The sequence below is a fragment of the Reyranella sp. genome (assembly GCF_044224635.1).
Classification (GTDB): Bacteria; Pseudomonadota; Alphaproteobacteria; order Reyranellales; family Reyranellaceae; genus Reyranella.
The window spans coordinates 56,680-112,998 of the sequence record NZ_JBGAKA010000015.1 but is presented as its reverse complement, the minus strand read 5'-3'; the positions used below and the strand labels follow the sequence as shown (position 1 = coordinate 112,998).

At 66.8% G+C, this 56,319-nt stretch carries 54 protein-coding genes (3 of these 54 running past the window's edge); 33 read left to right on the top strand and 21 right to left on the bottom strand.

The features are described from left to right. Positions 1-26, top strand: partial view of a DUF2155 domain-containing protein gene (locus ACILR9_RS15705; RefSeq protein ID WP_395710881.1) — the end only. It extends 418 nt beyond the left edge of the window; 26 of the gene's 444 nt are visible here — the last part of the coding sequence; the start codon falls outside the window, past its left edge; the stop codon is at positions 24-26. Here ACILR9_RS15705 and aat read toward each other — a convergent pair. The 5 genes from aat to ACILR9_RS15680 all read right to left on the bottom strand — a co-directional run. Further along, positions 1-610: the 5' portion of a leucyl/phenylalanyl-tRNA--protein transferase gene (gene aat / locus ACILR9_RS15700; protein ID WP_395710880.1), read on the bottom strand. Its footprint begins 38 nt before the window's first position; the window shows 610 of its 648 coding nt (coding positions 1-610); it begins with the start codon at positions 608-610; its stop codon lies off the left edge, out of view. The two genes, ACILR9_RS15705 and aat, sit on opposite strands and share 64 nt — an antisense overlap. Positions 611-620: 10 nt before the next feature. Beyond that, positions 621-1,964, bottom strand: a complete 1,344-nt coding sequence (gene accC / locus ACILR9_RS15695) for an acetyl-CoA carboxylase biotin carboxylase subunit (protein ID WP_395710879.1) — start codon at positions 1,962-1,964, stop codon at positions 621-623. Positions 1,965-1,980: 16 nt separating this feature from the next. Continuing rightward, positions 1,981-2,436 carry an acetyl-CoA carboxylase biotin carboxyl carrier protein gene (gene accB, locus ACILR9_RS15690; RefSeq protein ID WP_395710878.1) on the bottom strand — a complete coding sequence of 152 codons (456 nt, stop codon included), beginning with the start codon at positions 2,434-2,436 and terminating at the stop codon, positions 1,981-1,983. 24 nt (positions 2,437-2,460) lie between these two features. After that, positions 2,461-2,931: a type II 3-dehydroquinate dehydratase gene (aroQ, locus tag ACILR9_RS15685; protein ID WP_395710877.1), complete on the bottom strand. Its 471-nt coding sequence runs from the start codon at positions 2,929-2,931 to the stop codon at positions 2,461-2,463. A 67-nt stretch (positions 2,932-2,998) separates the two neighbouring features. After that, the gene (locus ACILR9_RS15680) at positions 2,999-3,460 is read right to left on the bottom strand and encodes a MarR family winged helix-turn-helix transcriptional regulator (protein WP_395710876.1); all 462 of its coding nucleotides are present in this window, start codon (positions 3,458-3,460) and stop codon (positions 2,999-3,001) included. 51 nt (positions 3,461-3,511) lie between these two features. Between ACILR9_RS15680 and hppD the strand changes: the two genes are divergently transcribed. The 7 genes from hppD (at position 3,512) to ACILR9_RS15645 (ending at position 11,965) form a co-directional block, all read left to right on the top strand. Continuing rightward, complete coding sequence (gene hppD, locus ACILR9_RS15675; protein ID WP_395710875.1) at positions 3,512-4,600, top strand: 4-hydroxyphenylpyruvate dioxygenase; 1,089 nt, start codon at positions 3,512-3,514, stop codon at positions 4,598-4,600. A 17-nt stretch (positions 4,601-4,617) separates the two neighbouring features. After that, positions 4,618-5,766 (top strand): homogentisate 1,2-dioxygenase, encoded by a 1,149-nt coding sequence (locus ACILR9_RS15670; RefSeq protein ID WP_395710874.1) that lies wholly within the window; start codon positions 4,618-4,620, stop codon positions 5,764-5,766. 216 nt (positions 5,767-5,982) lie between these two features. Next, entirely contained in the window at positions 5,983-6,975 is a 993-nt protein-coding gene (locus ACILR9_RS15665) for a fumarylacetoacetate hydrolase family protein (protein ID WP_395710873.1), read from the top strand. Between the two features lie 129 nt (positions 6,976-7,104). Beyond that, entirely contained in the window at positions 7,105-7,932 is an 828-nt protein-coding gene (gene maiA / locus ACILR9_RS15660; protein WP_395710872.1) for a maleylacetoacetate isomerase, read from the top strand. After that, entirely contained in the window at positions 7,929-9,404 is a 1,476-nt protein-coding gene (locus ACILR9_RS15655; RefSeq protein ID WP_395710871.1) for a hypothetical protein, read from the top strand. The genes maiA and ACILR9_RS15655 overlap by 4 nt, the downstream gene beginning before the upstream one ends. A 175-nt stretch (positions 9,405-9,579) precedes the next feature. Continuing rightward, entirely contained in the window at positions 9,580-10,455 is an 876-nt protein-coding gene (locus ACILR9_RS15650; RefSeq protein ID WP_395710870.1) for an LLM class F420-dependent oxidoreductase, read from the top strand. A gap of 124 nt (positions 10,456-10,579) precedes the next feature. Further along, a complete protein-coding gene (locus tag ACILR9_RS15645; RefSeq protein WP_395710869.1) occupies positions 10,580-11,965 on the top strand; it encodes an aminotransferase in 1,386 nt (461 codons plus the stop codon). A 7-nt stretch (positions 11,966-11,972) separates the two neighbouring features. Here ACILR9_RS15645 and ACILR9_RS15640 read toward each other — a convergent pair whose 3' ends face one another. From ACILR9_RS15640 to hpaD, 3 genes are read right to left on the bottom strand one after another with little or no spacing between them, the layout of a single operon-like run. Further along, complete coding sequence (locus ACILR9_RS15640; RefSeq protein WP_395710868.1) at positions 11,973-12,785, bottom strand: cyclase family protein; 813 nt, start codon at positions 12,783-12,785, stop codon at positions 11,973-11,975. Between the two features lie 29 nt (positions 12,786-12,814). Then, complete coding sequence (locus tag ACILR9_RS15635; RefSeq protein ID WP_395710867.1) at positions 12,815-13,210, bottom strand: RidA family protein; 396 nt, start codon at positions 13,208-13,210, stop codon at positions 12,815-12,817. Positions 13,211-13,238: 28 nt separating this feature from the next. Next, positions 13,239-14,246, bottom strand: coding sequence for a 3,4-dihydroxyphenylacetate 2,3-dioxygenase (hpaD, locus tag ACILR9_RS15630; RefSeq protein ID WP_395710866.1), 1,008 nt, complete (start codon positions 14,244-14,246; stop codon positions 13,239-13,241). A gap of 367 nt (positions 14,247-14,613) precedes the next feature. On the opposite strand from hpaD, the gene ACILR9_RS15625 reads away from it, so the two are divergent. Together ACILR9_RS15625 and ACILR9_RS15620 are read left to right on the top strand one after the other, a co-directional pair. Next, positions 14,614-15,489, top strand: coding sequence for a hypothetical protein (locus ACILR9_RS15625; protein WP_395710865.1), 876 nt, complete (start codon positions 14,614-14,616; stop codon positions 15,487-15,489). Positions 15,490-15,499: 10 nt separating this feature from the next. Continuing rightward, complete coding sequence (locus tag ACILR9_RS15620) at positions 15,500-15,808, top strand: hypothetical protein (protein WP_395710864.1); 309 nt, start codon at positions 15,500-15,502, stop codon at positions 15,806-15,808. Positions 15,809-16,041: 233 nt separating this feature from the next. Here ACILR9_RS15620 and ACILR9_RS15615 read toward each other — a convergent pair whose 3' ends face one another. The 3 genes from ACILR9_RS15615 to ACILR9_RS15605 are packed head-to-tail and all read right to left on the bottom strand — an operon-like array spanning position 16,042 to position 19,410. Continuing rightward, positions 16,042-16,815: an RluA family pseudouridine synthase gene (locus ACILR9_RS15615; protein ID WP_395710863.1), complete on the bottom strand. Its 774-nt coding sequence runs from the start codon at positions 16,813-16,815 to the stop codon at positions 16,042-16,044. A 46-nt stretch (positions 16,816-16,861) separates the two neighbouring features. Next, entirely contained in the window at positions 16,862-18,286 is a 1,425-nt protein-coding gene (locus ACILR9_RS15610) for an amidase (RefSeq protein WP_395710862.1), read from the bottom strand. After that, complete coding sequence (locus ACILR9_RS15605) at positions 18,283-19,410, bottom strand: fumarylacetoacetate hydrolase family protein (RefSeq protein WP_395710861.1); 1,128 nt, start codon at positions 19,408-19,410, stop codon at positions 18,283-18,285. Before ACILR9_RS15605 ends, ACILR9_RS15610 begins: the two co-directional genes overlap by 4 nt. Positions 19,411-19,479: 69 nt before the next feature. Between ACILR9_RS15605 and ACILR9_RS15600 the strand changes: the two genes are divergently transcribed. Together ACILR9_RS15600 and ACILR9_RS15595 are read left to right on the top strand one after the other, a co-directional pair. Next, positions 19,480-20,421, top strand: coding sequence for a dihydrodipicolinate synthase family protein (locus ACILR9_RS15600; RefSeq protein WP_395710860.1), 942 nt, complete (start codon positions 19,480-19,482; stop codon positions 20,419-20,421). A 197-nt stretch (positions 20,422-20,618) separates the two neighbouring features. Continuing rightward, entirely contained in the window at positions 20,619-21,260 is a 642-nt protein-coding gene (locus tag ACILR9_RS15595; protein ID WP_395710859.1) for a methyltransferase family protein, read from the top strand. 7 nt (positions 21,261-21,267) lie between these two features. Here ACILR9_RS15595 and murA read toward each other — a convergent pair whose 3' ends face one another. Continuing rightward, the gene (murA, locus tag ACILR9_RS15590; RefSeq protein WP_395710858.1) at positions 21,268-22,590 is read right to left on the bottom strand and encodes a UDP-N-acetylglucosamine 1-carboxyvinyltransferase; all 1,323 of its coding nucleotides are present in this window, start codon (positions 22,588-22,590) and stop codon (positions 21,268-21,270) included. A gap of 446 nt (positions 22,591-23,036) precedes the next feature. Here murA and ACILR9_RS15585 point away from each other — a divergent pair, with 446 nt between their 5' ends. After that, entirely contained in the window at positions 23,037-23,498 is a 462-nt protein-coding gene (locus ACILR9_RS15585) for a GNAT family N-acetyltransferase (RefSeq protein WP_395710857.1), read from the top strand. Then, complete coding sequence (locus tag ACILR9_RS15580; protein WP_395710856.1) at positions 23,495-23,977, top strand: GNAT family N-acetyltransferase; 483 nt, start codon at positions 23,495-23,497, stop codon at positions 23,975-23,977. Before ACILR9_RS15585 ends, ACILR9_RS15580 begins: the two co-directional genes overlap by 4 nt. Positions 23,978-24,242: 265 nt before the next feature. Here ACILR9_RS15580 and ACILR9_RS15575 read toward each other — a convergent pair whose 3' ends face one another. Further along, positions 24,243-24,896 (bottom strand): glutathione S-transferase family protein, encoded by a 654-nt coding sequence (locus ACILR9_RS15575; RefSeq protein ID WP_395710855.1) that lies wholly within the window; start codon positions 24,894-24,896, stop codon positions 24,243-24,245. 125 nt (positions 24,897-25,021) lie between these two features. Here ACILR9_RS15575 and ACILR9_RS15570 point away from each other — a divergent pair, with 125 nt between their 5' ends. Continuing rightward, positions 25,022-25,375 (top strand): cupin domain-containing protein, encoded by a 354-nt coding sequence (locus tag ACILR9_RS15570; RefSeq protein WP_395710854.1) that lies wholly within the window; start codon positions 25,022-25,024, stop codon positions 25,373-25,375. A 145-nt stretch (positions 25,376-25,520) separates the two neighbouring features. On the opposite strand, the gene ACILR9_RS15565 is transcribed toward ACILR9_RS15570, so the two are convergent. Then, positions 25,521-27,080, bottom strand: a complete 1,560-nt coding sequence (locus ACILR9_RS15565) for a long-chain-fatty-acid--CoA ligase (protein ID WP_395710853.1) — start codon at positions 27,078-27,080, stop codon at positions 25,521-25,523. 63 nt (positions 27,081-27,143) lie between these two features. Here ACILR9_RS15565 and ACILR9_RS15560 point away from each other — a divergent pair, with 63 nt between their 5' ends. The 5 genes from ACILR9_RS15560 (at position 27,144) to ACILR9_RS15540 (ending at position 32,297) form a co-directional block, all read left to right on the top strand. Next, positions 27,144-28,382 carry a cytochrome P450 gene (locus ACILR9_RS15560; protein ID WP_395710852.1) on the top strand — a complete coding sequence of 413 codons (1,239 nt, stop codon included), beginning with the start codon at positions 27,144-27,146 and terminating at the stop codon, positions 28,380-28,382. Between the two features lie 2 nt (positions 28,383-28,384). Further along, entirely contained in the window at positions 28,385-29,092 is a 708-nt protein-coding gene (locus ACILR9_RS15555; protein WP_395710851.1) for a PP2C family protein-serine/threonine phosphatase, read from the top strand. Continuing rightward, a complete protein-coding gene (locus tag ACILR9_RS15550) occupies positions 29,089-30,090 on the top strand; it encodes an asparaginase (protein ID WP_395710850.1) in 1,002 nt (333 codons plus the stop codon). The genes ACILR9_RS15555 and ACILR9_RS15550 overlap by 4 nt, the downstream gene beginning before the upstream one ends. A 7-nt stretch (positions 30,091-30,097) precedes the next feature. Further along, on the top strand, positions 30,098-31,375 hold the full coding sequence (locus tag ACILR9_RS15545; RefSeq protein ID WP_395710849.1) for a class I SAM-dependent RNA methyltransferase: 1,278 nt from the start codon (positions 30,098-30,100) through the stop codon (positions 31,373-31,375). A gap of 154 nt (positions 31,376-31,529) precedes the next feature. Beyond that, entirely contained in the window at positions 31,530-32,297 is a 768-nt protein-coding gene (locus tag ACILR9_RS15540; protein ID WP_395710848.1) for an SDR family NAD(P)-dependent oxidoreductase, read from the top strand. A 139-nt stretch (positions 32,298-32,436) separates the two neighbouring features. Here ACILR9_RS15540 and xth read toward each other — a convergent pair whose 3' ends face one another. Genes xth through ACILR9_RS15525 form a run of 3 tightly spaced genes read right to left on the bottom strand, consistent with a single transcriptional unit; the run spans position 32,437 to position 34,569 of the window. Continuing rightward, positions 32,437-33,225, bottom strand: coding sequence for an exodeoxyribonuclease III (gene xth / locus ACILR9_RS15535; RefSeq protein ID WP_395710847.1), 789 nt, complete (start codon positions 33,223-33,225; stop codon positions 32,437-32,439). A 55-nt stretch (positions 33,226-33,280) separates the two neighbouring features. Continuing rightward, on the bottom strand, positions 33,281-33,613 hold the full coding sequence (gene erpA / locus ACILR9_RS15530) for an iron-sulfur cluster insertion protein ErpA (RefSeq protein ID WP_395710846.1): 333 nt from the start codon (positions 33,611-33,613) through the stop codon (positions 33,281-33,283). A gap of 32 nt (positions 33,614-33,645) precedes the next feature. After that, positions 33,646-34,569, bottom strand: a complete 924-nt coding sequence (locus tag ACILR9_RS15525; protein ID WP_395710845.1) for a DMT family transporter — start codon at positions 34,567-34,569, stop codon at positions 33,646-33,648. A 66-nt stretch (positions 34,570-34,635) separates the two neighbouring features. Between ACILR9_RS15525 and ACILR9_RS15520 the strand changes: the two genes are divergently transcribed. The 3 genes from ACILR9_RS15520 to ACILR9_RS15510 are packed head-to-tail and all read left to right on the top strand — an operon-like array spanning position 34,636 to position 38,961. Next, positions 34,636-36,882 (top strand): CHASE2 domain-containing protein, encoded by a 2,247-nt coding sequence (locus ACILR9_RS15520; protein WP_395710844.1) that lies wholly within the window; start codon positions 34,636-34,638, stop codon positions 36,880-36,882. Beyond that, on the top strand, positions 36,863-37,783 hold the full coding sequence (locus tag ACILR9_RS15515; RefSeq protein WP_395710843.1) for a glutamate cyclase domain-containing protein: 921 nt from the start codon (positions 36,863-36,865) through the stop codon (positions 37,781-37,783). The genes ACILR9_RS15520 and ACILR9_RS15515 overlap by 20 nt, the downstream gene beginning before the upstream one ends. Positions 37,784-37,794: 11 nt before the next feature. Continuing rightward, positions 37,795-38,961: an acyl-CoA dehydrogenase family protein gene (locus ACILR9_RS15510; RefSeq protein ID WP_395710842.1), complete on the top strand. Its 1,167-nt coding sequence runs from the start codon at positions 37,795-37,797 to the stop codon at positions 38,959-38,961. Positions 38,962-39,147: 186 nt separating this feature from the next. Here ACILR9_RS15510 and ACILR9_RS15505 read toward each other — a convergent pair whose 3' ends face one another. After that, complete coding sequence (locus tag ACILR9_RS15505) at positions 39,148-40,263, bottom strand: SRPBCC family protein (RefSeq protein ID WP_395710841.1); 1,116 nt, start codon at positions 40,261-40,263, stop codon at positions 39,148-39,150. Positions 40,264-40,281: 18 nt separating this feature from the next. After that, on the bottom strand, positions 40,282-40,908 hold the full coding sequence (locus ACILR9_RS15500) for an exopolysaccharide biosynthesis protein (RefSeq protein WP_395710840.1): 627 nt from the start codon (positions 40,906-40,908) through the stop codon (positions 40,282-40,284). 369 nt (positions 40,909-41,277) lie between these two features. Here ACILR9_RS15500 and ACILR9_RS15495 point away from each other — a divergent pair, with 369 nt between their 5' ends. The 10 genes from ACILR9_RS15495 (at position 41,278) to pcp (ending at position 52,567) form a co-directional block, all read left to right on the top strand. After that, positions 41,278-42,255, top strand: a complete 978-nt coding sequence (locus tag ACILR9_RS15495; RefSeq protein ID WP_395710839.1) for an NADPH:quinone oxidoreductase family protein — start codon at positions 41,278-41,280, stop codon at positions 42,253-42,255. A gap of 10 nt (positions 42,256-42,265) precedes the next feature. Next, the gene (locus tag ACILR9_RS15490; RefSeq protein ID WP_395710838.1) at positions 42,266-43,234 is read left to right on the top strand and encodes a Bug family tripartite tricarboxylate transporter substrate binding protein; all 969 of its coding nucleotides are present in this window, start codon (positions 42,266-42,268) and stop codon (positions 43,232-43,234) included. Positions 43,235-43,245: 11 nt separating this feature from the next. Continuing rightward, positions 43,246-44,001 carry an SDR family NAD(P)-dependent oxidoreductase gene (locus ACILR9_RS15485; protein WP_395710837.1) on the top strand — a complete coding sequence of 252 codons (756 nt, stop codon included), beginning with the start codon at positions 43,246-43,248 and terminating at the stop codon, positions 43,999-44,001. 10 nt (positions 44,002-44,011) lie between these two features. Then, entirely contained in the window at positions 44,012-45,109 is a 1,098-nt protein-coding gene (locus ACILR9_RS15480; RefSeq protein ID WP_395710836.1) for a M14 family metallopeptidase, read from the top strand. A 228-nt stretch (positions 45,110-45,337) separates the two neighbouring features. Next, positions 45,338-47,269: a hypothetical protein gene (locus ACILR9_RS15475; RefSeq protein WP_395710835.1), complete on the top strand. Its 1,932-nt coding sequence runs from the start codon at positions 45,338-45,340 to the stop codon at positions 47,267-47,269. A 147-nt stretch (positions 47,270-47,416) separates the two neighbouring features. Further along, a complete protein-coding gene (locus tag ACILR9_RS15470; RefSeq protein WP_395710834.1) occupies positions 47,417-48,103 on the top strand; it encodes a carbon monoxide dehydrogenase subunit G in 687 nt (228 codons plus the stop codon). A gap of 138 nt (positions 48,104-48,241) precedes the next feature. Beyond that, positions 48,242-48,727 (top strand): (2Fe-2S)-binding protein, encoded by a 486-nt coding sequence (locus ACILR9_RS15465; protein ID WP_395710833.1) that lies wholly within the window; start codon positions 48,242-48,244, stop codon positions 48,725-48,727. A gap of 2 nt (positions 48,728-48,729) precedes the next feature. Next, on the top strand, positions 48,730-51,102 hold the full coding sequence (locus ACILR9_RS15460; protein WP_395710832.1) for a xanthine dehydrogenase family protein molybdopterin-binding subunit: 2,373 nt from the start codon (positions 48,730-48,732) through the stop codon (positions 51,100-51,102). A 15-nt stretch (positions 51,103-51,117) separates the two neighbouring features. Continuing rightward, positions 51,118-51,915: an FAD binding domain-containing protein gene (locus ACILR9_RS15455; protein WP_395710831.1), complete on the top strand. Its 798-nt coding sequence runs from the start codon at positions 51,118-51,120 to the stop codon at positions 51,913-51,915. A 10-nt stretch (positions 51,916-51,925) separates the two neighbouring features. After that, a complete protein-coding gene (gene pcp / locus ACILR9_RS15450) occupies positions 51,926-52,567 on the top strand; it encodes a pyroglutamyl-peptidase I (RefSeq protein ID WP_395710911.1) in 642 nt (213 codons plus the stop codon). 202 nt (positions 52,568-52,769) lie between these two features. Here the strand turns inward: pcp and ACILR9_RS15445 are convergent, their stop codons facing one another. Together ACILR9_RS15445 and ACILR9_RS15440 are read right to left on the bottom strand one after the other, a co-directional pair. Then, a complete protein-coding gene (locus tag ACILR9_RS15445; RefSeq protein ID WP_395710830.1) occupies positions 52,770-55,874 on the bottom strand; it encodes an efflux RND transporter permease subunit in 3,105 nt (1,034 codons plus the stop codon). 224 nt (positions 55,875-56,098) lie between these two features. After that, positions 56,099-56,319: the 3' end of an efflux RND transporter periplasmic adaptor subunit gene (locus tag ACILR9_RS15440; protein ID WP_395710829.1), read on the bottom strand. It continues 934 nt past the right edge of the window; 221 of the gene's 1,155 nt are visible here — the last part of the coding sequence; the start codon falls outside the window, past its right edge; its stop codon occupies positions 56,099-56,101.

The following is a 56,319-nucleotide window of genomic DNA, read 5'->3' as shown; positions in this document are numbered from 1 at the left end:
GATCGGCGCCGCCCAAGTCGCGCTGAAAATCCGCGGATTGCTCGATCGCGGCCGCGAGCAGCGGCCGGAACTCCTCGCGCGCGATCTCGATGGCGCCGAAGCTGCGCAAATGGTCGGTCATGAACTGGCAGTCGAGCAGGCGGAAGCGGCCGACGATCAGCCGCGCCACCAGATGAACCAGCGCCACCTTCGAGGAATCGCGCTGGCGCGAGAACATGCTCTCGCCGAAGAACGCCGCGCCGACCGAGACGCCGTACAGGCCGCCGACCAGTTGCCCGTCGCTCCAGCATTCGACGCTGTGGGCATGGCCGCGGCGATGCAGCTCGGTATACAGCTCGACGATCGGGCCGTTGATCCAGCTTTCGGGATGGCCCGGCCGCGGCTCGGCACAGGCCAGAACCGTCTCGGTGAACGCCGTATCGGCGGTGACCTGGAAGCGGCCGGCGCGGATCGTGCGCGCCAGGCGATGCGGCAGATGGAAGCCGTCGAGCGGCAGCACCGCACGTCGACGGGGATCGAGCCAATAGAGCTTCGGGTCGTCGCGCCGCTCGCCCATCGGAAAGACGCCGATCCGATAGGCCTGCAGCAGGAGGTCGGGCGTGATCTCCATCGCGGGAACGCTACTTCTTCAGGCCGACCAGCTTCTCCAGCCAGTGAATGTCATAGTCGCCGTCGATGAAGGCCTGCTCGCCGACGATGCGAAGATGCAGCGGGATCGTCGTGTCGATTCCGCCGATCACGAACTCCTCGAGCGAGCGGCGCAGGCGCATCAAACATTCGTTGCGCGTGGTGCCGTTGACGATCAGCTTGGCCACCATCGAATCGTAGTAGGGCGGCATGACGTAGCCGGTGTAGAGGCCGGAATCGACGCGGACGCCGAGGCCGCCCGGCGGATGATAGTCGACGACTCGGCCGGGGCAGGGCACGAAGGTCTCGGGATGCTCGGCGTTGATCCGGCACTCGATGGCGTGGCCCTGGATGACGATGTCGTGCTGGGACATGCCGAGCGGTGCGCCGTTGGCGATGCGGATCTGCTCGCGCACCAGATCGATGCCGGTCACCGCCTCGGTGATGGGATGCTCGACCTGAAGGCGGGTGTTCATCTCGATGAAGTAGAACTCGCCGTCCTGGAACAGGAATTCCAGGGTACCGGCGCCGCGGTACTTGAGTTTGCGCACCGCGGCGGCGGCGAGCTCGCCGATGCGCTGGCGCTGCTCGGGATTGAGCGCTGGCGACGGCGCTTCCTCCAGAACTTTCTGATGGCGCCGCTGCAGCGAGCAGTCGCGCTCGCCGAGATGCACGCCCGCCCCCTTGCCGTCGCCCAGCACCTGGATCTCGATATGCCGAGGCCGCCCCAGGTACTTCTCGACGTAGACGGCATTGTTCCCGAACGCGGCCTTGGCCTCGGCGCGGGCGAGCGAAAAGGCTTCTGCAGCCGCTGCCGCATCTGCCACCACCTTCATGCCTCGTCCGCCGCCGCCGGCGACTGCCTTGACCAGCACGGGCCAGCCGATCTGCTCGCCGAGCGCCACGATTTCATCGCGCGACTCGACCGGCCCGGGCGAGCCGGGCACCAGGGGCAGGCCGAGCTCGGCCGCAGTCTGCTTGGCGATGATCTTGTCGCCCATCATCCGGATGTGCTCGGGCGTCGGTCCGATGAAGGTGAAGCCGTGTGCCTCGACCGCCTCGGCGAAGCGGGCATTTTCGGACAGGAACCCGTAGCCGGGATGGATGGCGTCGGCGCCGGCGATGGTCGCGGCCGACAGGATCGCGGGAATGTTGAGATAGCTGTCGCGCGCCGGCGGCGGGCCGATGCAGACCGATTCGTCGGCCAGCCGGACATGCATGGCGTCGCTGTCGGCGGTCGAGTGCACCGCCACGGTCTGGATACCCATCTCGCGACAGGCGCGATGAATGCGCAGCGCGATTTCCCCGCGGCTGGCGATCAGGACCTTGTCGAACATCGCGGCGGCATTGTCCCTATTCGACGACCAGCAGCGGTTCGTCGTACTCCACCGGTTGGGCGTTCTCGACCAGGACGCGGGTGACCTTGCCGGCCTTGCGCGCCTTGATGGGATTGAACGTCTTCATCGCCTCGATGATCAGCAGGGTCTGTCCGGCCGTGACCTCGTCGCCGACCGAGACGAAATTCGGCTTGCCGGGCTCGGGCGCGAGATAGGCGGTGCCGACCATCGGTGATTTCACGACCCCGGGATGCTTGGCGAAGTCGCCGGCTGGTCCGGCGGTTGCGGCCGGCGTCGCGCCTGCCGGGGCGGCTGCCGCCGCCATCACGGGCGCGGCCGCGACCGTCACGGTGGGCCGCGCCACCCGGATGCGGCGGTCGCCGTCGGCCAGCTCGATTTCACCGAGGTCGGTCTCGTGAAGGATCTGGGCCAGCTTGCGGACGAATTCGGTATCCATCTCGAATTTTGCCATGGGGCCGATGCTCCGCAATGAAGGTCAGCGCGCCAGCAGGCGCGCCAGCGCCTGCAGGGCCAGGAGGTAGCCGTGGCTGCCGAGCCCCGCGATCACGCCGACTGCAACCGGGCTGATATAGGAGTGATGGCGGAAGCTTTCACGCTTGTAGATGTTGGACAGGTGGACCTCGATCACCGGCAGCTCGGCGGCGTTCAGGGCATCGAGCAGGGCGACGGAGGTGTGGGTATAGGCACCCGCATTGATGACGATGCCGGCATTGTTCTCGCGTGCCGCCTGAATCCGGTCGACCAGGGCGCCCTCGTGGTTGCTCTGGGCGAACTCGACATTTATCCCCAGGCGCTCCGCTTCCTTGCGGCACGCCTCTTCAACGTCCGCCAGGGTTTCGCGGCCGTAGATCTCGGGCTGCCGCTTGCCGAGCATGTTGAGATTCGGCCCATTGAGCACCAGGATCGGCTTGGCGGCCGCATGCTGACGGGCGGCCTGTGCGGCCAAATTTGCCTCCCCTAGATGCAAAAGCGCCGGGGGTTATAGCATGGCGAATCCGAGCGACAAGGCAGGCTCAGCCGGTGGGCCGCAGGGCCTTGGCGTGAGCGAACAGGCGCTCGGTAAGAGCATCGAAGCGGCGCCGCTCGTCGGCGTCGAGGGCGTTGTACAGCCGCTCCTGGTATCCCAGCGCCAGCGGCACGATGCGGGCGTGCATGGCGCGGCCGCGCGCGCTCAGCCTCAGCGAGGCGCGGCGGCGGTCCGTGCGGTCGGTAGCGCGTTCGATCAGGCCGCGCTCCATCAGGCCGGCCACCGCCCGGCTGACCGCGACCTTGTCCATGAGGATGCGCTGCCCCACTTCAGAGGCAGCGAGAGGGGCGAAGCGGCCCAGCGCCGCCATCACCCGCCATTGCGTCACGGAGAGCCCGAACGGCTCGGCATAGAGGTCGTGCAGCGACTCGGACACGAGTTGCGCCAGCACCGACAGCCGGTAGGGCAGAAAATTCTCCAGCTCGAGGGCTTGCAAAGCGTCCGCCATAATAGTTACATTTGAAACTAATTTGGCATCGAGGTCAACCGGAGGTCGAGCATGGCAACCGTCAAGGACTCCACCGCGGGCGTCGACGAGATCAATCCGATGGGCACCGACGGCTTCGAGTTCGTCGAGTACACGGCGCCCGATCCGGCCGCGCTCGGCGCGCTGTTCGAGAGCATGGGCTTCGTGCGGGTGGCCAGGCACCGCTCCAAGGACGTCTCGCTGTACCGCCAGGGCGACGTCAACTTCATCGTCAACGGCGAGACGGAAAGCTTTGCCCAAGGCTTCGCCCGCGTTCACGGACCCAGTGTCTGCGCCATTGCCTTCCGCGTGAGGAACGCGGCTTTCGCCTACAAGCGCGCCTTGTCGCTTGGCGCTTGGGGCGTCGAGAACAAGGTCGGGCCGATGGAGCTCAACATCCCGGCGATCAAGGGCATCGGCGACTCGCTGATCTACCTGGTCGACCGCTACGGCGAGCGCGGCACGATCTACGACGTCGATTTCGAGTTCCTGCCCGGCATCGATCACGCCCCCGGCGGTGTCGGCCTCACCTATATCGACCACCTGACGCACAACGTGCATCGCGGCCGTATGGCCGAATGGGCCGATTTCTATGAGCGCCTCTTCAATTTCCGGGAGATCCGCTACTTCGACATCGAGGGCAAGCTGACCGGGCTCAAGAGCAAGGCGATGACCAGCCCGTGCGGCAAGATCCGAATCCCGATCAACGAAAGCACCGACGACAGGTCGCAGATCCAGGAATATCTTTCCGCCTATCACGGCGAAGGCATCCAGCACATCGCGCTGGGCACCGGCAACATCTACGACACGGTCGAGGCGCTGCGCGGTCGTGGCGTGCCGTTCCAGACCGTGCCCGACACTTACTACGAGCAGGTCGACACGCGCCTGCCGGGCCATGGCGAGGATATCGCCCGCCTCGCCGCCGACCGCATCCTGATCGACGGCGCCCCCACCAAAGGGGGTGGGCTGCTGCTGCAGATCTTCACCCAGACCGTGATCGGGCCGATCTTCTTCGAGATCATCCAGCGCCGCGGCAACGAAGGATTCGGCGAAGGCAATTTCCGCGCCTTGTTCGAGTCGATCGAGCTCGACCAGATCCGGCGCGGCGTCCTCAAGGCATAGTTCGAATGGAGGAAACCATGACCAGGAACTGGATTCCGCTGCGCCAGGTCGAAGGCACAGCCTCGCGTCAGGCCCATGTCCGGCTTCCCGAGGGCACCTACGAACGCGAGATCGGCAAGGAAGGCTTCTTCGGGCCGTCGGCGCAATTCCATCACCGGCACAAGCCGACCGACTGGATCGAGTTCGACGGCGCCATCCGGCCGCGCGCCTTCGATCTCGACAAGCTTGCCGCCGGGACGACAAGCCCGTGGCAGGCGCAGCTGGTGATGTCCAATCCGCACCTGCAGATGCGTATCTGGCGGCTCGACGCGCCGATGGGCGAGCTGGCGCGCAACAGCGACGGCGATCAGCTGCTGTTCATCCATGACGGCGAGGGGGCGCTGTTCTGCGACTACGGCCATCTCGACTACCGCGACGGCGACTACATCGTCGTGCCGCGCGGCACGATGTGGCGTCTCGCGCCCACCAGGCCCACCCTGTCGCTGATGATCGAGGCGACCAACGAGCATTTCACGCTGCCGGAGAAGGGCTTGGTCGGCCGTCACGCGATCTTCGACACGGCCATGCTCGACACGCCCCGGCTCGACGACGCGTTCCGCGCCCAGCAGGACGAACGCACGTGGCGGGTGTCGGTGAAGCGGCGCAACCAGCTGTCGACGGTGACCTTCCCGTTCAATCCCCTCGATGCGGTGGGCTGGCACGGCGATCTCAGCGTGGCGCGCATCAACTGGCGCGATCTGCGGCCGCTGATGAGCCATCGCGCCCATCTCCCGCCATCGGCCCATACCACCTTCATGGCCGGCCGCTTCGTCGTCTGCACCTTCGTCCCGCGGCCGTTCGAGAGCGACCCGGAGGCGCTCAAGCTGCCGTTCTTCCACAACAATGACGATTACGAAGAGATCATCTTCTATCACAAGGGCAGCTTCTTCAGCCGCGACAACATCCATCCCGGCATGATGACGATCCATCCTTCCGGATTCACGCACGGTCCCCATCCCAAGGCCTTCAACGCCGCCACCAAGGGCGGGCGGACCGAGACCGACGAGGTCGCCGTCATGATCGACACGCGCGATGCCGTCGATGTCGCTTCCATGCCGGCCGGCGTCGAGTTCGAAGGCTACGTGAAGTCGTGGCGCCCGCCGGAGCTCAAGCAGGCGGCGGAGTAGGGTTCCTGAGGACCACGCGCTTCTTTCATTCTCCTCCCCAGCTTCGCTGGGGAGGTGTCCGCGTAATCGCGGACGAAGGGGTCATGGGTCACGGGCTGAGACTCATGACCCCTCCGTCGCCGTAAGACGGCGACACCTCCCCGGCGAAGCTGGGGAAGAGAGTGATGATCGCCCGACGGCATCAACAAGTTCTGAACGTGACGACTGGGAGACACCATGAAGCTCGGCTCATTGAAGGAAGGCGGCCGTGACGGAACGCTGATCGTCGTCGACCGTGCGCTCAGGCGAGCGGTACGGGCGACCGGGATCGCGCCGACGCTTCAGAAGGCCCTCGACGACTGGGTCGCGGTGTCGCCCAGGCTCGCGGAGCTGGCCCAGCGCCTGGCCGAGGACAAGGCTCCCGGTACCTTCACCTTCGACACGAAGCTGCTGGCGGCACCGTTGCCGCGTGCCTTCCAGTGGGCCGACGGATCGGCGTATGTCGTCCATGTCGAGCTGGTGCGCAAGGCGCGCGGCGTCGAGATGCCGCCATCGTTCTGGACCGATCCGCTGATGTACCAGGGCGGCTCGGATTCCTTCATCGGCCCCAATGACGACATCGAGGCCGGCGACGAGGCCTGGGGAATCGATTTCGAGGGAGAGATCGGCGTGATCGTCGACGATGTGCCGATGGGTGTGTCGGCGGAGGCGGCGCGCCGGCACATCAGGCTGGTGACGATCCTCAACGATGTGTCCCTGCGCAATCTCATCGTGACAGAGCTCGCCAAGGGTTTCGGCTTCTTCCACGGCAAGCCGGCAACGGCCTTCGCGCCGGTCGCCGTGACGCCGGACGAGCTGGGCGACGCCTGGGACGGCGGCAGGCTCGGTTTGCCATTGATCTCGACCCTGAACGGCAAGGAATTCGGCCAACCCAACGCGGCGACCGATCTCACCTTCGATTTCGGGCAGCTGATCGCCCATGCCGCCCGCACACGGCATCTCGAGGCGGGCACGGTCGTCGGCTCGGGCACCGTCGCCAACCGCGATGCCGCGGTCGGCTGCTCGTGCATCGCCGAGCGGCGGGTACGCGAGACCATCGCGGGCGGCAAGCCCCTGACGCCGTTCATGGCCTTCGGCGACCGCATCCGCATCGAGATGCTGGACCGTGCCGGCCGATCGATCTTCGGCGCCATCGACCAGAAAGTCGTGCGCTACACGATGCCCGGCTAGGCGCCAAGAACCTTCATTCGCCTCCCCAGCTTCGCTGGGGAGGTGCCCCGTCATACGGGGCGAAGGGGTCATGAGCCTCAGTCCCGCTGCTCATGACCCCTCCGTCGCCGTAAGACGGCGACACCTCCTATGAAAATCGGGGCGGGCACCGCCCCGATTTTCTCAGCATCGTGGTGCGCGCTGGCGTGCTGGGGGTCTCCCCAGCGAAGCTGGGGAGGAGAGTCGATCACGGAGGAGGCGAATGAAGCGAAGGGTGATCCAGAAAACATTGTCAATGGACCGGCAAACCCTAAGGTAGCCGCGGAGGCGGCCATGAAGCTGATCGGCTATTTTCGTTCGTCGGCGGCGTTTCGCGTTCGGATTGCCCTAAACCTCAAGGGCATTGCCGTCGAGCATGCGTCACGCCATCTGCGCAAGGGTGAGCAGGCAGCGCCCGACTATGTTGCCCTCAATCCCCAGAAGCTGGTGCCGGCGATGGTGCTCGATTCCGGCGACGTGCTGACACAGTCGCTGGCGATCCTCGAATATATCGAGGAAATCCATCCACAGCCGCCGCTGCTGCCTGGCGATCCCGTCGACCGTGCCCGCATCAGGGCGCTGGCCCTGATCTGCACGGCCGATATCCATCCGATCCAGAACCTGCGGGTGATGACCTATCTGCGCGACAATTTCGGGCAGAGCGAGGAGAGCGCCTTCGCGTGGTCGCGGCACTGGATCGATACGGGCTTCGAGGCCTACGAGGCAACGGTGGCGGGCGATCGCAAGACCGGCACCTTCAGTCACGGCGATCATCCGACGATGGCCGATCTCTGCCTTATTCCCCAGGTATTCAATGCCGCACGATTCAAGGTCGACATGAAGAAGTACCCGACGATCCAACGCATTTTCGAGGCCAGCATGAAGCTGCCGGCCTTCGACGCCGCCCAGCCGTCCAGGCAGCCGGACGCCGAACCATGAAGAAGGGAATCATCGCCGGGCTCGTGCTGCTTGGGCTGATCGGCATCTGCCTCGCCGCCGTCCCGATCATCCAGATCCACATCGCCGACCTGCTCAAAGCCGAGATCGAGCGCAGCGGCACCACCAAGGTCGGCAGCGTCGAGGTCGCCCTGTTCGACCGGCAGATCGTCCTGCTCGACGTCAAGACCACGCGCCCCGCCGGCGAGATGACCATCGCGCGCATCGATGCGTCGGGGCTCGACTGGCCGATCCGCGAGTTCCTGCAGGGCCGTACGCCGCTTCAGGGCATGCGCTGGGGCGATCCGCTGCAGGCCAAGCGCCTAGAAGTGAAAGACGTCCAGGTCGCCGACCAGGTGACCAAGGTGAGCCTGGCGTCGATGGTCGTCGAGGATTTCGATCTCGACCGGTTCGATCCCGGCGAGCCCGGTCCCCAGGCTGAACGGCAGCGCGTGGTGCGCGCCCTGGCGGCGCTCAAGGTCGCCCGGCTGGATGTGCGCGGCCTTGCGATCGCTCAGCCTCGGAGCGGCGACACGTTCGGCTTCGCATCGTTCGTCGTCGAGCGCTACGATCATGGACGCCTCGGACGGCTGACGCTCAACGACATGGAGGCGACAGCGAAAGGGAAGACGGTCGCCGAGGTCAAGATCGGAGACTTCGACGTGAGTGGCCTCGATGTGGGCCGTGTTCTCGGCGCCCTCGGTTCCAGCGACTGGGAGCCGGGCATGCCGATGGGCCGCGCAAACCTCGCCAGCGGCCGCATCTCGGGGTTCGGCGGCGATGCCTTCTCCCGCTACGGGATCTCGTTGGGCAGCATCAGCGTCGAGACGACGCACGAGTCCAACGACGTGAGCCGCACGCGGACTCGGATCGAGGGATTCGTGCTGGCCCCGCCGTTGCGCGGCCTCGAAGCGCTGCAATTGCGCATCGCGCTTCAGTCGATGGGGCTGAAGGAAATCAAGCTCGATCTCGATTGCTCGGGCCTCGAGGATCGCGCCAAGGGCGTGCTCGCCGTCGAGCAGTGCGCTCTGGTCGGCCCGGGTCTCGGCGAGATCGATTTCTCGGCGCGGCTCGTCAATGCCGACGCGGCCTTCTGGCAGGCGATCGACGAAGGCGATCTGGACGGCCTGCAGATGACGTCGGCGGCGCTGGGATCGGCCAAGCTCGTGGTTGCCGACAAGAGCCTTCTGGAGCGCAGTCTCAAGGCGCTGTCGACGGTGACCGGCCAACCGGTGGCCAGGACTCGCGCCAATCTGGCAAACGAGGTGCGCCGCTATTCGCCGCCCGGCGTGCTGATCTCGGAGCGCATGACCAAGCTGCTCGATACGGTTGCGCAGTTCATCGAGCGCGGCGGCACGCTGACGATCGACGCCAAGCCCGAGCCGCCGGTCGATCTCGACCGCTTCACCTACCTGATCCGGCCCGACGCCGACCTCGTGAGCGGCCTCGGCCTGACCGCGACGCTGTCGAAATAGATGGGCTATCCTCCCCGGCTTCGCCGACAGCGAAGCCGGGGAGGATAATACGAGGGGCCATGCTTTACTTCCCCGACTCCTTAGGCCGAACCGGCCGTTGGTGCGATCGAAGGACGAGGAAGCAACCGTTCATGGGCGCATGCAGGATGACCTTGCATCCTTCAGGGAGTGCACGATGAAAGCTGGTGTGGTTTATCCGCAAATCGAGCTCGGCGGCGATACCGGAGCGGTCAAGGCGTTTGCCCAGGCCGCAGAGGAGCTGGGTTACGACCATATCGTGATCTACGATCATGTCCTCGGTGCGGTTCATGCCGGCCGGGAGCCGAAGCTGACCGGCCCTTATACGGAAACCGATCCCTTCCACGAGCCGCTGGTCACCTATGCCTATCTTGCGGGGATCACCAAGCGCCTCGAATTGGTAACCGGCGTGATCATCCTGCCGCAGCGGCAGACCGCGCTGCTGGCCAAGCAGGCCGCCGATGTCGACCTGTTCTCGGACGGCCGTCTTCGCCTGGGCGTCGGGGTCGGCTGGAATTGGGTGGAGTTCGACGCTCTCGAGATGCCCGGACATTTCCGCCGACGCGGCAAGCGGCAGGAAAACCAGATTGCCCTGATGCGCAAGCTGTGGGCCGAGCCCGTGGTCGAGCATGAGGACGCCGACCATCGGATCGATCGGGCCGGAATCCTGCCGCGACCGAAGCGCCAGATTCCGATCTGGCTGGGCGGCTTCAGCGACGCCGCGTACGAACGCGCGGCCAGGATCGGCGACGGCTTTCTCTTCTCGGGCCGCACCCAGACCGAAGCGGTGCAGATCAAGGCGAAGATCGAGGCCAGGTTGCGCGAGCTGGGGAGAGACGTTGCTGCCTTCGGCTTCGAATCGATCCAGCAGTATGGCCGTGGCGACAACCGATGGCCCGGCGACATTGCGGCGTGGCGCGACGCTGGAGGAAGCCACATCTCGGTCGCGACGATGGGCGCCAACCTCAAGACGGTGGACGCCCATATCGCAGCCATCAAGCGCTGGCGGGAGGTCTATGATTCGCTCGGCTAGAACGATCAGCGTGCACAGAGCGCGGCACATCTGTATCGTGGATGCGGCGCCGGCAATCGCCCGTTTGCCGTTGATTCCGTCCGTGTCGAGATAGTCGCCCGCCAGTCGACCACAAGAGGCCGTGATGTCACTCACCAACGCACCCGATCCCGCCATCCGCCAGGCCGTCGTGCAGCAGGATTTGCAGAACGTCCTGCATCCCATCGTCCAGCACAAGGCGCTGGAGGCCAGGCAGATCGTGGTGACCGGAGCCGAAGGGTCGACGATCTACGATGCCGACGGAACGGCCTATCTCGACGCGATGGCCGGACTGTGGTGCGTCAACATCGGCTACGGCCGCGCCGAGTTGGCCGGTGTTGCGGCGGAACAGCTGCGGCAGCTGGCGTACTTCCCGCACACCTCGATGAACGTTCCGGCCGCAGCCCTGGCAGAGAAGATCAACGAGCTGATGGGCGGCGGCTATCACACCTACTTCGTCAACTCGGGCTCCGAGGCAAACGAGGCTGGCTTCAAGATCGCTCGTCAGTACATGAAGCACGAGCATCCGCAGCACTATCGCTTCAAGACCATCAGTCGCTACTTCTCCTACCACGGCACGACGCTCGCGACTCTCGACGCCGGCGGCATGGGCGAGCGCAAGGCCAAGTTCGAGCCGTACTCCGGCGACTTCGTGCATGTCGCCCATCCTTATTGCTATCGCTGCCCGCTCGGCCTCGACTACCCGAGCTGCGGCATGGCCTGCGTGAAGAACATGGAGACCACGATCCTCGGCGAAGGCCCCGAGACGATCGCCGAGGTGATCGTCGAGCCGATCATGAGCGGGGTCGGGGTCGCGGTGCCGCCTGACGAATATTTGCCTGAGGTGGAGAAGCTGTGCCGCAAGTACGGCATCCTTCTGCATGTCGACGAGGTGATCAACGGCTTTGGCCGCACCGGCAAGATGTTTGCCCACCAGCATTACGACGTCGCGCCCGACATCGTGGCGATCGCCAAGGGCATTTCGAGCGCCTACCTGCCGATCGCCGCGACGGTGGTGAAGAACAGCGTGTTCGACAGCTTCTACGGCGAGGTTTCGGAGAACCGTCAGGTCGGGCAGGTGAACACCTACGGCGGCCATCCGGTCTCCGCCGCCGTCGCCGTCCGCAACATCGAGATCCTGGAAGGCGAGAAACTGGCCGAGCGCGCCGCCGACGTCGGCGCCTATCTGCTGGATGGGCTGCGCGGCCTGATGAAGAAGCACAAGGTCGTCGGCGATGTCCGCGGCAAGGGCCTGCTTCTCGGCGTCGAGTTGGTGAAGGACCGCACGAGCAAGGAACCGGTCGGCCCGCAATCCATCACGGCCGTCGTCGACTTTTGTCGCGACAACGGCCTGCTCGTGGGCCGAGCCGGCGGTGGGCGACGCTACGGCAACACCATCACCATGTCGCCGCCGCTGGTGATCACTCGCGCCGAGTGTGACCGGATTGTCGAGACGCTGGATCGCGCCTTGTCGACGGTGGATTTTGCCTGAAGCTCGCTCAGGCGATGGCAATCGGGCGGATCGGCGAGCCGGTCGATCCGACGAGGCGCAGCGGCAGCGCCACGAAGACCACGCGCGGCCGTCGCAGCCTTGCGATCTGGTCCAGGTTGAGGTTCTCCATGATGTGGATGCCTTCGTCCACCAACAGGAGGGCGTGAACCGAGGCACCGGGTGTCGGCAGGCATTCGAAGCCGGGCGTATCGGAACCGACCAGGGTGGTGCCGCGCGAGACCAGCCAGCGGGCCGCGGTCTCGCCAGGCCCGGGCATGCCACCGCGCCGCCCGTTGAAGGTCTCCGCGTCGGACCAATGTTTCGACCAGCCGGTCCGGATCAAGATGGCATCTCCTGGCCTGATATCGCCGCCGCTTAACGTCAGGGCCTTCTCTATGTCGGAGACCGCGATCTCCTCGCCGGGGGCCAGGCAATCGACATTGCGGGCCGCCGCGACGTCGAGGACGACCGCATGTTGCAGGATCGGCGGGATTTCCGCCGCATTGAGCTCGCGATAACCATCGCGTGTCTCGATCTCGGAAACCTTGATGCCGCCGTGCAGGCAGCCGTTGCGGGAGAAATGGCCGAGCGCATCGATATGGGTGCCGGAGTGCCCCGATGTCACGATGACCTCGTTGGCAAAGCTCGATCCGTCCTGCCGCTTGGCCGGATGCGGATCGCTGTGCCTCCGGTGCAGCGCCAGCGAATAGGGAATGTGCTGATGGTAGACCGGCATCGACGGCGTCATGTCATACGACAACTCGAAGATCCTCGCGCCGTAGCCAAGCGACGCAAAGAGTCGAGGATCGAAGCCCGCCAACCTGCTCGTCATGTTCGGCTCCCCATGCATTACACGGCGTCCTTCACCACGGCGATCATGTCGATCTCGATCTTGAGGCCGGCGCGGGCGAGATGGGCCACGCCGACCGTCGTGCGCGACGGCGGGTCCTTGGGGAAATACTCGCGAAAGACCTCGTTCATGGCGGCGAACTCGTTGGTCATGTCGGTCATGTGGATCGTCATCTTGAGCGCGGTCTCGAGAGACGCGCCGCCGGCTTCGGCGAGCGCCTTGACGTTGTCGAGCGCGATGCGCGTCTGCGCCTTGATGTCGGCGGGAAACGCGCGTGTCACCGGGTCCGAACCGGTCTGCCCCGAGATGAAGAGCAGCTTGTCCCATCGGATCGCCGGCGAATAGGGAATTCCCGGACGCAGCCCCGTGGGCGGAACGACGACTGTGCGCGGCATGAGGCAATCCTTCTGGCTGGCTGTTCGATCAGTCGGGCACGTAGTTCGGCACGGCCTGCATCAAGGGCGGCCTGGTCGCCTGCAGGGCGGAGCCATCGAACGTCTCCACGGCCATCGACTCCTCGAACCAGCGGCGCGGCGGCGGCGCTCCCCACAAGGTCTGGCGCACGGGATTGTTGAGGTTCCAGCGGATCGGTTCCGCCCCCCTGTTGCCCGTCAGATAGTCGCCCATGTAGAGCTCGAAGCGGTTGCCGTCCGGATCGCGCACGTAGACGAACAACGCGTTCGAAATGCCGTGCCGTCCAGGCCCGCGCTCGATGCTGTTGGCGTAGCCGGCACCCGCCAGCATGTCGCACGCCCTGATGATGGAAAGCGGGTCGCCGAGCGACAGGCCGATGTGATGCGCAGCCGGCCCGGCGCCGGTCATCACGGCGATGTCGTGGACGGTCGATTTGCGGAACAGCCAGCTCGCCCATATCCGCTGTTCCGGCGGATCGGACTCCGTCAGTTCGGCACAACCAAAGCCCAGTTCGCCCGTGTACCAGTCGTACCCCGCCTGGGCATCCGGCGTCAGGACGTTGACATGGTCTACGCGGGTGGGCGAGGCGCCCTTGTGCAGATGGTATTGCTGCACGAGCCACGGCACCGGTTGGATCGTGGCATAGTAGTCGATGACGAAACCGAGCGGGTCCTGGACGCTGAGCGTCCGGCCCTGTCCGAGCATCTCGTTGCCCGCCCAGCGCACCGGCAGGCCGAGCTCCTCGAAGCGCGCCTTCATGCGGTCGAGGTCATCCTCGTCGGCCACCACGAACCCGATATGACCGACCCCGGCCGACTGGGCCCTGCGCAGGACGAAGGTGTGATGCTGCTTGTCCTCGGTGCAGCGCAGGTAGATGCGGTCGTGATCGCGCTCGGTCTCGTGCAGGCCGATCAGGTCGACATAGAAGTCGCGGGCGCGCTCCAGGTCGGTGGTGCGAAACTCGACATGCCCCAGTCTTGCGATGTTGGCGATGTCCTTGATGCGGCCTGCGCTCACGCGGATCCTCCGTCAGCACACTATCGTCGAATGCTCCTGGCGATCCAATCGGAAACGGGACCTCTGGCCTGGCCTAAGGAGCGAAAGAGCCGCTGTTTCCCGCGAGCGTCATGATTAGCCACAGATGAACACAGATGAACACGGATAGACCCAGCTCACGCAAACTGACGACGAGGCTTTCCTGGAACGCGATGCGTGGATTGTAGGCATTCCCAGTGACGTCAAGCATCTGTGTTCATCTGTGGCTATTCATTCTCTCGGTGAAGCAAAGGTAGATCGCTGCCTGCTGCTCCGAGGCGGCACCTCGCCAGAATATTGACACCCCTGGAACGACGGGCCAGCCTTGAAGGGCCACGGGAGAACGCAAATGGCAGAGATCGTTTTCGCGGCCGGCGCGCCGCATGCGCCTGGCCTGATCGGCTTGCTCGAAGCCGCGCCGGCCGACGTCAAGGACATCGTCGCCACCACCTATCGCAGCCTCGCCAGCGCGCTCACCTCGGCGAGGGCCGATGTCCTGATCGTGTTTGCCAACGATCACCTCGCCAACAGCCGCATCCGCGCCTATCCCGACTTCCTGATCGGCATGGCCGTCGAGCATCGCGGTCCGTTCGAATGGTTCAAGCCGTGGATCGGCTGCGAGGACTACACGGTGAAGGGTTCGCCCGAGATTGCCGCCGCGCTGTTCAACGGCATGACCCGACGCGGCATCCGCATGTTCGCCCAGAACGAGAATCTCAAGTTCGACGACAACATCTCGGTTCCGGTCCAGCTCACCAACCTGGCCGGCATGGGGATTCCAATGGTGCCGGTGCTGCAGAATTGCACGGTTCCGCCGATTCCCGACCAGTATCGCTGCTATGCCGTCGGCGAGGCGCTTGGCGACTTCATCCGCAACGACCTGCCGTCCGACCTACGCGTGGCGCTGCTCGGCTCCGGCGGCCTCAGCCACGAGCCGGGCGGTGCGCGCTACTATTTCATCGACGAAGACTTCGACCGCTGGTTTCTCGAGCTCGTCGCGTCCGGCGACCACCAGACGCTGCTGAAGGAACTGACGCTGGAGAAGATGGAGGCAGCCGGCTCCGGCGGCACGTCGGAACTGCTGTCATGGGTGGTCGTGCTCGGAGCGATCGGCTCGAAGCCCGGCAAAAATTTCGGCTACACCGTCCACCGCGACTTTAAGTGCGGCGTCGGCGCCGTGCTGTGGGACATGGAGGCCAACCTGCCGAAGCGCCGCGCGGCGTAGGAGAGCACGCATGGGACTCGAGAAATTTGATCCGGCGCTTGCCATCCACGACCTGATCCAGGACCTGAAATGGTCGATCGAGCTGCGTGGCGAATTCGCCGCCAACGAAGCCGCCGTGCTCGATCGCTACCCGTTGCGCGAGGACGAGCGGCGCGCGATTGAGGCCCGGAATTTCCGGGCGCTCTACGATATGGGTCTTCACCCCTATCTCGGCGGCCAGCTTGCCCGCCTGATCTTCGGCAACGAGGCCGGCAAGGGCGCGACGGTCGCCGTCAACAAGCTCGTCGAATCTCTCCAAGGCAAGGGAGCGGTCGGGTAACGCTCACAGGTGGTGCCTTTACGGAACGCGTCATGCGCCGGGAGCGCGCCACTCCGATGGCGCTCTTCTTGGAGATGACACATCCCATGAGCGCCATCTGAGTGGCGTCCTCTCAGCGACGATGACCCGGTCGCAACTGCGTCACCGCGGTCGCAAAAAGCGGTGGAGGGAAGGTTCTGCGACCGTTCTAACCTATTGATAAATAACGATTTGGTCGCAAAGCACGCAAAATTTCAGCCTGATCCCGAGTCACCCGCCCAGCCACACGCGGCCAGCGCCTTCAGCATGTGCGGCGGGGGCGGTGCGACGACGACGACCGGCGGCTTGTTCTTCGAGAGTGGCAGGACGATGCCGCGCGAGTGGAGATGCAAAAGCTGGTCGGGCGCGCTGGTGCCGTAGAGCCGGTCGGCGATCACCGGGCAGCCGGCGGCGGCGCAATGGACGCGGATTTGATGCGTACGGCCGGTCTCGGGCTTCAGTTCCAGCCACGTCATGTCCGGGCCGCGTCCCATCACCTTGTAGCGCGTGCGCGCCGGCTGGCCCTTGTCGGACACCTTCACCGACCAGCCGCTGCGTGTGTTCAGCTTGAGCAGGCTCTGGTCGAACATCCCTTCCTCGGCAGGCGGGGAACCCTGCACGACGGCCCAGTAGGTCTTCTCGACGTCGCGCCCTTGGAACAGGCGGCCGAGCTTGGCCAGCGCCTTGGGATGGCGGCCCAGCACCAGCACGCCTGAGGTGTCGGCGTCCAGACGATGGGCAAGGGCGGGCGGGCGCGGCAGGCCGAAGCGCAGGGCATCGAAGCAATCCTCGAGGCTCGGCGCCTTGCTTGGTCCGGCATGGACGGCGAGCCCGGCCGGCTTGTCGATGATCAGGATCAGCCCATCGCGATGGAGGACGCGCGCCTGGATCTCTTGGGCGCCGAGCGGCGGCCGGCGCGCCAGCGCGCGCTTCTCATCCGGACCGCGGGCAGCCTGCCTTGAGCTTGCCGAAGGGTTTCGTCCGCTCATGAGAAGAGCGGGCGAGATGCCCGCGGTCCCCCATGAGAAGAGTGCGCTAGAGGTCCGGCCATCGCTCGAGCCACCGCTCGCTCGACTCGTAGAGCGCTCCGGCGCGCAGCACCGACGCCTCGTCGCGGAAGCGGCCGACGAACTGCAGGCCGATCGGCAGGCCGTCGCCCGCATAGCCGCAGCACACGGTGAGCGCAGGATGGCCGGTGATGTTGAACGGCATGGTGTAGGGGAACCAATTGATGCGCAGCTCGCCCGCCTCGACGCCGTCGACGCTGATCGGCTCGAACAGGTCCTGCTCGATCGGCAGCGCTGTGCGCGACAGGGTCGGCGTCACCAGGTAGTCCGCCGTCTCGAACCAGCCCTGGACCTTGCGGAACAGATCGGTGCGCTGGAACATCGCCTGCTGGTAATCGACGCCGCTCCAGGCGTCGGCCATCTTGACCTGGCGCACCAGCGACGCCGACAGCCGGTTGTCCGGCCGGCGCACCAGATCGTCGAAGCGGGCGCGCCAGGTGGTGTGGTTGATCACCTTCCAGATCGGCGCCATGTCGGGCAGGTCACCGTCGAGCTCGATCAGCTCGGCGCCCAGAGCCGCGAGCTTCTTCAGGGCCTGGTCGAAGGCGTCGCGGACGTCGGCCGCCACGAGGCTGTTGCCCAGCGTGACGCTGTAGAGGATGCGCTTGCCTGAAAGATCGCCGTCGGCGCGGGCGGCGGCAGCGTAATCGGGGACGGGCACGCCGATCGACCAGGGATCCGAGGGATGTGGGCCCGCCATGGCCTGCAGCATCAGCGCGGTGTCCATCACCGTGCGGGTCATCGGCGTCACGTAGGTGTAGTTGCCGAAAGCGTCGGCGACCTGGCTGTGCGGGATGACGCCGTTGCTCTGCTTCAGCCCGACCATGCCGTTGGCGGCGGCGGGAATGCGGGTCGAGCCGCCGCCGTCGGTGGCGATGCCGATCGGCCCGATGCCGGCGGCAACGGCGACCGCGGCACCACCGCTCGAGCCGGCCGACGTGCGCTCGGCGCTCCAGGCGTTGCGCGTGCGGCCGAACAGCGGCGCGTCGGTCAGCGCCTTGTGACCGAACTCGGGGGTCGTGGTCTTGCCGAACAGGATGGCGCCGGCCTGCTTCAGGCGCGCGGCGCCGACGGCGTCTTCCTTCGGCACGTTGTCCTCGTAGTGCAGCGAGCCGAACGTTGTGCGCACGCCCGCCGTGTTGACGAGGTCCTTGGCGGCGAAGGGGATGCCGTGCAGCAGGCCGAGCGGCTCACCGCGCATCACCGCGTCCTCGGCGCGGCGCGCCGCAGCCATGGCCTGGTCCGGCACCAGCGTGATGAAGCAGTTGAGCACCGGCTGCAGCGCCTCGGCGCGGGCCAGCACGGCCTTGGTCAGCTCAACGGGCGAGATCTTCTTCGCGGCGATCTTCTCGCTGAGCGTCGAGGCCGGCAGGCGGCAGAGATCGTCGCTCATCTCAGCAGGCCCCGCGCCGCGAGGTTGCGCATCAGCGCCGTCGTACCGAACGTCCAGGGTGGGATCTTGTCGCAATGATTGACCCGGTTGGTGAGCGTGCCGAGCCTGGGCGAGCGCACCGAGACGAGGTCTCCCACCATGTGGGTGAAGCCCGGGCCGCCCGGCGTGCGCGGCTCGGTCGGCGCGAACAGGGTGCCGGTCATCAGCGCCATGCCGTCGGGGTATTGGTGCGTGCGGCCCATCGCGTGGGCCACCAGCTCGGTCGGATCGCGGCTGATCCTGGAGAGGTCGCTCTGGCCGCGCAGGCGGAACTGGTCGGGGCCGGTCACCTCGAGCTCGACCTTGGCGCGCCGCACGTCGTCGAGCGTGAAGGTCTCGTCGAACAGGCGGATGAACGGCCCGATGGCGCACGAGGCGTTGTTGTCCTTGGCCTGGCCCAGCAGCAGCGCGCTGCGGCCCTCGATGTCGCGCAGGTTGACGTCGTTGCCGAGCGTCGCGCCAACGATGACGCCCTTCGCGTTGACGATCAGCGTCACCTCGGGCTCGGGATTGTTCCAGTCCGAATCGTGCCGGATGCCGATCTCGGCGCCATAGCCCACCGCCGCCATGGCCGGCGCCTTGGTGAAGATCTCGGCGTAGGGGCCGATGCCGACCTCGAGATAGGGCGACCAGGCGCCGCGCGCCATCAGCGTCTTCTTCAGCTCCTCGGCTTCCGGCGAGCCCGGCTTGATGGCGGTGACGTCGGCGCCGATGATCTGATTGAGTTCCTTGCGCACCTGCTCGGCGCGCCCGGGATCGCCCTTGGCATGCTCCTCGATCAGCCGCTCGAGCAGGCTGACGGCAAAGGTGACGCCCGCCGCCTTGATCGCCTGCAGGTCGATCGGGGCCAGCAGGTCACCCACGAGGTCGGCGAGCGAGCCGAGGGGCTCGCCCTTGGTGCTGCGGGCCAGCGCGACCGGATCAGGGGCGTTGCAGAGATCGGCGACCGTCGGCGCCGCTGCGGTGATGTCGTGCAGGCCGTCGGCGCGCACGACCACGACGCTCGGCCCGTTCGCCGGCCCGCGGCGCCAGACGCGGCCGATCAAGGTTCCGCTGGTACCGTCTTCGGGAAGAATGTCGCTCACTGAAGCTGCCACTGGACGTCTCCGGCGCTTCGTTGCAAGAAAGGTGCGCCATCCCCGGGAGATAAAATCATGGCCGCTCAGCGGATCAAAGGCGTTCTTTCGCCGGTCGTCACCCCCTTCAAGCGCGACCTGTCGCCCGATGTCAGCCGCTTCATCGCCCATTGCAAATGGCTGCTCAGCCAGGATTGCGGGCTCGCCGTGTTCGGCACCAATTCGGAGGCCAACTCGATGTCGGCCGACGAGCGCATGGGCCTGCTCGAGGCGGCGATCGCCGGTGGCGTGCCGACCGACCGGATGATGCCCGGCACCGGCGCCTGCTCGATCGTCGAAGCGGCCAAGGTGAGTGCGCACGCCACCAGGCTCGGTGTCGCCGGCGTGCTGATGCTGCCGCCGTTCTACTACAAGGGCGTGCCGGAGGAGGGGCTGTTCCGCTTCTTCTCGGAGGTCGTGCAGCGGGTCGGCGACGACCGCCTGCGCGTCTACCTCTATCACATCCCGCCGGTGTCGGTGATACCGATCACCCACAAGCTGGTCGAGCGCCTGATGAAGGCGTACCCCAAGCAGATCGCCGGCATGAAGGACAGCTCCGACGATTGGCCGCACACCAAGAGCATGATCGACGCCTTCGCCAAGGACGGCTTCGATGTGTTCTCCGGCAACGAGAAGCCCCTGATCGAGAATATCAAGTCGGGCGGCGCCGGCTGCATCAGCGCCACGGCCAACATCAACCCGGGCAAGATCGCCGAGGTCCACGCGAAGTGGCAGACGCCCGAGGGCGAGAAGCTGCAGGGCTGGATCAACGAGGTGCGCGGCGTCATGCAGGGCTACGTCATGATCCCGGCGCTGAAGTACTGCATCGCCCATTACGCCGGCGATGCGCCGTGGACGCCGGTGCGCCCGCCGCTGGTCGAGACCGACGAGAAGACCGGCCGCGACATGATCGCCAAGCTCGACAAGCTCGGCTTCACCATGCCCGGTCTCAAGCAGGCGATGGCAGTCGCGGCGGAGTAGACGACCGATCAAACCCTCCTCCCCAGCTTCGCTGGGGAGGTGTCGGCGTAATCGCCGACGGAGGGGTCATGAGCAGCGGGACTGAGGCTCATGACCTCTCCGCCCCGTATAACGGGGCACCTCCCCAGCGAAGCTGGGGAGGATAGCTTGAGAGGTGTCGTCTTCGTCCCCACATGGCGAGGATGTCGACGCTCAGGATGGGACTCATCTCCGTCGTGGCAGTCGCCCTCTATCTCGGGCTCGCCGTATGGGGCGAGGGCGGCATGTCGGCGTTCGCCGCCCATCCGCCGCTGATCGCACTGGCGCTGATCACGGTGGCGCTGACGGTCGCAGCCCTGTTCAGCTCGGGCAATCTCAGCTCGGGTGAACGCGAGGATCGTGGCAATCGCTGGGTCCTGGTGGGGTTCGGCGTGATCGGCCTCCTGTCGGCTTGGTTGCCGGCCTATACCGACCGCACGGGATTCTGGGTCGTCGACGGCGAGGCGATGCGCTGGGCAGGCGTGATCCTGTATGCTGCGGGCGGCGTGCTGCGCCTGTGGCCGGTCTTCGTGCTCGGTCGCCGCTTCAGCGGGCTGGTCGCCATCCAGCCCGGCCATACGCTGATGACCAGCGGCCTTTACACCACCATTCGCAACCCGAGCTATCTCGGGCTGCTGATCATGTCGGTGGGCTGGGCGCTGGCCTTCCGCTCACTGGTCGGCGTGCTGCTGGCGGCGCTGATGCTGGTTCCGCTGGTGGCGCGCATCCGCTCGGAAGAGGCGCTTCTGCACCAGCAGTTCGGCGCCGAGTACGATGCCTATCGCGCCCGCACGTGGCGACTCGTTCCGGGCCTATACTAGCCGCCCGTCACTCGCGGCCCGTCCGGGCGAGGGCGGCGCCGCAGGCGGCGAGCTTCTCGGCCATGCGATCATAGCCGCGGTCGAGATGATCGAGCCCGTCGAGGAGGGTATCGCCCGAGGCCGCCAGTCCACCCAGCACCAGCGCGGCGGCTGCGCGCACGTCGGTGCAGGTGACGGCAGCACCCCGCAGCCGTTCGACGCCGCGCACACGCGCGGTGCGGCCGTGCACGGCAATGTCGGCGCCCATCTTGCGCAACTCGTCGACGTGCCGGAAGCGCTGCTCGAAGATCGTCTCGGAGATCGCGCTTGCGCCTGCTGCGACGGTCAGCAAGGCCATGGTCGGCGCCTGCAGATCGGTGGCGAATCCCGGGAAAGGCTGCGTCGTGACGTCGATGCCGCGCAGCCCGGACCCTCCGCGGCGGGCAAGGATGCCGCCCTCCGCCTTAACGATATCGACGCCTGCCGCCGCGAAGGAATCCGCGGCGCTGCCGAGCAGGTCGAGCCGGCCGTGCGGCAGCATCAGCTCGCCATCGGTCATGGCGGCGGCAGAGGCCAGGGTACCGAACTCGATACGATCGGGCATGACGTCGTGGACCGCCCCGGAAAGTGCGGCGCCGCCGCTCACGGTCAGCATGTGGGTGCCGAGGCCGCTGACCCGGGCACCCATCGCGATCAGGCAGGCGGCGAGATCGGCGATCTCTGGCTCGCGCGCGGCATTGCGAATCGTCGTCGTGCCGTCCGCCAGGACGGCGGCGAGCAGCAGGTTCTCGGTTGCGCCGACCGAAGGTTGCGGCAGCATGATGTCGGCGCCGCGCAGGCCGGCCGGAGCGGTCGCGCTGATCAGGCCGCCCTCGAGCGTCACCACGGCGCCCATGGTCTGCAACCCGCTGATGTGGAAGTCGATTGCCCGCAGGCCGATCGCATCGCCGCCCGGCATCGGCAGCCGCGCCTCGCCGCAGCGCGCGAGAAGGACGCCGAGCAGCAGCACAGAGGCGCGCATGCGGGTGACGAGGTCAGCGTCGATGCGGCCGGGATGAACGCGGTCGGCCGAAAGGGTGAGCGAAAGATCGCCGCCGCGGGTCGACCAGTGCATCTCGCAGCCGAGCCGTTGCAGCAGCGCGGCCAGCATCGCGACGTCGAGATTGGCCGGCACGTTGCGCAAGGTGACGAGGTGTGGCGTGAGCAGCGCCGACACCATCAACGGTAGCGCAGCATTCTTCGCGCCGCTGATCGGATAGGTCCCGACGAGCGGTCGTCCGCCTCGGATCGCGAGGAGGTTGCCGGCGGTCGGCCGCCACCAGGGTGCGGCTGCAGCGAGTCTGGATTTCATGCACGGCCCCTCGACGTCGGGATGCATCATGACGAACGATATCGATCGATGTCGAGTGTGCGTGTCGTGTCCTTATCTTTTGTCGTCCTGAGCAGGGGCGCTTGCGAAGCAAGCGCTGCAGCCGAAGGACCTCATCGACGCCTGCCGTAAGCGTGGCTGGAATTTCTGGCGATGAGATCCTTCGCTGCGCTCGGGATGACAAATGAAGGACGTGCTTGGTCGATCGAGTCAGTGTCAGAGGATGATGCAGGAATGTTTGACAGTTCGATCGCGCATCGCCATTATGCTGCCATGCTCACGAACCTGCTCCAGAAGGGTTGGTATTTTACGCTGCTGAAATAGGCGGCGCGAAGGGTTGTGACCTGACGAAGCCGCCGCGTCCCGGCGGCTTCTGTGTTTCTGGAGAGGGCCTCCGGGCCGCGGCGGGACCGCAAACGGAGGACGAGATGTCGATCGTAGAAGCTGAACTGCACCGGCCGCTGGCGCCGCCCTCGATTCGCGTGCGCTTGGCAGGCCCGCGCGATTGCGAGGCCGTCATCGGCCTTCTGGACAATCCCGACCATGCGCGCGAGCAGGTGCTCGCCTGGCTCGAAAGCGCCGGCACGACTCTGCTGGTCGCGCAAAGCGAGGACGGCGTGCTGGGTGTCGCCGTGCTGGTGACGCACGTCACGCCGATGGCCGGCGGCGGCGCCCAGAAGGTGGTCGAGGTCGACAACCTGGTGGTGCGTGCCGACCAGCGCGGCCGCCGCATCGGCCGTCGCCTGCTCGCCGCCGCCGTCGAATGGTCGCGCCAACGCCGCGCCACCCAGGTCGAGGCACAGGTCGGCAGCACGAATCGCGAGGCACGGCGCTTCTACGAGAATTTCGGCTTCGCCGTGTCGAGCGATCGCCTGGTGCTGGCGGCATGACCGCCAGGGTCCGGGTGCGGGAAGCAAGTCTCGACGACTACGAGGCGCTGATCGCGCTGTTCGACGAGCTCGACGAGATTCACCGCCAGGCGCGCCCCGACTTCTTCCGTGTCTTCGACGGGCCGGCGCGCACACGCGAGCAGATGGAGCAATGGCTGATCGCGGCGAACTCGACCGTGCTGGTCGCGCAGAGCGGGCAAGACGTCGTCGGCCTTGCCGTGCTCCTGACACGGCCGGCCTCCGGCTTCAGCGGCGCGGTGCCGCGCCGCGTCGTCGAGGTCGACAATCTGGTGGTCCGCGCCGATCAGCGTGGCCGGCGCATCGGCCATCGACTGCTCGACGCCGCGCGCGACTGGTCGCGCCGTCGCCACGCCACCCATCTCGAGGTCGCGGTGCACGCCTTCAATCGCGACGCCCGCCGCTTTTACGAGGATTTCGGCTTCGCGCCGTCGATCGACCGTTTGGTGCTGTCGGCATGAGTTTTCCGATTGCAGGATGGAGGCGAGGTCGTGATCGGCCCCGACCGCGACCTCGCCGATCGCGCCGCCTGAGCCAGAGCGCAATTGCTTCAAGTTGAACCTCGCCCTGAGGAGCCACGCGTAGCGTGGCGTCTCGAAGGGTGGGCAGCAGACGCGTTGTAGCCGACTAAGGGCGAAGGTTACTTCGCCCGATTCGAGACGCGGCCTGCGGCCGCTCCTCGGGGTGAGGTCATTCTTTGGTGCTTCAACCAAAGACGATCATGCTCTAGGCGGGTTCCTTGTCGCGGGTGGCCCACATCTTCTTGAAGGCGGGGCGCGCCTGACAGGCGGCGAGCCATTTCTTCACGTTCGGCGCGGCGTCGAACAGCTCGGGCGCCGCCGACGCATAACGCGCGACCTCGGCCACGTTGATGTCGGCCACGGTGAAGCGGCTGCCGACCAGGAAGCCACTCTTGGCGAGGGCGCTGTCGAGCACGGCGAACGGCCCGCGCAGCGCGACCACGGCGGCATCGGCGACCTTGGGATCCTTCACCGGCGCTCCGCCGACCCGGTGATACTGGATCGCCAGGGCCTGCGTCTCGAGCTCGGTCGCCGCCCACAGGGCCCACATCGTCATCTCGCCGTCCTCGGAGACATTGGCCGGCGCGAGCGGGCCGCCATGCTTGCGCGCCAGGTAGAGATTGATGGCCAGGGACTCGTGCAGCACCAGCCCGTCGTCCTCGATCGTCGGCACGTGGCCGTTGGGATTGACCTTGAGGAACTCGGGCGAACGCGTGTTGAGCGGTGCGCCGGGGGCGGTCGGGTCGGGCAGGCGGTAATGTTGGGTTACCGGCACGAGCTTGAACGGCAGGCCGAGCTCCTCCGCCAGCCAGATGTTGCGCGACGCACGCGAGCGATAGACACCGTAGATCGTAAGCATCGGCTTTCCTGTCCTTGGTCCGGGGGCCTTGCCCATACGGCTTCGTTACGCGGCGCGCTAGAGCGTTCTTGTCAGCGCTGTGTTACGCTTCGCCCTGCCAGCTTCCGCCAGCGATGGATCACCCCATGAGCGCAGAACACAGGCTCAAGCCAGTCGCCAACGCCGACCATCTCTACGAGGTCGAGCGCCGCGCCCGCCACGCCGAGCGGCCCGGCTTCCGCATCAGCGAGCTGCAACTCTCGCCGACGCAGACCGTGCCTTGGCACTACCACACCAACATCAGCGACACGTTCTACGTCCTCGCGGGCGAGATGCGGCTGTTCCTGCAGAAGCCCAAGGAGGAGGTGCGGCTGAGCGTTGGCCAGAGCTACGTCGCCGTCGCCGGCCGGCCGCACCTTGTCACCAACGTCGGCACGGGCTCGCTCACGTTCCTCGTGCTGCAAGGGGTCGGCGAGTACGACTACGTGCCGCTGGTGTAGCAATGCTTCCTCCCCAGCTGCGCTGGGGAGGTGTCGGCGTCTTCGCCGACGGTGGGGTCATAGGCCCCCTCACGTGACCCATGACCCCTCCGTCGTCGTATGACGGCGACACCTCCCCAACGACGTTGGGGAGGACGGAGAGTCGTCAGTTCACCGCCTTGGCGAAGCCCTTCCAATAAGGCTCGCGCAGGTCGCGCTTCAGCACCTTGCCGGCGCCGGACAGGGGCAGGGGCTGGTCGCGGAAATCGATGCTGCGCGGGCATTTGTAACCGGCGATGTGGGCGCGGCAATGGGCCATCACCTGGTCCTCGGTGAGCGCAGCGTCCGCCCTGGGCACGATGATGGCGTGCACGCGCTCGCCCCAGCGCTCGTCGGGCACACCGATGACGGCGACCTCGCCGACACCGTCGAGCAGCGAGAGGACATTCTCGACTTCCGCCGAATAGACGTTCTCGCCGCCCGAGATGATCATGTCCTTGAGCCGGTCGACGATGTAGACGAAGCCTTCATCGTCCATCGTCGCACCGTCGCCGGAATAGTACCAGCCGTCGGCCAGCACGGCGGCGGTCTCGGCCGGCTTCTTCCAGTAGCCCGTCATGATGTTGGCGCCGCGAATGGCGAGCTCCCCTGCGGTGCCGCGCGGCACCTCGCGACGATCGGCGTCGACCACCTTGACCTCGCAGCCCAGCGCCGCCTGGCCGCACGATTTCAGCCGGCCGGCATACTTGCCCTCGAGCGTCGTGTAGCGCGGATCGAGCAAGGTCACGATCGGGGCGGCCTCGGTCATGCCGTAGGCGTGCATCAGCCGGACATGCGGCATCATCTGCAGGGCCTTGCGCAGCACCCCTTCGGGCATCGGCGAGGCGCCGTAGAGGATCAGCGAGAGGGTGGAGATGTCGAACTCGCCAAAGCGCGGGTGGTTGGCCAGCATGTTGATCATGGTCGGCACGAACTGGGCATGCGTGACCTTGTCGAACTGGATGGTCTGCAGCACCTCGACCGGATCGAAGCGCGGCACGAAGGCGTGCCGTCCGCCGGACATGGTCACCCCGAAGGTCGAGGCGCCGTCGGCCAGGTGAAACATCGCGCCGGAATGGATGTAGGTCGTATCCGAGGTGAAGCCGATGCCGGCGATGCCGTTCAGGGCGTTGACCACCAGGTTGGTGTGGCTGAGCATCACGCCCTTCGAGCGCCCGGTGGTGCCGCCGGTGTAGAACAGGCCGGCCAGGTCGTCGTTTGCCGCCCCGCAATCGTCGACCGGATCGTAGGCCACCAGGTCCTCGTAGCGCAGCAGTCCGGACGGCGCCGGGGTGTCGTCCAGCCAGATCACCTCGCGGACGCCCGGCATGCTGTGCTCGAGGGCCGCCAGATGGGACGACATGGCGGTGTCGACGAACAGCATGGATGTCGCCGAATCGGTCAGGATGTACTCGATCTCCTTGGGCGCCAGGCGCGTGTTGAGCGGCACCATGACCGCGCCGATCCATGGAATGGCATACATCAGCTCGAAATAGCGGTCGCTGTTGAGGGCCAGGATGGCGACCCGGTCACCGCGCTGCACGTCCAATGCGGAAAGCGCCCCGGCAACCCGGCTCACGCGGTCAAAGGTTTGCGTCCAGGTGAAGCGGCGTCCGGCAAAATGAGTCGCCAGGCCGTTGGGCCTGGTCTGCGCGGCGCGCCGCAAGCCCTGGGTCAGTGAGAACATGGTTGTCATGCTAGGGGGCCGGTCGTTCGCGCGGCAAGGGGGATCGTGCTAAAGGGACCGGGCATGAACGATTTCTCTCCATCTGCCGCCGATCAGGCGACGCTCGCCTTCAATCCGCTCGACCCGGCCTTCATCGCCGACCCCTACCCGTACTACAGGCGGCTGCGCGAGACCGCGCCGGTTTACAAGACGGCGCAGGGCTTCTGGCTGGCGACGGGCTACGAAGACGTGGCCCTGATCCTGCGCGACAAGCGGTTCGGCAAGGACTTCGTCGGCAACATGCGGCGTCGCTACGGCGAGAAAGCGGGCCTGGACGAGCCGGCGATCGCCAATCTGGCGCGCACCATGCTGGTGCTCGATCCGCCCGATCATACGCGCCTGCGCGGGCTGGTGAACAAGGCCTTCACCGCGCGGCGGGTCGCCGACATGCGGCCGCGCATCAAGGCGCTGGTCGAGGAGCAGCTCGACCGGGTGATCGACAAGGGCGGGATGGACGTCATGCGCGATCTCGCCCACCGTCTGCCGGTCATCGTCATCTGCGACATGCTCGGCATTCCCGAGGAGCACCGCGCGCCCTTCCTGGCGGGCAGCAACGTCAACGGGCGAATCATCGACCCGGTTCCGCTGACGCGCGAGGAGCTCGATCAGGCCAACCGCAACACCCAGATGGCAGGCGTCTATTTCAAGCAGCTCTGCGAGCTGCGCCGGCGCGAGCCGCGGGACGACCTCACCACCGAGCTGGTGCGGGCGGAGGAAGCCGGCGACAAGCTGACGTCGGAGGAGCTCGACGCCAACATCGGCCTGCTGTTCGGCGCCGGCCATGAGACGACCACCAACCTGATCGGCAACGGCCTGCTGGCTCTGCATCGCCAGCCCGATCAGTGGGAACGCCTCAAGGCCGATCCCGCGCTCATCCCGAACGCGGTCGAGGAGCTGCTGCGCTACGATTCGTCGGTTCAGCTCACCGGCCGCGTGACCAACACCGAGGTCGAGCTGAGCGGCGTTCGGCTGGGTCCGAGCGAGAGCATCATTGCCCTGCTCGGCGCCGCCAATCGCGATCCGGCGCAGTACCCTGATCCCGATCGGCTCGATGTCGGGCGCCAGCACGTCCGCCCGATGTCGTTCGGCGGCGGCATCCATCACTGTCTCGGCGCCCAGCTCGCGCGCCTGGAGGCCGAGCTGGTCTTCACCGCCCTGATCGAGCGCATTCCGAACATCCGCCTGCCGGAGAAGGACGCGCCGGCCTGGCGTCATACCTTCACCTTGCGCGGCCTCAGCAAGCTGCCGGCTGTCTGGCACTAGCCATGGCGAGGGGCTGGCGGGGTGAGGGCGGTCAGCACCAGGGTGCGCGGCCGTATCAGGAAGACAGCTGGGCGCTGAGGACGCTGGGCGACGGCTCGCTGCTTGCCGTGGTGGCCGACGGCATGGGCGGCCACGCCGGCGGCGCGGTGGCGAGCAAGATCGTGGTCGAGACCTTTGTGCATTCGATCGAGCAGGGCGGCGGCCTGTCCGACGGGCTGCAGGATGCCAACGACGCTGTCCGCCGCGGTGCCGCCGGCAAGCCCGATCTCGCCGGCATGGGCGCGACGCTGGTGGCAGCGCAGGTGCGTGGCGACGAGGTGCGCTGGATCAGCGTCGGCGATTCGCCGTTCTTCCTCATTTCGCTGGGCCGCATCGAGCGGCTCAACGCCGATCATTCGATGGTGCCGCAGATCGAGGCGATGGTGAAACGCGGCATGCTGACGGCCGAGGAGGCGGAGCGTCACCCGGCGCGGCACACGCTGCGCGAGGCCGTGATGGGCGAGAAGCTCACCTTGATCGACCGGGGCAGCCGGCGGCTCGAGCCCGACGCGCGGCTGCTGTTGTGCAGCGACGGTGTGCAGACGTTGAGCGAAGCGGCGATCTACGCGGTGGCGGTGCGGCCGGTCCAGGGGCTGATCGATGCCGTGCTGGCCGCCGCCGCCGAGCATCAGGACAACGTCACCGCCATCAAGCTGGAGCGGCAGCGGTGAGCCGAGGCGGGGTTGCAATCGAGGTGACGCGCGGCCCGGTGGTCGAGAGCCGTCATGAAGGCATCGCTGCCGTCGTCAAGGCCGACGGCACCGTCGTCGCCTCGTGGGGCGATATCGACACGCCGATCCTGCCGCGCTCGGCCAACAAGCCGATCCAGGCGATGGCCTTCGTCGAGAGCGGCGCGGTGGAGCGCTTCGGTCTGGGCAACGAGCACATTGCGCTCGCCTGCGCCTCGCACAGCGGCGAGAAGCGCCATGTCGAGACGGTGCGGGCCTGGCTGAAGCAGGTCGGTCTCGGCGAGAGCGACCTCGAATGCGGCACCCATCCGCCGCGCCTGCCGGCGACGCTCGAGGAGCTGGTGCGCGAGGGCAAGACGCCGACGCCGGCGTTCAACAACTGCTCGGGCAAGCACAGCGGATTCCTGACCACGGCCGTTCAGCACGGCGAGCCGACCCGCGGCTACATCCGCTACGATCATCCCGTGCAGCGCCGCCTGCGCGACGTCATGACCGAGCTCTGCGGCGCCGATGCCCATGCCTTTCCGCACGGCACGGACGGCTGCGGCATCCCCACGCTGGCGACGCCGCTGGCCCGCCTGGCGCGCGCCATGGCCGGCATGGCCGATCCCTCGCGCCTGCCGAGCCGGCGCGCCGATGCCGCCTGCCGAATCCGTGCTGCGATGAATGCCGAGCCCTTCATGATGGCCGGCACCGGACGGTTCTGCACCCGCGTCAATGCCGCGTTGCCCGGCGTGGCCCAGATCAAGACCGGTGCCGAGGGCGTGTTCTGCGGCATGCTGCCGACTCTGGGTCTCGGCATCGCGATCAAGATGTGGGACGGCGCGGCGCGCGCCTCCGAGGTGGCGATGGCGGCGCTGCTCGACCATCTCGGCGTGCTGCCGGCCGGGCTCGGCGCGGAGATCCTGAGGCCGCCGGTCAAGAATGTGGTCGGCCTGCTGGTCGGCGAGATGCGCCCGGCCAGGAGCTGGCTGGGGTGAGACGGGTGTGAGCGTCAGGCTCGACATCCTGGAGATCGGGTCGCGCGGCGACGGCATCGGCGAGATCGCCGGCCAGCGCTATTTCGTGCCCTTCACCCTGCCGGGCGAGACGGTCGAGGCGGTGCCGCGCGACAGGCGCGGCGAGGGCATCGCGGCCGAGCTCGAGCAGGTCCTGTCGCCGTCGCGCCATCGCGAGGCGCCGCCGTGCCGGCATTTCGGCACCTGCGGCGGATGCGCCCTGCAGCATTGGCGGCGCGACGCCTACACCGCCTGGAAGGTCGATCTGATCGCGCGGGCCCTGGCGCAGCGCGGGGTCGAGCCGCCGCGCTTCCAGCCGCCGGTGAGCGGCGTGCCCGGCGAGCGCCGGCGCGCCGACTTCGTCGTGCGGCGCCAGGGACGGCGCGTGCCGGCGGGCTTCCACGAGCGTGCCAATCAGCGCGTCGTCGATGTCGCGGCCTGCCCGGTGTTGCGACCGACGCTGGTTGCCTTGCTCGACCCGTTGCGTGCCGTCGCGGCGACGCTGCTGCCCGATGGCGGCGCTGCCGACGCGATCGTCAACGAAACCGACAGCGGCGTCGACCTGCTGCTGCGGCCGCACCGGCGTCTCGATTTAGACCTCGCCAAGCGCCAGGAACTGGTGGGATTCGCGGAGCGCGCCGACCTCGCACGGCTGAGCTGGGGCGATCGTGCGACCGCTGAGCTGATCGTCGTCCGGCGCTCGCCGCTCCTGCTGTTCGGCGAGGCCCGCATCGAGCCGCCTCCAGGTGTGTTCCTGCAGGCGACCAAGCGGGCCGAGCAGGCCATGCGGGCGGCGGTTTCCGCCTGGTCCGGCGATGGCTCCAGGCTCGCCGATCTGTTCGCCGGGATCGGGGCGCTGACGCTTGGCCGGCCGGGTAAAGCGGTGCTGTTCGAAAGCGACCGCTCGGCGGTGGCGGCGGTCGACGCGGCGCGCCGGCGGCTTCCCGTCGGCGCGGTGACGGCCGAGCGGCGCGACCTGTTCCGCAATCCGCTCACCGTGAAGGAGCTCGACGCGTTCGATGCGGTGGTCCTCGACCCGCCGCGCGCCGGCGCGTCGGCACAATCGGGCGAGCTCGCGAGATCGACGGTGCCGCGCGTGATCTACGGCTCGTGCGATCCAGGCAGCTTCGCGCGCGATGCGCGCACGCTGCAGGACGGCGGATACCGGCTGGAGAAACTGCTGCCGATCGATCAGTTCCTGTGGTCGCCGCATGTCGAGCTGATTGCGCTGTTCGCCCGCGCGCCGCTGGAGCGATTTCCAGCTTGATGGAACCGCATGCGGTTCCATCAAGCTGGAAATGCGCGCGCCGGAACTGGTTGTTGCAGCAGGCACATTCCGGTCGGCTGGTTACAGCCGACCGGAATGTGCTCTAAGGTCGGCGGCGATCTGAAAGGGTTCCCGAGGGCGAGGAGACGGCGCGATGATGTTCGATCTGACCGGCAAGGTGGCTGTGGTGACGGGCGGCAGCCGCGGCATCGGCCGCTCGATCTGCGAGCAGATGGCAGCGCACGGCGCCAAGGTCGTCGTCTCCAGCCGCAAGCTGCCGGCCTGCGAGGAGGTGGTGAAGGGCATCAAGGCAAAGGGCGGGGAGGCGATAGCGGTCGCCGCCAGCATCTCCGACCGGGCGCAGCTCGAGAACCTCGTGGCTGCGGCGCGCAAGGCCTATGGCCAGATCGACATCATGGTCTGCAACGCCGCCTCGAACCCCTATTTCGGCCCGCTGACCGGGCTGAAGGAGGATGTGTTCCAGAAGATCATGATGAACAACGTCATGTCGAACTTGTGGCTGATGAACATGGTCGGCCCGGAGATGGCCGAGCGCCGCGACGGCGCGTTCATCATCGTCTCGTCGATCGGCGCGCTGGTCGGCTCGGCGCATATCGCCGCGTACAACATGAGCAAGGCCGCCGACCTGTCGCTGGTCAAGTCGCTCGCCATGGAATGGGGCAAGCACAACATCCGCGTCAACGCCATCGCCCCTGGCCTGATCCAGACCGACTTCGCCCGCGCGCTGTGGGAGAACCCGCAGATCCGCGGTGCGCAGGAGAGCAAAGCGGCGCTGAAGCGCATCGGCCAGCCTGACGACATCGGCGGCGTCGCCGTGTTCCTGGCCTCCAAGGCCGGCGCCTTCGTGTGCGGGCAATGCATCATCGCCGACGGCGGCGTGATCGGATCAGGGGCGGAGTAGCGCCTCTTCGCCTCCCCAGCCTCGCTGGGGAGGTGTCGCGTCATACGCGACGGGTCATGAGCAGCGGGATTGGGGCTTCTGACCCCTCCGTCGGCGATTGCGCCGACACCTCCCCAGCGAAGCTGGGGAGGATGAAGAATCAGGCCGCGACCGCGAGCTCGCACCAGACGGGGACGTGATCGGACGGCTCGACCCTGCCGCGCTCGACCTTGTCGATGCCGGCTGCGGTCAGGCGGTCGGCGGCTTGCGGCGAGAGCAGGAGGTGATCGATGCGCAGGCCCCAGTTCTTGGCCCAGGCGCCGGCCTGGTAATCCCAGAAGGTGTAACAGACGCCTTCGGGATCGAATGCCCGCACCGCATCGGTCAACCCGAGATTGAGCAGGGAGCGCAAGGCAGCGCGCGACTGCGGCTGGCACAGCGCATCGTTGGCGAAGGCCTTGGGATCGTAGACGTCCGTCTCTGTCGGGCAGACATTATAGTCGCCGCCCAGCACGAACATTTCTTCGCGCGCCAGCAGCTCCTTCGCACGCCGCTGCAGGCGCTCCATCCAGGCGATCTTGTAGGCGAACTTGTCGGTGCCGATCGGATTGCCGTTGGGCAGGTAGAGGCCGCCAACGGTGAGTGGCCCGTCCTTGGTCTGGATACGGCCTTCGATGTAGCGGGCCTGGTCGTCGGCGACGGCATCCGGCAGGGCGCGGGCGGTGATCTCGACCGGGTGGAGGGACAGCAGGGCGACGCCGTTGAAACCCTTCTGGCCAACAATCTCGGCCTTGTAGCCGGCCGCCTCGATCTCCAGGCGCGGGAACTGGGGCTCGAGCGCCTTCAGCTCCTGCAGGACGACGACGTCGGGCCGCGCACTTTCCAGCCACGCCACCAAGTTGGCCGTCCGCTTGCGGACGGAATTGACGTTCCACGTCGCGATCTTCATCGCCGCCCGGCCGACCGCCGCCAGTTCATGCGCTGCCAGCTCGGACGCTGCCAGCTCATACGCTGAAAGAGTTGCCGCAGCCGCAGGACGAGGCGGCGTTCGGGTTTTTCACCTGGAAGGCAGCGCCGACCATTTCCTCGACATAGTCGAGCTCGCTGCCTTTCAGCAGCTCCAGCGACGTGCTGTCGACCAGCACCGAGGCGCCGCCCTGCTCGATCAGCAGGTCGTCCTCGTTACGCTGTTCCTCGAATGAGAAATTGTATTGGAAACCCGAGCAGCCGCCGCCCAGGACGGCGACCCGCATCATGACCGGCCTGGGCTCCTTGGCGGCCAGGAAAGCGATTCGCTTGGCGGCGCTGTCGGTAACGGAGAAGGAGGTCTCGCTCATGGCCTACAAGATGTGGTTGGAGGGCTCGTTCGTCAATCCCGTACGTTGGCAGCCACCGCCGCCCGGGAGGCCCGCCGCGCCTCATGGGCGCGAACGCGCTCGCGATAGAGGATGTAGAGGCCCGATCCGATGACCAGGGGCAGACCAAACCATACGGCCGGTGAGGGTTCTTCCTTGAACCATAGGTAGCCAAACAGGACGGCGAGCGCGATCGAGCTGTAGTCGAACGGCGCCAGGGTCGAGGCCGGGGCGAGGCGCAGCGCCCGCGTCACCAGGATCTGGCCGACGCCTCCGATCAGGCCCAGGGAGCACAGCCAGAGCCAGTCGGCGAGCGACGGCCACTTCCAGCTCGGGATGGCACCCACGAGCGAGACCAGGCTGGCGAACAGGCAGAACCAGAAGATGGTCGCCGCATCGTGGTCGTAGCGGCTGATCAGCCGGGTGAGCACCGTCGACAGCGAATAGCTGAAGGTCGCGAGCAGCACGGCCAGCGACAGCCAGTGGATCGAGATGGTCCACGGCTCGAGCATGATCAGCACGCCCGCGAAGCCCACGCCGACGGCGCTCCATCGACGCCAGCCGACGCTTTCGCCCAGGATCGCCGCAGCGAGGCCGACCATGAACAGGGGGGCTGCATAGGAGATCGCGTAGAGGTCGACCAGTGGCATGCGCGGCAGCAGGTAGAAGAAGCCGAACAGGCTGCCGAAGCCGGACAGGATGCGCAGCGCCTGCAGCACGGGCTTCGCGCTGCGGATGAGCCGCAGGCCGCCTTGGGAGCGATACAGGAAGTAGAGTGGCACCAGGGCAACGGTGCTGCGGAACAGCATCATCTGGAACGGGTCGTACGAATCACCCAGCCACTTGACCAGAGCGTCAAGCGTGGCGAACAGCGCGAGGGCGCCCAGCCGGGCGTAAATGCCGGCGACGATCGATGATACGGGAGGGGTCGTCGACAAGGTGCGCTATTTGGCTTGGGCAGCGACCTTCCGTAAAGTGGCGATCTCAGGAGGGGCGGGCGTCAGATGCGCATGGGTTGGCTGCTCGGTCGCAACAATGCGCGCATTCCGTTCCTTGCCTCCTTGCTTGTGCTGCTCGGCGCATTGGCCTTGCGAATCGCCGATCCTGTCGAACTGTCGCGCCTGCGTGATTTCGCCTTCGACGTCTACGAGCGACTGCAGCCGCGAACCTACAATCCCGCGACGCCGGTGCGGATCGTCGACATCGACGAAGCCTCGCTCGCCGAATACGGCCAATGGCCGTGGCCCCGCACGATCGTGGCGCGCCTGATAGACAAGCTGACCGAGAAGGGAGTTGCGACGATCGCCTTCGACGTGATTTTTGCCGAGCCCGACCGGTCGTCGATGAGTCGCATGGTGCGCGATCTCGTGGCCTACACCGATCCTGAAACCGTGGCCAAGCTCGCCGCGGCGATCCAGGACAACGACCAGGTCATGGCCGATGCGATGGCGCAATCGAGCGTCGTGCTGGGGTTCGGGTTCGATCCGAAAGCGCCCGGCCAGGCGCCTCGGCGCTATCACGGCACGGCCTTCGCCGGCGACGACCCTGCTCAATTCCTGCCGCTGCAGCAAGGGACGGTGCGGACGATCCCGCTGCTCGAGGCGGCGGCGAAGGGTAACGGCAGCATCAACACGGACCTGGAGAGCGCCGTCATCCGGCGCATTCCCATGCTGTATCGTGTAGCGGGCCAGGATGGGCTTTTCCCCGCTCTGTCCATCGAAGCGCTGCGTGTGGCCCAGGGCGCGAGCACGTATCTGGTCAAATCCTCCGGCGCCAGCGGCGAGCTCTCGTTCGGCGAACGCACCGGCATCGTCGCCATCCGGACGGGCGACATCGAAGTGCGCACCGATGCGAGGGGGCGGCTGACGCTCTACGACACGGGGCATCGTCAGGAGCGCTTCATTTCTGCCCGGGCGATCATGCATGACGAGGTTCCGGCCGAGCAGCTCGAGGGGCGGGTCATGTTCGTCGGCACGAGCGTGATCGGTCTGCGTGACATGCGCAGCACGCCGGTGAGCGACTCCGTGCCGGGTGTCGAAGTGCAGGCGCAGCTCGCCGAGCAGATGCTCGAGCAGGAGTACCTCAGCCGGCCCGATTTCGCCGATGGCGCCGAGTTCCTTTATCTGGCGGCCATCGGCGTCATGTTCGTCTGGGCGTTGCCGCGGCTGTCGGCCGGCTGGATGGCCGCGGTTGCTGCCGCCGGCATCGGCGTGGGGCTGGCGGTTCCCTGGTTTGCCTTCTCCGAGTACCGCCTGCTGTTCGACCCGATCTATCCGCCGGCCACGCTGGCGGCGATCTATGTCACCGGCACGGCGCTTGCCTTCATGCGCACCGAGCGCGAGCGCGCCCAGATCCGTGGCGCCTTCGGCCTCTACCTGTCGCCCGACGTCGTCGAGCACATCGCACGCCATCCTGAATTGCTGCAGCTCGGCGGCGAGGTGCGCGAGGTCACCGTGATGTTCACCGACGTCCGCGGCTTCACGCGGATCTCCGAGCAGTTCGACGCCCATGGCCTGACCCGGTTCATGAACCGGTTCCTGACGCCGATGACCGACCTGATACTGTCGCACAAGGGCACGATCGACAAGTACATGGGCGATGCCATCATGGCGTTCTGGAACGCCCCGCTGGCGGTGGAAGGCCATGCGGCGCGGGCCTGTGAGACAGCGCTTGCCATGCAGGGCCGCCTCGCCGCGCTCAACGACGAATGGCAGGCCGAGGCGACCGCCGAAGGCCGGCGGCACATTCCCGTCACGATCGGCGTCGGCCTCAACACCGGCCATGCCTCGGTCGGCAATTTCGGCTCGACCCAGCGCTTCACCTATTCCTGTCTCGGCGACGACGTGAACCTGGCGTCGCGGCTCGAGGGGCAGTGCAAGACCTACGGGGTGGGCATCATCATCGGCGAGGCCACGAAGGCGCAGGTGCCGCATTATGCCGCGCTCGAGCTCGATCTCGTCATGGTCAAGGGCAAGACCGAGGCGCAGCGCGCCTTCGCGCTGGTCGGTGATCCCGCCCTGGCGAGAACTCCGGAATTCCAGACCCTCGTTGAACGGCAGACCGTCTTTCTCGCGCAGTACAGAGCGGGGGGCTTTGCCGAGGCGCTCGACATGATAGAGGAGTGCAAGTCGGCGGCCGCCGCGGTGGGCTGGCGGCAGGAATATTACGAGATGATGCGCGCGCGGATCGACGGTCTGCTCGATGAATCGCCGATCGGCTGGACGGGAGTATATGTCGCAAAGGACAAGTGAGATCGCGCGGCGCATCGTTGCCCTCGAGGCGCTGGTCTGCCGCGACGTCGGTCGCAAGACGGCGGATCTGATTGCCGCCAGCGCCGGCGGCCTGGGCAATGCTGCCCAAGCCCTGTCCGGCGCGCGCAGCATCGGCCTGATCACCGGCTTCTTCGTGCCGCGCGACGGCGTGGCGGCGCCTGAAACGGACGGACCTGTCGGCACGGCCCTCCTGGCCTGCGCCCTGGCGGCCTGCGGCCTGCCGGTGCGTATCGCCGTGGACACCCCCTGTGCCGATGCCGTGCGCGTGGCGGTCGCCGAGGCCGGCGGCGGCGTGGCGGTTGACGAGGTCGGCGTCGTTGACCCGGCGGGCATCGCGCGCGTCATCGAGGCATGGCGCGATGCCGGCGTCAGCCATGCCATCGCGATCGAGCGATGCGGCCGCAGCGCCGATGGCCGGCCGCGCAACATGCGCGGCGTCGACGTCTCGGCGTGGACGGCGCCGCTCGATGATCTGTTCCTCGGTGGCGATTGGGCGAAGATCGCCATCGGCGACGGTGGCAACGAGATCGGCATGGGTCGACTGCCGGCCGGGCTCATTGCGCGCACGGTTCCGAACGGCGAGCAGATCGCCTGCGTGACGTCTTGCGACTACCTGGTCGTCGCCGGCGTCTCGAACTGGGGCGCCTACGGATTGATGGCGGCACTTGCCGCCCAGCGAGCGGACTGGAGTGGCGTCATCCGCAAATTCCTGACGGCGGAACGCGACCTCTCTGTCACCCAGGCGGTCGTCGACAAGGCCGGCGCCGTCGACGGTGTCACCGCGCGCCGCGAGCCCACGGTCGACGGATTCGGCGCCGACGTTCATGGGGCGCTGGTCGACTCGCTGGCGCGCGTTGCGTGGGCGGAGGCGGGAGACTAGGGTCGCCCGCCATGGAAAATCCCTACGCCTCGACCCACCCTGAAATCCGCGACGCGGTTCGCCAGCTCTGCCTGAAGTTTGATGGCGCCTACTGGCGCGAGCTCGATCGCGAGCGCGCCTATCCCACGGCTTTCGTGAAGGCGCTGACCGAGGCCGGTTGGCTGGCCACCCTGATTCCGGAAGAGTATGGCGGCGCCGGTCTCGGCATCTCGGCCGCCGCCGCGGTGCTCGAGGAGGTGCAGCGCGCCGGCTGCAACGGTGCCGCCTGCCACGCCCAAATGTACATCATGGGCACCTTGCTGCGGCACGGCAGCGCCGAGCAGAAGCAGCGCTACCTGCCGCGCATCGCCAGCGGCGAGCTGCGCCTGCAGGCATTCGGCGTGACCGAGCCGACCAGCGGCACCGACACGCTGGCGCTGCGCACGACCGCGGTGAAGAAGAACAACAGCACGTACGTCGTGAACGGCCAGAAGGTGTGGACCAGCCGCGCCGAGCATTCCGACCTGATGCTGCTCCTGGCGCGCACCACGCCGCGCGACCAGGTCGAGAAGCGCACCGAGGGATTGTCCGTCTTCGTGGTCGACATGCGCGAGGAGCTCGGCAAGGGCCTCACCATCCGGCCGATCCGCACCATGATGAACCACAACACCACCGAGGTGTTCTTCGACAACATGGAGGTGCCGGCGGAAAACCTCGTCGGCGAGGAAGGCAAGGGCTTCCGCTACATCCTGGGCGGCATGAATGCCGAGCGTGTGCTGATCGCGGCCGAATGCATCGGCGATTCGCGCTGGTTCATCGAGAAGGCGACCGACTACGCCAAGCAGCGCAAGCTGTTCGGCCGGCCGATTGGCCAGAACCAGGGCGTGCAATTCCCGATCGCGCGCGCTTATGCCCAGAGCGAGGCCGCCGACCTGATGGTGCGCAAGGCGGCGACCCTCTACGAGGCCGGCCTGCCGTGCGGCGCCGAGGCCAACATGGCCAAGATGCTGGGCTCGGAGGCGGCCTGGGCTGCCGCCGACATGTGCGTCCAGACGCACGGCGGCTTCGGCTTCGCCGAGGAATACGACATCGAACGCAAGTTCCGCGAGACGCGCCTCTACATGGTGGCGCCGATCTCGACCAACATGATCCTGAACTTCATTTCAGAGCACGTGCTGGGCTTGCCGCGGTCGTATTGAGCTCATGCTCCTCCCCAGCGTCATCGCTGGGGAGGTGTCCGCGTAATCGCGGACGGAGGGGTCATGAGCCTCGGTCGCGTTGCCCATGACCCCTCCGTCGCCGTAAGACGGCGACACCTCCCCAGCTTCGCTAGGGAGGAATCATGAGGACCTCCCCAGCGGTGACGCTGGGGAGGAGAATGAGCGTCAATTCTTGCCGACCATCGCCCGGATGATCTTGCGCTGAAAGTCCAGCACAAGCGGTTCGGCGTTGGGCAGGAAGCGGCCGCGGTCGGGGAGGCCGCCCATCAGGCCGCGTTGCACCGAGTCGGTGAGGCGATCGTCCTCGGCGGCGACCTGCTCGTTGAAGGCGATCATCGTGCGGATGAACTCCTCGCTCGCGCCGCGGCCGAAGAACCGGTCGGAGAAACCCTTGGTCACGGCCGGCCCGTCCGGGATCCAGAGCTCGGCAGACAGGTTGGGGAAACCCGGATTGATGCTGATGGTGAGGTTCGGCCACAGGAAGTGGTACTGCGATTCGCCGACAGCGCCGGTGACATCGTAGGGTGGTGCCTTGCCCTGGCCAGCCAACGCCGACCGCTTCACCGGGCCGGTCTGCGTCGAGAACCAGTCGCGCGCTTCGTACTTGTACTGGTCGGGGCGCACGTCGATGGCGGCGCTGAATCCCGGGTGGGCAACCGCGCAATGGTAGCATTCGAGGTAGTTCTCCAGCATCGCCTTCCAGTTGGCCGGGGAGTTGCCCTCGGCGCGGCTGTGCGGCTCGAGCTCGTCGAGCACGATGCCGGCCTGGGCGATGATGTCGAGCACCGGCCCGAAGAAGTGCTGCACCGGCAGCGCCTCCTGGTCGAGGTTGGCGAACACGAGCGGACCCAGCGCCTCGGCGCGGATCGGCAGCAGCGGAAAATCTTCGAGTCGGAAATCCGCCGCGCCTTCGGAGCGCGGGGCGCGCCGAAGCTGGCCGCCGAGGTCGTAGGTCCAGGCGTGGTAGCCGCACATCATCATGCGGGCGTTGCCCCGACCTTGCATGACCTCGTGCCGTCGATGACGGCAGACATTCACGAACCCCGCCAGCCCGGCCTCGCCGCGGACGACAACGACGGGAACGCCGCCCGCATATCCGGTGATGTAGTCACCGAGATTCGCCAGATGCGCCAGCGGACCGACATAGATCCAGCTCTTGCGGAATATCCGGGCAAGCTCGCGTTCGGCGATCGACGGATCGGTGTACCAGCGCGCCGGCAGCGATTCCCCGCGCTCCAGGTTAGCGAGCAGCTCGGTCACGGTGTCGGACGGTCCAGTCATGAAGGCCTCGTTGGGAAGTCAGTCGAAGAGCAGCTCGCGCAGGGCCACGAAGGCGGCCATGAGCGCGGCGTGGCCGATCATCAGCAAGAAGACAGTCCAGGCTGCGGTCGCCAGGGTAAGGAGCCAGCCCAGCATGGCCATCACGCCATCACCTTCGATCAGGGCGAGGCAGAAGAACAAGATGGCCCAGGCGGGAAAAAGGTTGTCGAAGGGAATCGGCAAGGCGAGGAGGAAGATGTTGGCCGCCCAGGCGAGCAGCAGCAGCCGGCGCGGCGTTCCCGAGACCCACGCCTCCTGGCGCGGATGTATGGTGCGTTCCAGCCGGCGCAGGTGCCGCCGTGCGCGACCCAGGAAATCCTGCAGCTGGCCGCGGTCCAGGCCGCGCTTGCCGATGAAGTCGGGCAGGGACGGCGTGGGCCTGCCCATGAAGAATTGTGCGACCAGCAGCAGCATGGGCACGCCGGTGATGGTCGACAGCCAGGGAATTCCGGTCGGAATGCAGTTGGGCAGGTTGAGGGCGGCGATCGCGAAGGCGTAGGAGCGGTTCTCGAGGCCTTCCAGGATCGCCGATACGGTGAGCAACGAATTGCGCGGCCCGGCGAACAGCCGGTCGAGCGCCGGCAGCAGCGCGCCGCGTTCGTCCATCAGAGTGCCCGCTCTGGAGCGACGGTCGTCCTCCTCCCCAGCTTCGCTGGAGAGGTGTCGCCGTCATACGGCGACGAAGGGGTCATGAGTCTCATGGCTGGGAGCGCGCCACTCCTGTGGCGCTGTCCCTGCTGATCACGCACCCCATGAGCGCCATTGAGCGGCGCGCTGCCGGCAAGAACCATGACCCCTCCGTCCGCGATGACGCGGACACCTCCCCAGCGAAGCTGGGGAGGAGCATGATGAATCATCTTCCTCCCCGCGAAAGTCGCTCCTTCTAGCACGGCGGGAGGCCGCAATGGACGCTGAGGGGCCGGCCATCGTATCAATGCCGCCACACGACGAAATAGCGGGACGGGAGCGGACGACATGCGCGCGATGCTGAGTGAAACACCGGGCGGACCGGAGAGCCTGAAGCTGGTGGAGATGCCGTCCCAGCCGCTGGGCAAGGGCCAGGTCCGGGTCGCGATCCGCGCGGCCGGCGTCAATTTTCCCGACACGTTGATCATCGCCGACAAGTATCAGTTCAAGCCACCGCGTCCGTTCGCTCCCGGCCACGAGATCGGCGGCGACATCACCGAGCTGGGCGAGGGCGTCACCGGTTATACGGTGGGGGACCGCGTGATCGGCATGATCGGTCATGGCGGTTACGCCTCCGAGGCAGTCGTCGACCAGGGCAATCTCCTGAAGATGCCGGCCAACATGAGCTACGAGGACGGCGCCGCTTTCACCATGACCTACGGCACGTCGTACTATGCCCTGAAGCAGAGGAGCAGCTACAAGCCGGGCGAGACGCTGCTGGTGACCGGCGCCTCGGGGGGCGTCGGGCTGACCGCGGTCGAACTCGGCGCATTGATGGGGTTGAAGGTGATCGCCGCCGTCGGCTCGGACGAGAAGATGGAGATCTGCCGCAAGTACGGCGCCACCATGTTCGTGAACTACAACAAGGAGAAGATGCGCGACAAGGTGAAGGAACTCACCGCCGGCAACGGCGCCGACATCGTCTATGACGCCGTGGGCGGCGATGCCTTCGACGAGTCGGTGCGCTGCATCGCCTGGTACGGCCGCATTCTCGTGGTCGGCTTCGCGGCGGGCCGCATCCCGTCGTTGCCCGCCAACCTTGCCCTGCTGAAAAGCTGCGACGTGCGTGGGGTCTTCTATGGCGCATGGCGCGGTCGCGAGCCGGCCGAAGCGCGCAAGAATTTCGACGAGCTGCTGAAATGGTACGGTGAGGGCAAGCTGAAGCCCCACGTGTCGATGCGCTTTCCGCTCGAGAAGGGGGCCGACGCCATGAACGCCCTGCTGTCGCGCAAGGCGACCGGTAAGGTTGTTCTCACAGTTGCCTGAGGGTGCGGCCATGCTCGGCCGTCGCAGCCTCCTGGCTCTCATCGGCGCGCCATTGCTGCCTTTGCCGGTCGCGGCAGATGACTTCCCGGTGCGCCCGATCACGCTCGTGGTGCCGTTCGCGGCTGGCGGTTCGATCGACGTGCTGGCACGGCTTGCTGCCCAGGAGGCAAGCGCGGCGCTGGGCCAGTCGATCGTCGTCGACAATCGCGGCGGCGCAGCCGGCCTGATCGGTGCGGCGTCGGTCGCCAAGGCCGAGCCCGACGGCTACACGCTGCTGCTCGCCTCGGCGGCGCAGGTGACGATAGCGCCCTGGGTCAATCGCTCGCTCACCTTCGATCCGCCCAGGGACCTGGCGCCGGTCGTGCACCTCGCCGACACGCCCATGGTGCTGGTCGTGGCCGAAAGATCGACCATGAAGACGGTCGACGACTTCGTAAGCGAAGCACGGGCCAATCGCGGCGGCCTCAACTATGCCTCGACTGGTGTCGGGACGATTTCCCACCTCGTCATGGAATCGTTGAAGCTCGCGGCGGGGATCGACGTCGTGCACGTGCCCTATCGCGGGGCGGCGCCGGCCCTGAACGACCTGCAGACCGGGCAGGTACAAGCCATGTTCACCAGCACCGCATCCGCGGCCATGATGGTGGCGGCGGGGAAGCTGCGCCCTCTGGCGGTCACCACGACATCCCGCTCGCCGCTGTTTCCCGAGGTTCCTACCATGGCGGAAGCGGGATGGCCGGCGGCCGAAGTCGTGGTCTGGGCCGGTGTCATGGCGCCGGCCGGCACGCCGCGCACGGTAACGCGCCGGCTTGAGCGGGCGTTCATCGAGGCCATCGTGGCGCCGGACATGCGGGCGCGCCTGGTCAAGCTCGGCGCGGATCCCGTGGGACACGGCGCCAAGGCCTTTGCCGAGGTGATTGAACGTGACCTTGCCCTGTGGCAGCGCGTCGCTCTGGCGTCAGGCGTCAAAGTCGAGTGAAGGAGAGCCCGATGGGCAGGTTGGCAGGCAAGATCGCAATCGTGACGGGAGCGGCGTCGGGGATTGGCGCAGCGTCAGCCGGACTGTTTGCCGATGAGGGCGCCCAGGTGCTGGCCGTCGATCGGCCGGAATCGGCCATCGCCGAGGCCCACGCCGGAAACAGCAGGATTTCCACCATCGCGTGCGACATCACGGGCGGTGACGCGCCGCGGCAGATCGTCGCCAAGGCCATCGAGGCCTACGGCGCCCTCGACATCCTGTTCAACAATGCCGGTGTGAGCGGCCGCGCCTTCGTCGAGGAAATGACCGACGAGCAGTGGGACCACGTCAATGCGGTCAATGTCCGGGCAATGTTCCGGCTGTGCCGCGAAGCCATCCCGGCTCTCAAGGCGCGGGCGCGGGAAAAAGGCCGCGCCCGCATCGTCAACACCGCCTCGGTGATGGCGTTCGACACCGATTACGGCCTGGCCGCCTATTGCGCCTCGAAGGCGGGTGTCGGCGGCCTCACGCGCACGCTGGCGCTCGAGCTCGGCAAGTTCAACATCACCGCCAACTATGTCTGTCCGGGCGCCATCTATTCCGGCATGACACGGACCAACTTCGACAAGCCCGAAATCCGCGCCGTATGGGAGAAGAAGGCCGCGCTGCGCCGGCTCGGGCAGCCGATCGACATAGCCCGCGGCGCCCTGCTGCTGGCATCCGACGAAGCCGATTTCATCACCGGCCATGAGCTGGTGGTGGATGGCGGATTGACCCTGCGAACCTGAGGTCGGCCCCATGCCCAGCATTCATTCCTTCGCTGCGGACTACAACGAGGCGCGCGACAAGTTCCTGGCGGCAGCGCGCATCGCCGGCGCGCGGACCCATCGCTACGATAACCCGAACAAGGGGCCGAAAGGCCAGGCTCTGTCGACCGACGTGGCGCGGCTGGGGCCTGAGGACGCCTCCCGTGTCGTCGTGACCATCTCGAGCACGCATGGCGTGGAAGGCTATTGCGGGTCGGGCTTCCAGGTCGACTGGCTGGCCAATGTCGGGGAGGCTGGGCTGCCGAAGGACACGGCGGCCGTCTTCATCCACGCCATCAATCCCTATGGCTTCGCCTGGACACGACGGGCGACGGAGGAGGGCAACGACCTCAACCGCAACTACGTCGATCACGGCAAGCCTTATCCGGCAAACGAGGGCTACCTCGAGGTGGCCGACTTCCTGGTGCCGCGGGATCTCAGCCAGGCGACGCTCGATGCCGCGGATGCCAGGCTCGCCGCCTACCGCAAGAAGGTCGGCGACATCGCCTACTTCCGCGCCGTTTCGGGTGGCCAGTACAGCCATGCCGACGGAATGTTCTTCGGCGGCGGCGGGCCCTCTTGGTCCAACCGGACCCTGCACGCCATCACCGATCGCTTCCTGAGGGGCCGCCAGGACGTCGCCGTGATCGACTTTCACACCGGCCTCGGCCCGTACGGCTACGGCGAGCCGATCACCCATTACGACATCGACACGCCGGCCTCGCGCCGGGTGCGGGCCTTCTGGGGCGAGTCGGTCACCGAGTCGAAGCGTGGACAGACGGCCTCGCAAGCGCGCGACGGGCTCGGGCACTATGGGCTCAACCGGGTGCTGACCGAGCCGGAAACGCGGCTGACCATGTGCACCCTGGAGTTCGGCACCTTCGACCGCGAGAGCGGCCAGCGGGCGTTCCGCGCCGACCACTGGTTGCACAAATACGGCGATCCGCTGGGCACCGAGGCCGGCCCCGTGCGCGCCGCCATGCGTCGCCAATTCTATCCCGAGACCGACGACTGGAAGGAGGCGGTCCTGTTTCGCGGCCACCAGATCGTGCGCCAGGCGATCGCCGGGGTGCAGAAGGGAGCGGGGTGAGCCCGTCTCACTTTTCCTCCCCAAGCGTAGCTTGGGGAGGTGTCGCCGTCTTCGGCGACGGAGGGGTCATGAGCAGCGGGACTGAGGCCTCTGACCCCTCCGTCTCGGATTACCGAGACACCTCCCCAGCTTCGCTAGGGAGGATTCTGATTCCCCTCCCCCAGCTTCGCTGGGGAGGAAACTTGAAAAAGCCATACGCCCGCCAAACGATACTGCTAAAAGCTCCTTATGCGTGCTCTGATAGCGCTGCTTGCGTTCGTGGCATTGGCGGCGCTCAATCTCTTGTGGTGGTGGTGGCCGAACCGGCCGGTAGAGATCGCCGGATGGACGACCGCTCCTTTGCAAAGCGTGTCGTTCGCCCCGTATCGGCCGGGGCAGAGCCCGCTCACCCGCACCTTTCCGTCGGCCGACCAGATCGAGGAAGACCTGCGTCGGGTGCAGGGCAAGGTGCGCGCGGTCCGCACCTATTCGACAGGTGAGAACCTCGAGGCCGTGCCGCAGCGCGCCGGCAAGTACGGCCTCAAGGTCTGGCATGGCGCGTGGCTGAACGACAACGACAAGGAGAACCTCGAGCAGATCAACCTGCTGATCGATCACGCCAACCGCTACAAGGACACGGTCGAGCGGGTGATCGTCGGCAACGAGGCGTTGTTGCGCAAGGATCTCACCGCGAACGAGCTGCGGCGATACATCCGCCAGGTCAAGCAGCGCGTGTCGCAGCCGGTAACCTATGCCGACGTCTGGGAATTCTGGCTGCGCAACCCGTCGCTGGCCGACGAGGTCGACTTCATCACCATTCATATCCTGCCCTACTGGGAAGACGAGCCGATCGGCCTCGACCGGCGGGAGCCGGACGGCAAGCCGAGCATCGATAAGCACATCGTCGACATCTACAAGAAGGTGCAGGCGCGATTCCCCAACAAGCCGATCGTGATCGGAGAGACGGGCTGGCCGAGCGACGGCCGGATGCGCTCCGACGCCCGGCCCGGTCGGATCGAGCAGGTGCGCTACTTCTCGACCTTCCGCGGCATCGCCGAGCGAGAGAAGTTCGACTACAACATCGTCGAGGCGTTCGACCAGAACTGGAAGGCCCGCCAGGAGGGCACGGTCGGCGCGGCGTGGGGCTTGCTCGACGCCCAGCGTCACGACAAGTTCGAGCTCGGCAAGCCGGTGGTCGCAGAACCGCATTGGCGCGCTCTGTTCATCCTGTCGACGATCGCGGCCGGCCTGATCCTGTTCGGTTTCGTTGGCTTGCGCCGCGCCGCCGGCGGCAAGGCGATTGCGGTCTTCGCGATCTTCGCCCAGGTCGTGGCGACCTGCTACGTGCAGGCGACCTGGATCGACCTGGCGCGCACGTTCTACTTCGAGAAGATGCTGGGCGTCGTGTTCTGGGCGTTGCTGCTCGGCCTGTTCAGCTACGCGCTGCTGCGCGGCATCGCCGACAGCCTGACGGGGCGGATGGCGGATCCGTCGCTCTACGGCGCTCGCGTCCGCGAGGCGCTACATGCCTGGCGGGCGCTGCCGCGCTACCGAATTCTGCAGCGTGCCGACCTGCTGGCGCAGCTGCTCTATCTCGCGCTCACGGTGCTCTGCATCTTCTACCTTATCGTCATCAGCATCGACTGGTACGACGGCGTGATCCGGATCGGCGACTGGTTCCGCCAGATCGCCATCGACGGCCGCTACCGCGACTTCCCGATCTGGAGCTTCGTCATTCCCAGCATCGTGCTGATGGCCTGGAAAGCGCTGACGATTGTGCGTTCCGAGCCGGTATCGCGCGCCGACCGCTGGGCCAAGGCGCTGTCGTTCGGCCGCCTGCTGGGCTACGACGGCAGCCGCGGCTTCGTGCGCATGGACCGCTCGTTCAGCCGGATCCGGCCGGTCCTGCCGGAGATGATCCTGGCCTTCCTGCTGGTGTTCTGGGCGATCGTGATGGTGGTGAGCGAAGGGGCCATCAAGCTCTACGACGGTGGCGCCGGTGGCCTGGTCGCAGTCGACGGTGGCCGCTGGGTCATCCGCACGCTGTTCTGGAACACCCAGGCCGACTGGTTTGCCGCCTTGGCTCTGATCATGGCGGTACCCTATCTGGCGACAATCTACGTCTCGATTCGCGAGCCACTGGCAGAACCGCCGCCGGACTCCTATACCAGCAAATGGTAGCCGCGCTCCTCGGGAACCTCACCCTGAGGAGGGCGCGAAGCGCCCGTCTCGAAGGGTGGGCAACAGCACGACTGCTCCCCACCCTTCGAGACGCGCCCTGCGGGCGCTCCTCAGGGTGAGGCTGTCGTTTGAGCCGGGAGTTACGACATGGAAATCAAGGGCGAATACAAGATCGCCGCGCCGCGCGACAAAGTCTTCGCGGCGCTCAATGATCCTGCGGTGCTGCAAGCCTGCATTCCCGGTTGCGAATCGCTCGACAAGGTTTCCGACACCGAGATGAAGGCCAAGGTCCGCCTGCGCATCGGGCCGGTCAGTGCGGCCTTTGCAGGCAAGGTGACTCTGTCGGACATCGACCCGCCGAACGGCTACAAAATCACGGGCGAAGGGCAGGGTGGGGCGGCCGGCTTCGCCAAAGGCGGCGCCGTCGTCGCCCTAGCCGACGACGCCGGTGCGACCACGCTCACCTACAATGTCGACGCTCAGGTTGGCGGCAAGATCGCCCAGGTAGGCGCGCGCTTGATCGACGGCACCGCCAGGAAGCTGGCCGACGAGTTCTTCGGCAAGTTCGCCGCGGTGGTGAGCGCACCGCCGCCCGCTGAGGAGGCCGTGCCTCCGGGGCCCGCCGAGACGGCGCCCACCGACACCGGAGCACCGGCGGCATCGTCAGCGACGGCTTCCCCGACGATACCTGCGGCTGCCGCGCCGCCCAGCTACACGGCAGGTCCGACCGCGAGGCCGGACCCGACCGCAGCGGCGCAGCGCGGCTACAGGCACTGGCTGGTCATCGGCATCGGCGCTGCCATCCTGATCGTCGTGTTTCTTGCGAGCCGTTAGCGCGTCGATCGGCCGTCGAATGCCGTCATCCGCAATTCGCTTGACCACTCTACAAACGGCTTGCCACAGTCGCGCCAACACGCGACGGGCGCACTCCGGCGCCTCCGCCCTGAACCAACAATGTGAGGGAGAAGTTTGATGACCATCAATGTCGCCATGACCGTCAACGGCAAGGCCGTTTCCGGCAAGGTCGAGGCGCGTACCCTGCTGGTTCAGTTCCTGCGCGAGCATCTCGGCATGACCGGAACCCACGTCGGCTGCGATACCAGCCAGTGCGGCGCCTGCGTCGTCCATGTCGACGGCAAGTCGATCAAGTCATGCACCATGCTCGCCGTCCAGGCCGAGGGCGCCAAGGTGATCACCATCGAGGGTCTGGCCGAAAGCGCCGACAAGCTGCATCCGATGCAGGAGGCATTCCGCGAGAACCATGCGCTGCAGTGCGGCTTCTGCACGCCGGGCATGGTGATGAGCGCCATCGACATGGTGAAGCGTCACAACTACCAGCTCGACGAGATGACAGTGCGCCGCGAGCTCGAGGGTAACCTCTGCCGCTGCACGGGCTACCACAACATCGTCAAGGCGATTCTGGCCGCGGCGCCGGCCATGAAGTCGGCGGGGGTGTAGCCATGACCGCCGCAACCGGGATCGGCGCCCGGGTGACGCGGAAGGAAGATCAGCGCTTCCTGACCGGCACCGGCCGCTATGTCGACGACCTGCCCCTGGCACGCACGACCTACGCCTACTTTTTGCGTTCGCCGCACGCGCACGCCAAGATCAAGAGCATCGACGTCGCGGCCGCCAAGGCCATGCCGGGCGTCGTCGAAATTTTTACCGGCAAGGATGTCGCCGACGCCAAGGTCGGCGGCCTGATCTGCGGCTGGGTAGTGAAGGACAAGCACGGCCAGCCGCACAAGTCGCCGCCGCATCCGGTGATGGCGGTGGATACGGTGCGCTATGTCGGCGACTCGGTGGCGATGATCATCGCCAACAGCCACGACGAGGCGAAGGACGCGGCCGAGGCTATCAAGATCGATTATGAGGTGTTGCCGGCCAACGTCGATCTCGCGAAGGCGCTCGAGGCGGGCACGCCGCAGGTCCATGCCGAGGCGCCGGGCAACCTGATCTACGACTGGGAGCTCGGCGTGAAGGCCGACGTCGACGCCGCGTTCGCCAAGGCGGCGCATGTCACCAAGCTCGATCTGGTCAACAACCGCCTGATCCCCAACGCGATGGAGCCGCGCGCTGCGGCCGCGGAGTACGACAAGGGAACCGGCAATTACACGCTGTGGTCGACGTCGCAGAATCCACACGTGCTGCGTCTCATCCTGTCGGCCTTCGTGCTGGGCATTCCCGAGCACAAGCTGCGCGTCGTCGCCCCCGATGTGGGCGGCGGCTTCGGCAGCAAGATCTTCTGCTATGCCGACGAGACGATGGTGTGCTGGGCGGCATCACGGGTCGGGCGGCCGATCAAGTGGACCGCCGAACGCAGCGAATCGTTCCAGACCGACGCGCACGGCCGTGACCACATCACCCATGCCGAGCTGGCGCTCGACAAGGATGGCAAGTTCCTGGCGCTGCGGGTCAACACCATCGCCAACATGGGCGCGTACCTGTCGACCTTCTCGACGGCAGTGCCGACCTACCTCTACGCCACGTTGCTCGCCGGCCAGTACACCACGCCGTTGATCTACGCCAACGTGAAAGCGGCGGTCACCCACACCGCGCCGGTCGACGCCTATCGGGGCGCCGGCCGCCCCGAAGCGACCTTCGTGCTCGAGAGCATCGTCAGCAAGGCCGCGAAGGAGATGAAAATCGATCCGGCGGAGCTGCGCCGCAAGAACTTCATTCCGTCGACCGCGTTCCCGTATCAGACGCCGGTGGCCCTGCAGTACGATTCGGGCAACTACCCGCCAATCATCGACGAGGCGATGAAGATCGCCGAGTACAAGGGCTTCGAGGGTCGCAGGGCCGAGGCCAAGTCACGCGGCAAGCTGCGCGGCATCGGCTTCTCGTCCTACATCGAGGCATGCGGCCTCGGGCCGTCGCAGGTCATCGGCTCGCTGGGTGGCGGCGTCGGCCAGTGGGAGTCCGCGCAGATCCGCTTCAACCCGACGGGCAACGTGCAGATCCTGACCGGCGCGCACAGCCACGGCCAGAGCCATGAGACGACGTTCGCCCAGATCGTGTCGGACAAGCTCGGCGTTCCGCTCGAGCAGATCGAGGTGGTTCATGGCGACACGGCGACGACGCCGTTCGGCATGGGCAGCTACGGCAGCCGCTCGCTGGCGGTCGGCGGCTCGGCCATCATGAAGGCGGCCGACAAGGTCATCGCCAAAGGCAAGCGCATAGCCGCCCATCTCATGGAAGCGTCGGTGGCCGACGTCGTGTTCGAAGGCGGCACCTTCAAGGTAGCCGGCACCGACAAGGCGGTGCCGCTGGGCCAGGCCGTGTTCGCGGCTTACGTTCCGCACAACTATCCGCTAGCCGAGCTCGAGCCCGGGATGGACGAGAATGCTTTCTACGACCCGTTGAACTTCGTCTATCCGTCGGGGACGCAGATCTGCGAGGTCGAGGTCGATCCCGACACCGGCGAGGTCGACATCGTCAACTTCACCGCTGTCGACGATTTCGGCAACATCATCAATCCGATGATCGTCGAGGGCCAGGTTCACGGCGGCATCGTCCAGGGCGTCGGCCAGGCGTTGCTGGAGAACGCCGTGTATGACGGGGAGACCGGCCAGCTGATCAGCGGCTCGTACATGGACTACACCATGCCGCGCGCCGACGACGTGCCGTCCTTCAAGCTCGGCTACAAGGTCACGCCTTGCCCGCACAATCCGCTGGGCGTGAAGGGATGCGGCGAGGCTGGCGCGATTGCCGCACCGGCTGCCGTGATGAACGCGGTCCACGACGCGCTGGCGCCGGTCGGCGTCAGCCACGTGCCGATGCCGGCCACGCCACTCAACGTGTGGCAGGCCATCCACGGCGCGGCGAAGTAAGGGGAGGAATTGGAGATGTACGACTTTACCTATCACCGTCCGAAGTCGCTGGCCGACGCCGTCAACCTGCTCAAGGGCAAGGACGAGGCGCGGCCGATGTCGGGCGGCATGACCCTGATCCCGACCCTGAAGCAGCGTCTGGCGCGGCCGAGCGACGTCGTCGATCTCGGCGGTGTGAAAGAGCTCGCCGGCATCAAGGTCGAGGGCAACAACGTGGTGATCGGCGGGATGACGAAGCACGCCGACGTCGCGAGCTCGGCCGACGTCAAGGCCGCCATCCCGGCACTCGCCCATCTGGCGGGCCATATCGGCGACCCGCAGGTGCGCAATCGCGGCACGATCGGCGGCTCGGTGGCCAACAACGATCCGGCGGCGGACTATCCGGCGGCCGTGTTGGCGCTGAACGCCACCGTCACGACCAATACCGGCAAGCACGCCGCCGACGGCTTCTTCAAGGGCCTGTTCGAGACCGCGCTGGGGGAGGGTGAGCTGATCACCTCGATCAGCTTCCCCAAGGTCGAGAAGGCCGCCTACATGAAGTTCCCCAATCCGGCGTCGCGTTACGCCATGGTGGGGGTGTTCGTGGCCAAGTCGGCCTCGGGCGTGCGCGTGGCGGTTACCGGCGCCGGCCCCTGCGTGTTCCGCGTCAAGGCGATGGAAGATGCGCTGGCCAAGGATTTCTCCTCGGCGGCGATCAAGGACATCAAGATCCCGGCCGACGGGCTGAACAGCGACATCCACGGCAGCGCCGAGTACCGCGCTCATCTGGTGGGCGTGATGGCCCGTCGCGCGGTCGACGCGGCCAACAAGTAGCGGCTGCCCCCTGAGAGCACTCGTAACCGGCTTCGATCCGTTCGGCGGCGACAAGGTCAACCCGTCGTCGCTGGCGGTGAAGCATCTCAAGAAGCAGATCGGCAGCCTCGCGGTCCACACCGCGGAGCTGCCGACATCTTATGCGCTGTCGGCCGGCGTGCTGCGCCAGGCGATCGACGAGATCGATCCCGAGATCGTCCTGTGCGTCGGGCAGGCCGGCGGCCGCACCGAGCTTTGCCTGGAGCGGGTCGCCGTCAACGTCCAGGACGCGCGCATTCGCGACAATGACGGCAAGCAGCCGATCGACATTCCGGTCGTGGCGGGAGGCCCGGCGGCGCACTTCGCGACCCTGCCGATCAAGGCCTGCGTCGCGGCGATGCGCGAGGCGGGCCTGCCTGCGGCGGTGTCGAACACGGCCGGCACCTTCGTCTGCAACCACATCTTCTTTGCCCTGATGGACATGGTGCAGGGCAGGTCGTCGGCGATCCGCGGCGGCTTCCTGCACATTCCCTACGTTCCCGAGCAGGCCTCACGGCTGGGCGGCGCCCCCTCGATGGCGCTGGCCGACATCGTGCGCGGCATCGAGATCATCCTCGAGGTCAGCGCCGGCCGCACGACGGACGTCCATACGGCCGAGGGCCGGGTTTCCTGAGTGTCATTCTCCTCCCTAGCGAAGCTGGGGAGGTGTCCGTGTCTTCGCGGACGGAGGGGTCATGAGCAACCCGACTGGTGCCTCTGACCCCTCCGTCGCCGTGTGACGGCGACACCTCCCCAGCCAAGGCGCTGGTTACAGCGCCTTGGCTGGGGAGGAATCATGAGGGCCTCCCCAGCGAAGCTGGGGAGGGGGATGAGTCTTACTCCGCCGCGATCGCCAGCGGCGGATGGGCGGCCGGCGTCTCGACCAGCGCCGGCTTCGCCGCCGGCTGCTTGACCCGGAACCAGGCGGCGTAGAGCGCGGGCAGGAACAGGAGTGTCAACGCGGTCGCGACCAGCAGGCCGCCCATCAGGGCGACGGCCATGGGCCCCCAGAAGACGCTGCGCGACAGCGGGATCATGGCGAAGATGGCGGTGCCGGCGGTCAGCAGGATGGGCCGGGCGCGGCGCACCGTGGCGTCGATCACGGCGTCCCAGGCGGTGTGGCCGGCGGCGATATCCTGGTCGATCTGGTCGACCAGGATCACCGAGTTGCGCATGATCATGCCGGCCAGCGCGATCACGCCCAGCAGCGAGACGAAGCCGAAGGGCTGGTTGAACGCCAGCAGGAACAGCGACACGCCGATCAGGCCGAGCGGCGCCGTCAGCAAGACCAGGACGAGCTTGGAGAAGCTCTGCAGCTGCAGCATCAGGAACAGCACCATCAGGAAGGCCATCACCGGCATCATCTTGAAGATCGAGCCCTGGCTCTTGGCGCTCTCCTCGGCATCGCCGCCGACCTCGATGCGATAGCCGGCCGGCAGGTCGGCGCGCAGTGGCGCCAGCGCCTTGTCGAGGCGGGCGGCGACGTCGGGGCCCTGCACGCCGTCGATCACGCCGGCGCGCACCGTCATCAGCAGCTCCTTGTTGCGCCGCCACAGGATCGGCTCCTCGAGCTCGAACTTGAGCGTGGCGATCTGGGCGAGCGAGACCACGCCGCCGGTCGAGGTGCGGAGGTTGATCGCCTCCAGCCCCTCGACGCTCAGCCGCTCGCCCGGCACGGCGCGCGCCACGACGTCGATCGACTCGGTGCGCTCGCGGTACTGCGTCACGGTCACGCCCGACAGCAGGGTCTGCAGCGTGTTGCCCAAGAGCTGGGAGTCGACCCCCAGCGCACGCGCCTTGTTCTGGTCGACCTCGAGCCGCACCGACTTGGAGAGCTCGTTCCAGTCGAAGTTGATGTCGCGCGTCGCGGGGTCCGCCTTGAACACCTGGCGCACCTGCTCGGCGATGGTTCGGACCTGCTGCGGATCCTCGCCCAGCACGCGGAACATCACGGGGTAGCTCACCGGCGGGCCGTTCTGCAGCCGCTGCACGCGGGCGCGCACGGCCTCGAAGCCGGTGGCGAACAGCTTGTCGAGCTCGGCGAACACCCGCTCGCGCGCCTCCAGGCTCCTGGTCATCACGATGACCTGGCCGAAATTGGCGTTGGTGAGCTCGGGGACGGTCGGCAGGTAGAAGCGCGGGCTGCCCGCGCCGACATAGGACGTGTAGATGTCGACGTCGGGATTCTCGGCCAGCCACCGCTCGAGGCGCTTGACCTCCTTGTTGGTGGCCTCCCACGACGCGCCCTGGGCGAGCTTCATGTCGACGATCAGCTCGGGCCGGTTGGCGGTCGGGAAGAACTGCTTCTGCACCAGGGTGAAGGCGCCCATGGCGGCGACGAAGGCGAGCGCGGTGATGGCGATCGTGGTCTTGCGCCAAGTGACGCACCATACGACCAGCCTGCGGAAAACCGTGTACAGCCGGCCGCCGTAGGGATCGTGATGGTGGACCTTGGGCGTCGGCAGCAGGTGGTAGCCCATCCATGGCGTGAACAGCACGGCGACGAACCACGAGATGATCAGCGACAGCCCGACCACCCAGAAGATCGAGTTGGTGTATTCGCCGGCGCTCGACCGGGCGAAGCCCACGGGCACGAAGCCGACCGCGGTGACCAGGGTGCCGGTCAGCATCGGAAAGGCGGTCGAGGTGTAGGCAAAGGTGGCGGCCTCGAGCCGGCTGGCGCCCTGCTCGAGCTTCACCATCATCATCTCGACGGCGATGATGGCGTCGTCGACCAGCAGGCCGAGCGCGATGATCAGGGCGCCGAGCGAGATGCGCTGGAAGTCGATGCCGAGCAACATCATGCCGACGAAGGTGATGGCGAGCACCAGCGGCACCGAGAGCGCCACGATGACGCCGGTGCGGATGCCGAGGCTGATGAACGACACCACCAGCACGATGGCGAGCGCCTCGAGCAGCGAGGATACGAACTCCTCGAACGACCTGTCGACGACCTCGGGCTGGTTGGCGACGCGGTGCACGGTGATGCCGACCGGCAAGTTCGCCTCGACCTCGGCCATCGCCTTGTCGAGCGCTTTGCCGAGCGTCTGCACGTTGCCGCCCGGCGCCATGACAACGCCGAGACCGATCACCGGCTTGCCCTTGAAGCGCATCGATATCTGCCTCGGATCCTGGTAGCCGCGCTTGATCTCGGCGACATCGGACAGGGTGATGTTGCGGCCGCCGGCGCTGAGCGGCAGATTGGCCACCTCCTCGGCCGAGAGCGGCGCGCCGTCGACGCGCACCGAGACGCGCTCGCCCTTGGTCTCGACCGTGCCCGTGGCGACGATGGCATTCTGCCGCCGGATCACCTCGAGGATCTGGTCGATCGGCACGCCCAGCATGGCGAGGCGTGCATGGCTGAACTCGATGTAGATCTTCTCGTCCTGCAGCCCGAACAGATCGGCCTTGGTGACGTCGGGCACGCGCAGCAGGCGCTGCCGTACGCTCTTCACGATCTCCTTCACCTCCGCTGGTGAGAAGCCATCCGATTCGAAAGCCCAGATCATGCTGTAGGTGTCGCCGTATTCGTCGTTGAAGAACGGGCCGACGACGCCGGCCGGCAGCGAGCTTCTGATGTCGCCGACCTTCTTGCGCACCTGGTACCACAGGTCGGGCACCTTGGCGGGCGGGGTGTCGTCGCGCAACGAGACGTAGATCACCGTCTCACCGGGCTTGGTGTAGCTGTTGACGAAGTTGAAGTACGGCAGCTCCTGAAGCTTGGTCTCGATCTTCTCGGTGACCTGCTGCTCCATCTCGCGCGCAGTGGCGCCGGGCCAGGCGGCCGACACGACCATCTGCTTGATGGTGAACGGCGGATCCTCGCCGCGGCCGAGACTGAAGAAGGCGTAGATGCCGGCCGCCGTGAGCGCCAGCATGAAGAACACGGTGAGCGTGCTGTACTTCAGCGCCAGCGCCGACAGGTTGGTGCGGGTGGTCATGGCGGTGTCTTTCCCCGAGGAAGTAGGGCATTCGCATACGGGCGCTCTCTCATCTGCCTCCCCAGCGTCATCGCTGGGGAGGTGTCGCCGTCGAGGGGTCATGAGCAGCGGGACTGAGGCTCATGACCCCTCCGCCCCGTATGACGGGGCACCTCCCCAGCGAAGCTGGGGAGGAGAGTGAAAGCCGCGCCCATATGCGATGCCCTGCCCGAGAAGCGGCGGTGCTAGCGCGTCGCCTGCTGCTGCGGTTGCAGGGGCTTGACCTTCTGGCCGGGCTCGAGCTTGTGGACGCCGGCGGTCGCGATCACTTCACCGGTGTCGACGCCGGAGGCGATGGCGGCAGTGTCGTCGCGCCAGCGCGCGATCGTGACCGGCCGCAGCTCGACGGTGCCGCTGGCGCGATCCACCACCCACACGGCGGGCTGCGCGCCCTGCTGGAAGATCG

Bases quoted from the DNA above. Each gene is read 5' to 3' on its own strand.
- accC (WP_395710879.1), bottom strand. From the start codon at position 1,964: ATGTTCGACAAGGTCCTGATCGCCAGCCGCGGGGAAATCGCGCTGCGC.
- accB (WP_395710878.1), bottom strand. From the start codon at position 2,436: ATGGCAAAATTCGAGATGGATACCGAATTCGTCCGCAAGCTGGCCCAG.
- ACILR9_RS15680 (WP_395710876.1), bottom strand. From the start codon at position 3,460: ATGGCGGACGCTTTGCAAGCCCTCGAGCTGGAGAATTTTCTGCCCTAC.
- hppD (WP_395710875.1), top strand. From the start codon at position 3,512: ATGGCAACCGTCAAGGACTCCACCGCGGGCGTCGACGAGATCAATCCG.
- ACILR9_RS15670 (WP_395710874.1), top strand. From the start codon at position 4,618: ATGACCAGGAACTGGATTCCGCTGCGCCAGGTCGAAGGCACAGCCTCG.
- ACILR9_RS15665 (WP_395710873.1), top strand. From the start codon at position 5,983: ATGAAGCTCGGCTCATTGAAGGAAGGCGGCCGTGACGGAACGCTGATC.
- maiA (WP_395710872.1), top strand. From the start codon at position 7,105: ATGAAAATCGGGGCGGGCACCGCCCCGATTTTCTCAGCATCGTGGTGC.
- ACILR9_RS15655 (WP_395710871.1), top strand. From the start codon at position 7,929: ATGAAGAAGGGAATCATCGCCGGGCTCGTGCTGCTTGGGCTGATCGGC.
- ACILR9_RS15650 (WP_395710870.1), top strand. From the start codon at position 9,580: ATGAAAGCTGGTGTGGTTTATCCGCAAATCGAGCTCGGCGGCGATACC.
- ACILR9_RS15645 (WP_395710869.1), top strand. From the start codon at position 10,580: ATGTCACTCACCAACGCACCCGATCCCGCCATCCGCCAGGCCGTCGTG.
- ACILR9_RS15635 (WP_395710867.1), bottom strand. From the start codon at position 13,210: ATGCCGCGCACAGTCGTCGTTCCGCCCACGGGGCTGCGTCCGGGAATT.
- ACILR9_RS15625 (WP_395710865.1), top strand. From the start codon at position 14,614: ATGGCAGAGATCGTTTTCGCGGCCGGCGCGCCGCATGCGCCTGGCCTG.
- ACILR9_RS15620 (WP_395710864.1), top strand. From the start codon at position 15,500: ATGGGACTCGAGAAATTTGATCCGGCGCTTGCCATCCACGACCTGATC.
- ACILR9_RS15615 (WP_395710863.1), bottom strand. From the start codon at position 16,815: ATGAGCGGACGAAACCCTTCGGCAAGCTCAAGGCAGGCTGCCCGCGGT.
- ACILR9_RS15610 (WP_395710862.1), bottom strand. From the start codon at position 18,286: ATGAGCGACGATCTCTGCCGCCTGCCGGCCTCGACGCTCAGCGAGAAG.
- ACILR9_RS15600 (WP_395710860.1), top strand. From the start codon at position 19,480: ATGGCCGCTCAGCGGATCAAAGGCGTTCTTTCGCCGGTCGTCACCCCC.
- ACILR9_RS15595 (WP_395710859.1), top strand. From the start codon at position 20,619: ATGGGACTCATCTCCGTCGTGGCAGTCGCCCTCTATCTCGGGCTCGCC.
- murA (WP_395710858.1), bottom strand. From the start codon at position 22,590: ATGAAATCCAGACTCGCTGCAGCCGCACCCTGGTGGCGGCCGACCGCC.
- ACILR9_RS15585 (WP_395710857.1), top strand. From the start codon at position 23,037: ATGTCGATCGTAGAAGCTGAACTGCACCGGCCGCTGGCGCCGCCCTCG.
- ACILR9_RS15580 (WP_395710856.1), top strand. From the start codon at position 23,495: ATGACCGCCAGGGTCCGGGTGCGGGAAGCAAGTCTCGACGACTACGAG.
- ACILR9_RS15575 (WP_395710855.1), bottom strand. From the start codon at position 24,896: ATGCTTACGATCTACGGTGTCTATCGCTCGCGTGCGTCGCGCAACATC.
- ACILR9_RS15570 (WP_395710854.1), top strand. From the start codon at position 25,022: ATGAGCGCAGAACACAGGCTCAAGCCAGTCGCCAACGCCGACCATCTC.
- ACILR9_RS15565 (WP_395710853.1), bottom strand. From the start codon at position 27,080: ATGTTCTCACTGACCCAGGGCTTGCGGCGCGCCGCGCAGACCAGGCCC.
- ACILR9_RS15560 (WP_395710852.1), top strand. From the start codon at position 27,144: ATGAACGATTTCTCTCCATCTGCCGCCGATCAGGCGACGCTCGCCTTC.
- ACILR9_RS15555 (WP_395710851.1), top strand. From the start codon at position 28,385: ATGGCGAGGGGCTGGCGGGGTGAGGGCGGTCAGCACCAGGGTGCGCGG.
- ACILR9_RS15540 (WP_395710848.1), top strand. From the start codon at position 31,530: ATGATGTTCGATCTGACCGGCAAGGTGGCTGTGGTGACGGGCGGCAGC.
- xth (WP_395710847.1), bottom strand. From the start codon at position 33,225: ATGAAGATCGCGACGTGGAACGTCAATTCCGTCCGCAAGCGGACGGCC.
- erpA (WP_395710846.1), bottom strand. From the start codon at position 33,613: ATGAGCGAGACCTCCTTCTCCGTTACCGACAGCGCCGCCAAGCGAATC.
- ACILR9_RS15520 (WP_395710844.1), top strand. From the start codon at position 34,636: ATGCGCATGGGTTGGCTGCTCGGTCGCAACAATGCGCGCATTCCGTTC.
- ACILR9_RS15515 (WP_395710843.1), top strand. From the start codon at position 36,863: ATGTCGCAAAGGACAAGTGAGATCGCGCGGCGCATCGTTGCCCTCGAG.
- ACILR9_RS15510 (WP_395710842.1), top strand. From the start codon at position 37,795: ATGGAAAATCCCTACGCCTCGACCCACCCTGAAATCCGCGACGCGGTT.
- ACILR9_RS15505 (WP_395710841.1), bottom strand. From the start codon at position 40,263: ATGACTGGACCGTCCGACACCGTGACCGAGCTGCTCGCTAACCTGGAG.
- ACILR9_RS15500 (WP_395710840.1), bottom strand. From the start codon at position 40,908: ATGGACGAACGCGGCGCGCTGCTGCCGGCGCTCGACCGGCTGTTCGCC.
- ACILR9_RS15495 (WP_395710839.1), top strand. From the start codon at position 41,278: ATGCGCGCGATGCTGAGTGAAACACCGGGCGGACCGGAGAGCCTGAAG.
- ACILR9_RS15490 (WP_395710838.1), top strand. From the start codon at position 42,266: ATGCTCGGCCGTCGCAGCCTCCTGGCTCTCATCGGCGCGCCATTGCTG.
- ACILR9_RS15485 (WP_395710837.1), top strand. From the start codon at position 43,246: ATGGGCAGGTTGGCAGGCAAGATCGCAATCGTGACGGGAGCGGCGTCG.
- ACILR9_RS15480 (WP_395710836.1), top strand. From the start codon at position 44,012: ATGCCCAGCATTCATTCCTTCGCTGCGGACTACAACGAGGCGCGCGAC.
- ACILR9_RS15475 (WP_395710835.1), top strand. From the start codon at position 45,338: ATGCGTGCTCTGATAGCGCTGCTTGCGTTCGTGGCATTGGCGGCGCTC.
- ACILR9_RS15470 (WP_395710834.1), top strand. From the start codon at position 47,417: ATGGAAATCAAGGGCGAATACAAGATCGCCGCGCCGCGCGACAAAGTC.
- ACILR9_RS15465 (WP_395710833.1), top strand. From the start codon at position 48,242: ATGACCATCAATGTCGCCATGACCGTCAACGGCAAGGCCGTTTCCGGC.
- ACILR9_RS15460 (WP_395710832.1), top strand. From the start codon at position 48,730: ATGACCGCCGCAACCGGGATCGGCGCCCGGGTGACGCGGAAGGAAGAT.
- ACILR9_RS15455 (WP_395710831.1), top strand. From the start codon at position 51,118: ATGTACGACTTTACCTATCACCGTCCGAAGTCGCTGGCCGACGCCGTC.
- ACILR9_RS15445 (WP_395710830.1), bottom strand. From the start codon at position 55,874: ATGACCACCCGCACCAACCTGTCGGCGCTGGCGCTGAAGTACAGCACG.